The sequence below is a fragment of the Pseudomonas sp. 18.1.10 genome (assembly GCF_024655625.1).
Classification (GTDB): Bacteria; Pseudomonadota; Gammaproteobacteria; order Pseudomonadales; family Pseudomonadaceae; genus Aquipseudomonas.
This window is the reverse complement of record NZ_JANLGL010000015.1, coordinates 1-53674: the sequence shown is the minus strand read 5'-3', so window position 1 is coordinate 53674 and position 53674 is coordinate 1. Positions and strand designations below refer to the sequence as shown.

The 53674-nt window shown below is 62.3% G+C and carries 49 protein-coding genes; 35 read left to right on the top strand and 14 right to left on the bottom strand.

What is annotated here, in order from left to right; genetic code table 11:
• Window positions 1-169 precede the first annotated feature (169 nt).
• The 9 genes from NUV89_RS04665 (at window position 170) to flhB (ending at window position 7072) form a co-directional block, all read left to right on the top strand.
• The gene (locus tag NUV89_RS04665; protein WP_257780467.1) at window positions 170-1486 is read left to right on the top strand and encodes a flagellar hook-length control protein FliK; all 1317 of its coding nucleotides are present in this window, start codon (window positions 170-172) and stop codon (window positions 1484-1486) included.
• Window positions 1487-1705: 219 nt separating this feature from the next.
• On the top strand, window positions 1706-2206 hold the full coding sequence (gene fliL, locus NUV89_RS04660; protein ID WP_017735216.1) for a flagellar basal body-associated protein FliL: 501 nt from the start codon (window positions 1706-1708) through the stop codon (window positions 2204-2206).
• A 9-nt stretch (window positions 2207-2215) separates the two neighbouring features.
• Complete coding sequence (gene fliM, locus NUV89_RS04655) at window positions 2216-3184, top strand: flagellar motor switch protein FliM (RefSeq protein WP_017735217.1); 969 nt, start codon at window positions 2216-2218, stop codon at window positions 3182-3184.
• Window positions 3185-3218: 34 nt separating this feature from the next.
• Window positions 3219-3686, top strand: coding sequence for a flagellar motor switch protein FliN (gene fliN / locus NUV89_RS04650; protein ID WP_010208756.1), 468 nt, complete (start codon window positions 3219-3221; stop codon window positions 3684-3686).
• A gap of 1 nt (window position 3687) precedes the next feature.
• Complete coding sequence (gene fliO / locus NUV89_RS04645) at window positions 3688-4125, top strand: flagellar biosynthetic protein FliO (RefSeq protein WP_257780466.1); 438 nt, start codon at window positions 3688-3690, stop codon at window positions 4123-4125.
• A complete protein-coding gene (fliP, locus tag NUV89_RS04640) occupies window positions 4125-4868 on the top strand; it encodes a flagellar type III secretion system pore protein FliP (RefSeq protein WP_017735219.1) in 744 nt (247 codons plus the stop codon). Before fliO ends, fliP begins: the two co-directional genes overlap by 1 nt.
• Before the next feature lie 4 nt (window positions 4869-4872).
• Window positions 4873-5142, top strand: coding sequence for a flagellar biosynthesis protein FliQ (gene fliQ, locus NUV89_RS04635; protein ID WP_003214552.1), 270 nt, complete (start codon window positions 4873-4875; stop codon window positions 5140-5142).
• A 4-nt stretch (window positions 5143-5146) separates the two neighbouring features.
• On the top strand, window positions 5147-5932 hold the full coding sequence (fliR, locus tag NUV89_RS04630; protein WP_017735220.1) for a flagellar biosynthetic protein FliR: 786 nt from the start codon (window positions 5147-5149) through the stop codon (window positions 5930-5932).
• A gap of 3 nt (window positions 5933-5935) precedes the next feature.
• Window positions 5936-7072 (top strand): flagellar biosynthesis protein FlhB, encoded by a 1137-nt coding sequence (gene flhB, locus NUV89_RS04625; RefSeq protein ID WP_017735221.1) that lies wholly within the window; start codon window positions 5936-5938, stop codon window positions 7070-7072.
• A 3-nt stretch (window positions 7073-7075) separates the two neighbouring features.
• On the opposite strand, the gene NUV89_RS04620 is transcribed toward flhB, so the two are convergent.
• Entirely contained in the window at window positions 7076-8092 is a 1017-nt protein-coding gene (locus tag NUV89_RS04620; protein ID WP_257780465.1) for a hypothetical protein, read from the bottom strand.
• A gap of 404 nt (window positions 8093-8496) precedes the next feature.
• On the opposite strand from NUV89_RS04620, the gene NUV89_RS04610 reads away from it, so the two are divergent.
• From NUV89_RS04610 to yegS, 22 genes are all read left to right on the top strand, one after another.
• Window positions 8497-8700, top strand: a complete 204-nt coding sequence (locus NUV89_RS04610) for a cold-shock protein (protein WP_257780463.1) — start codon at window positions 8497-8499, stop codon at window positions 8698-8700.
• Window positions 8701-8965: 265 nt separating this feature from the next.
• Window positions 8966-11080 (top strand): flagellar biosynthesis protein FlhA, encoded by a 2115-nt coding sequence (flhA, locus tag NUV89_RS04605; RefSeq protein ID WP_017735224.1) that lies wholly within the window; start codon window positions 8966-8968, stop codon window positions 11078-11080.
• An 11-nt stretch (window positions 11081-11091) separates the two neighbouring features.
• On the top strand, window positions 11092-12408 hold the full coding sequence (gene flhF / locus NUV89_RS04600) for a flagellar biosynthesis protein FlhF (protein ID WP_017735225.1): 1317 nt from the start codon (window positions 11092-11094) through the stop codon (window positions 12406-12408).
• 105 nt (window positions 12409-12513) lie between these two features.
• The gene (gene fleN, locus NUV89_RS04595; protein WP_003192912.1) at window positions 12514-13347 is read left to right on the top strand and encodes a flagellar synthesis regulator FleN; all 834 of its coding nucleotides are present in this window, start codon (window positions 12514-12516) and stop codon (window positions 13345-13347) included.
• Entirely contained in the window at window positions 13344-14084 is a 741-nt protein-coding gene (gene fliA, locus NUV89_RS04590; protein ID WP_017735226.1) for an RNA polymerase sigma factor FliA, read from the top strand. Before fleN ends, fliA begins: the two co-directional genes overlap by 4 nt.
• A 168-nt stretch (window positions 14085-14252) precedes the next feature.
• On the top strand, window positions 14253-14627 hold the full coding sequence (locus NUV89_RS04585; protein ID WP_015885173.1) for a chemotaxis response regulator CheY: 375 nt from the start codon (window positions 14253-14255) through the stop codon (window positions 14625-14627).
• 18 nt (window positions 14628-14645) lie between these two features.
• A complete protein-coding gene (locus tag NUV89_RS04580; protein WP_257780462.1) occupies window positions 14646-15434 on the top strand; it encodes a protein phosphatase CheZ in 789 nt (262 codons plus the stop codon).
• Window positions 15435-15445: 11 nt separating this feature from the next.
• Entirely contained in the window at window positions 15446-17641 is a 2196-nt protein-coding gene (locus tag NUV89_RS04575; protein ID WP_257780461.1) for a chemotaxis protein CheA, read from the top strand.
• A gap of 47 nt (window positions 17642-17688) precedes the next feature.
• Window positions 17689-18819 (top strand): chemotaxis response regulator protein-glutamate methylesterase, encoded by a 1131-nt coding sequence (locus tag NUV89_RS04570; RefSeq protein ID WP_257780460.1) that lies wholly within the window; start codon window positions 17689-17691, stop codon window positions 18817-18819.
• On the top strand, window positions 18819-19559 hold the full coding sequence (locus NUV89_RS04565; protein WP_017735230.1) for a flagellar motor protein: 741 nt from the start codon (window positions 18819-18821) through the stop codon (window positions 19557-19559). The genes NUV89_RS04570 and NUV89_RS04565 overlap by 1 nt, the downstream gene beginning before the upstream one ends.
• 9 nt (window positions 19560-19568) lie before the next feature.
• Window positions 19569-20462 (top strand): flagellar motor protein MotD, encoded by an 894-nt coding sequence (motD, locus tag NUV89_RS04560; protein ID WP_207045181.1) that lies wholly within the window; start codon window positions 19569-19571, stop codon window positions 20460-20462.
• A gap of 50 nt (window positions 20463-20512) precedes the next feature.
• The gene (locus NUV89_RS04555) at window positions 20513-21301 is read left to right on the top strand and encodes a ParA family protein (protein ID WP_257780459.1); all 789 of its coding nucleotides are present in this window, start codon (window positions 20513-20515) and stop codon (window positions 21299-21301) included.
• Window positions 21301-22086 carry a CheW domain-containing protein gene (locus tag NUV89_RS04550; protein ID WP_257780458.1) on the top strand — a complete coding sequence of 262 codons (786 nt, stop codon included), beginning with the start codon at window positions 21301-21303 and terminating at the stop codon, window positions 22084-22086. The genes NUV89_RS04555 and NUV89_RS04550 overlap by 1 nt, the downstream gene beginning before the upstream one ends.
• Window positions 22087-22166: 80 nt before the next feature.
• Window positions 22167-22652 (top strand): chemotaxis protein CheW, encoded by a 486-nt coding sequence (locus NUV89_RS04545; protein WP_017735234.1) that lies wholly within the window; start codon window positions 22167-22169, stop codon window positions 22650-22652.
• The gene (locus NUV89_RS04540; protein ID WP_017735235.1) at window positions 22653-23045 is read left to right on the top strand and encodes a DUF2802 domain-containing protein; all 393 of its coding nucleotides are present in this window, start codon (window positions 22653-22655) and stop codon (window positions 23043-23045) included.
• An 810-nt stretch (window positions 23046-23855) separates the two neighbouring features.
• On the top strand, window positions 23856-25562 hold the full coding sequence (locus NUV89_RS04535; RefSeq protein ID WP_257780457.1) for a ShlB/FhaC/HecB family hemolysin secretion/activation protein: 1707 nt from the start codon (window positions 23856-23858) through the stop codon (window positions 25560-25562).
• Window positions 25563-25573: 11 nt separating this feature from the next.
• Complete coding sequence (locus tag NUV89_RS04530; RefSeq protein ID WP_257780456.1) at window positions 25574-26095, top strand: toxin-activating lysine-acyltransferase; 522 nt, start codon at window positions 25574-25576, stop codon at window positions 26093-26095.
• A 24-nt stretch (window positions 26096-26119) separates the two neighbouring features.
• Window positions 26120-33886 (top strand): hemagglutinin repeat-containing protein, encoded by a 7767-nt coding sequence (locus NUV89_RS04525; protein WP_257780455.1) that lies wholly within the window; start codon window positions 26120-26122, stop codon window positions 33884-33886.
• 11 nt (window positions 33887-33897) lie between these two features.
• Window positions 33898-34209 (top strand): hypothetical protein, encoded by a 312-nt coding sequence (locus NUV89_RS04520; protein ID WP_092243070.1) that lies wholly within the window; start codon window positions 33898-33900, stop codon window positions 34207-34209.
• 24 nt (window positions 34210-34233) lie between these two features.
• Window positions 34234-34560, top strand: coding sequence for a hypothetical protein (locus NUV89_RS04515; protein WP_257780454.1), 327 nt, complete (start codon window positions 34234-34236; stop codon window positions 34558-34560).
• A 25-nt stretch (window positions 34561-34585) separates the two neighbouring features.
• A complete protein-coding gene (locus NUV89_RS04510; protein ID WP_257780453.1) occupies window positions 34586-35131 on the top strand; it encodes a hypothetical protein in 546 nt (181 codons plus the stop codon).
• 92 nt (window positions 35132-35223) lie between these two features.
• Window positions 35224-36141 carry a lipid kinase YegS gene (gene yegS, locus NUV89_RS04505; protein WP_257780452.1) on the top strand — a complete coding sequence of 306 codons (918 nt, stop codon included), beginning with the start codon at window positions 35224-35226 and terminating at the stop codon, window positions 36139-36141.
• On the opposite strand, the gene NUV89_RS04500 is transcribed toward yegS, so the two are convergent.
• From NUV89_RS04500 to NUV89_RS04490, 3 genes are all read right to left on the bottom strand, one after another.
• The gene (locus NUV89_RS04500) at window positions 36100-36759 is read right to left on the bottom strand and encodes a response regulator transcription factor (RefSeq protein ID WP_207046070.1); all 660 of its coding nucleotides are present in this window, start codon (window positions 36757-36759) and stop codon (window positions 36100-36102) included. The genes yegS and NUV89_RS04500 overlap by 42 nt on opposite strands.
• Window positions 36756-37649: a sensor histidine kinase gene (locus NUV89_RS04495; RefSeq protein WP_257780451.1), complete on the bottom strand. Its 894-nt coding sequence runs from the start codon at window positions 37647-37649 to the stop codon at window positions 36756-36758. The genes NUV89_RS04500 and NUV89_RS04495 overlap by 4 nt, the downstream gene beginning before the upstream one ends.
• Before the next feature lie 229 nt (window positions 37650-37878).
• Window positions 37879-38328: a hypothetical protein gene (locus NUV89_RS04490; protein ID WP_257780450.1), complete on the bottom strand. Its 450-nt coding sequence runs from the start codon at window positions 38326-38328 to the stop codon at window positions 37879-37881.
• A gap of 518 nt (window positions 38329-38846) precedes the next feature.
• On the opposite strand from NUV89_RS04490, the gene NUV89_RS04485 reads away from it, so the two are divergent.
• Both NUV89_RS04485 and NUV89_RS04480 read left to right on the top strand, forming a co-directional pair.
• Window positions 38847-39782 (top strand): chemotaxis protein CheV, encoded by a 936-nt coding sequence (locus NUV89_RS04485; protein WP_017735246.1) that lies wholly within the window; start codon window positions 38847-38849, stop codon window positions 39780-39782.
• Between the two features lie 38 nt (window positions 39783-39820).
• Window positions 39821-40627 carry an MOSC domain-containing protein gene (locus tag NUV89_RS04480; RefSeq protein WP_257780449.1) on the top strand — a complete coding sequence of 269 codons (807 nt, stop codon included), beginning with the start codon at window positions 39821-39823 and terminating at the stop codon, window positions 40625-40627.
• A gap of 65 nt (window positions 40628-40692) precedes the next feature.
• Here NUV89_RS04480 and NUV89_RS04475 read toward each other — a convergent pair whose 3' ends face one another.
• From NUV89_RS04475 to NUV89_RS04430, 10 genes are all read right to left on the bottom strand, one after another.
• Window positions 40693-40911, bottom strand: coding sequence for a hypothetical protein (locus NUV89_RS04475; RefSeq protein ID WP_257780448.1), 219 nt, complete (start codon window positions 40909-40911; stop codon window positions 40693-40695).
• A 187-nt stretch (window positions 40912-41098) separates the two neighbouring features.
• Window positions 41099-42136, bottom strand: a complete 1038-nt coding sequence (locus NUV89_RS29795) for a polymorphic toxin type 44 domain-containing protein (RefSeq protein WP_308220185.1) — start codon at window positions 42134-42136, stop codon at window positions 41099-41101.
• A gap of 603 nt (window positions 42137-42739) precedes the next feature.
• Window positions 42740-43024: a pyrimidine/purine nucleoside phosphorylase gene (locus NUV89_RS04465; protein WP_207046062.1), complete on the bottom strand. Its 285-nt coding sequence runs from the start codon at window positions 43022-43024 to the stop codon at window positions 42740-42742.
• A 63-nt stretch (window positions 43025-43087) separates the two neighbouring features.
• Window positions 43088-43630, bottom strand: a complete 543-nt coding sequence (locus tag NUV89_RS04460) for an exonuclease domain-containing protein (protein WP_257780447.1) — start codon at window positions 43628-43630, stop codon at window positions 43088-43090.
• Between the two features lie 72 nt (window positions 43631-43702).
• Window positions 43703-45586 (bottom strand): acetyl/propionyl/methylcrotonyl-CoA carboxylase subunit alpha, encoded by a 1884-nt coding sequence (locus NUV89_RS04455; protein WP_257780446.1) that lies wholly within the window; start codon window positions 45584-45586, stop codon window positions 43703-43705.
• Window positions 45587-45697: 111 nt separating this feature from the next.
• Window positions 45698-46459, bottom strand: coding sequence for an enoyl-CoA hydratase/isomerase family protein (locus NUV89_RS04450; RefSeq protein ID WP_257780445.1), 762 nt, complete (start codon window positions 46457-46459; stop codon window positions 45698-45700).
• Window positions 46456-47613 (bottom strand): citronellyl-CoA dehydrogenase, encoded by a 1158-nt coding sequence (atuD, locus tag NUV89_RS04445; RefSeq protein ID WP_257780444.1) that lies wholly within the window; start codon window positions 47611-47613, stop codon window positions 46456-46458. The genes NUV89_RS04450 and atuD overlap by 4 nt, the downstream gene beginning before the upstream one ends.
• Window positions 47614-47629: 16 nt before the next feature.
• Window positions 47630-49246: a geranyl-CoA carboxylase subunit beta gene (gene atuC, locus NUV89_RS04440; RefSeq protein WP_257780443.1), complete on the bottom strand. Its 1617-nt coding sequence runs from the start codon at window positions 49244-49246 to the stop codon at window positions 47630-47632.
• 3 nt (window positions 49247-49249) lie between these two features.
• Complete coding sequence (locus NUV89_RS04435) at window positions 49250-50122, bottom strand: SDR family oxidoreductase (RefSeq protein WP_257780442.1); 873 nt, start codon at window positions 50120-50122, stop codon at window positions 49250-49252.
• A gap of 13 nt (window positions 50123-50135) precedes the next feature.
• Complete coding sequence (locus tag NUV89_RS04430) at window positions 50136-51914, bottom strand: acyclic terpene utilization AtuA family protein (protein ID WP_257780441.1); 1779 nt, start codon at window positions 51912-51914, stop codon at window positions 50136-50138.
• Between the two features lie 153 nt (window positions 51915-52067).
• On the opposite strand from NUV89_RS04430, the gene NUV89_RS04425 reads away from it, so the two are divergent.
• Together NUV89_RS04425 and NUV89_RS04420 are read left to right on the top strand one after the other, a co-directional pair.
• Window positions 52068-52691: a TetR/AcrR family transcriptional regulator gene (locus tag NUV89_RS04425; protein WP_257780440.1), complete on the top strand. Its 624-nt coding sequence runs from the start codon at window positions 52068-52070 to the stop codon at window positions 52689-52691.
• Window positions 52692-52784: 93 nt separating this feature from the next.
• Window positions 52785-53573 (top strand): ABC transporter substrate-binding protein, encoded by a 789-nt coding sequence (locus NUV89_RS04420; protein WP_257780439.1) that lies wholly within the window; start codon window positions 52785-52787, stop codon window positions 53571-53573.
• The last annotated feature ends 101 nt before the right edge of the window (window positions 53574-53674 follow it).

Sequence of the window (53674 nt, the reverse complement as noted above, 5' to 3'; positions counted from 1 at the left end):
GGCGGTGTGTCAGTCAATACATCTGTCACTGATAAACCGCATTCGCGAGCAAGCCCGCTCCCACACAAGTCCATTCCCACATTTCTAGCTGCGCTCGGCAACCTGGCCCGACTCTTGCTCTATCTCCCGATACTGCATCCCCGACCCCATGCAGTGGAGACCTTTACCTATGCCAGTCGCCCCGAATTCGCTCCTCCAGGCTGCCCCTGCGGCCAAGCCGCAAGCGCCCGCTGCCAACCCCCCGGCAGCGGCCGTGGAGCCGCGTGACAAGGGCGCCGGCTTCGCCCAGGTGTTTGCCAGCCAGGGGTCAAAACCAGTGGCAAAGGCCGACGACGCGCCGTTAAAAGCCACGCGCGACAAGCCTGCCGACGCCAATGCCAAGCAGGTGGGCAGCAACGACAAACCTGCCGCCAGCAAGCCGGCGGTTGCCGATAGCGGCAATCCTTTGCCTGCCAAGCCGGTCGCCAAGTCCGACGACAGCGCCAGCAGCGATGATGACAAACCTGTCGACCCGGCCCTGGCGCAGCAGCCTCCGGCTGATCCGGTGGTAGACCCGGCCTTGGTGGCTGCGGTCACGCCAGCGGTTGCCGTGCCCGTGCAAGCGCCGACGGTGACCGACGACAGCAAGCCCGTGGGCGCCACGCCGCTGGCGGTGACCGATGAGGTCAAGCAGCCAGCCTTCGATCCCGAGGCGGACCCCCTCGATTCCATGCCGGCCGTACGCCTGGCAATGGAGCAGGGCGGCCACGTCTCCGCCAGCAGCCAGTCGCCGCAGAAACCTGCGCCGAACCTGGACCAACCCACCGCTGCGCAAAACTTCACGGCTGGCCTGGCCAATATGGTCGACCAGCAAGCCGCCAAGGACAGCACTGACCAAGGCGGCGACAAGGCCTTCGGCAGCCTGATCGAAGACGGTCTCAAGGACTTGAAGGGCACCAGCAGCGACACCCGTGTCGATGACTTCGCCAACCGTCTGGCCGCGTTGACCCAGGCCGCCACGCCGAAAACCGCAAATGCCTTGCCACCGGCCACCAACACGCCGCTGGCCATGCATCAGAGTGGCTGGACCGAAGAAGTGGTCAACCGCGTGATGTACCTGTCCAGCGCCAACCTCAAGTCCGCCGAGATCCAGTTGCAGCCAGCGGAATTGGGGCGCCTGGACATCAAAGTCAATATGACGGCGGACCAGCAGGCCCAGGTCAGCTTCATGAGCGGCCATGCCGTGGTGCGTGAGGCACTGGAGAGCCAGTCCGGGCGCCTGCGTGAGATGTTCGCCCAACAGGGCATGGGGCAGGTGGATGTGAACGTGTCGGACCAGTCCCGTGGCCAGGAGCAGCAACAGCAGCAGAGCCAGGCGCGTGGGGTGGGTGGTGTCGGTGGGCGTGGGGGTGATAGTGACAGCGGTGCTCATGTCGAAGTGGCTGAGGCGGTTGCGCCGGTGACGTCAACGGTGATCGGCTCCAGCGCCGTCGATTACTACGCCTGATCCCCGCAGGAACGCGGTCCATGTGGGAGCTGGCTTGCCTGCGATAGCGGTGTATCAGTCAAAGATGTATCAACTGATAGATAGCTATCGCAGGCAAGCCAGCTCCCACATTAGATTTGTGGTGTGGGCTCTTCCCCAATTACCAGACAACTCTGGCATAACACTTGCTCTTGCCTTTCCGTAGATCTATGAATCCCCGAATAGTGACGGATTATTGGCATGGCGAAGAGCGACGACGCAGCAAAAGCACCCGCAGGCAAAGGCAAGCTCAAGCTTATCCTGATGATTGTCGTGGGCCTGATCCTGGCTATCGGCGCCTCCGTGGGTGGCACCTGGTACATCATGCACAGCAGTGCAAGCAAACCGGCACCGGCTGCCGAAACCGCCAGTAACGTCAAGCAACCGGCAATCTTCGAGCCGATGCTGCCGGCCTTTGTCGCCAACTTCAACCAGAACGGCCGTCAACGCTACCTGCAAGTCAGCATGACCTTGCTGGCGCGCAACCAGGCCGACCTGGATGCCCTCAAAGTGCATATGCCGGTGATCCGCAACAACCTGGTGATGCTGTTCTCCGCCCAAAGCTTCGATGCCCTGGCCACCCCGGTCGGCCAGGAAATGCTGCGCCAGAAAGTTACGGCCAGCGTGCAGGAAGTGTCCCAGAAAGAGCTCGGCAAAGTCGCAATCGAGCAGGTGCTCTTTACCAATTACGTATTGCAGTAGGATCACGACATGGCCGTGCAAGACCTGCTGTCCCAGGATGAAATCGACGCGCTGCTCCACGGTGTCGACGATGGTCTGGTGCAGACCGAAATGGCTGCCGAACCCGGCAGCGTCAAAAGTTATGACCTGACCAGCCAGGACCGCATCGTCCGTGGGCGCATGCCGACCCTGGAGATGATTAACGAGCGTTTCGCCCGCTACACGCGGATCAGCATGTTCAACATGCTGCGCCGCTCCGCGGACGTGGCGGTGGGCGGCGTGCAGGTGATGAAGTTCGGGGAATACGTGCACTCGCTGTACGTGCCCACCAGCCTCAACCTGGTCAAGATCAAGCCGCTGCGCGGCACGGCGCTGTTCATCCTCGACGCCAAGCTGGTGTTCAAGCTGGTGGACAACTTCTTCGGCGGCGACGGCCGTCACGCCAAGATCGAAGGCCGTGAATTCACCCCCACCGAACTGCGCGTAGTGCGCATGGTGCTGGAGCAAGCCTTCATCGACTTGAAGGAAGCCTGGCAGGCGATCATGGAAGTCAATTTCGAGTACATCAACTCGGAAGTGAACCCGGCCATGGCCAACATCGTCGGCCCCAGCGAAGCCATTGTGGTGTCCACCTTCCACATCGAACTCGATGGCGGTGGCGGCGACCTGCACGTGACCATGCCGTACTCGATGATCGAGCCGGTGCGCGAAATGCTCGACGCCGGCTTCCAGTCCGACCTCGACGACCAGGACGAGCGCTGGGTCAAGGCCCTGCGCGAAGACTTGCTGGATGTGGACGTGCCCCTGAGCGCCACCGTGGCCCGCCGCCAGCTGCGCCTGCGCGACATCTTGCACATGCAGCCGGGCGATGTGATCCCCGTGGAATTGCCGGAAGAAATGATCATGCGCGCCAACGGCGTGCCGTCGTTCAAGGTCAAGCTCGGTTCCCACAAGGGCAACCTGGCGTTGCAAGTGATCGAACCGATCAACCGCCGCTGAACAACTTTAATTTTTGCTGCGCCGAGGACATGTAATGGCTACCGAACACGAAAACACTTCCGCCGAAGACCAGGCCCTGGCTGACGAATGGGCAGCGGCCCTGGAAGAAACCGGCGATGTTGGCCAGGACGACATCGACGCGCTGCTGGCCGCCGACGCCGCCACCGCACCGGCCGGCAACCGCCTGCCGATGGAAGAATTCGGCAGCGTGCCGAAGAACAACGAGCCGGTGACCCTCGATGGCCCGAACCTGGATGTGATCCTCGACATCCCGGTATCGATCTCCATGGAAGTGGGCAGCACCGAAATCAACATCCGCAACCTGCTGCAACTCAACCAGGGGTCGGTGATCGAACTGGATCGCCTGGCCGGTGAGCCGCTGGACGTGCTGGTCAACGGCACCCTGATTGCCCACGGCGAAGTGGTGGTGGTCAACGAAAAGTTCGGCATCCGCCTGACCGACGTGATTAGCCCGAGCGAACGCATCAAGAAGTTGCGCTGATATGAAACGCCTGATGGTGGGACTGTTACTCGCGCTGCCATTGGGCGCCATGGCTGCCGAGCCGATTGCCCAGGCCGCCACGGCGGCGCCGGTCGGCAGCGGCCTCGGCGGCCAGTTGACGCAACTGGTGCTGGGCCTGCTCTTGGTGGTTGGCCTGATTTTCGTGCTGGCCTGGCTGATGCGCCGGGTGCAGAACGTCGGCCCGGGCAATGGCCAGGTGATCGAGCTGATCGGCTCGCGCGCCCTCGGCCCGCGTGATCGGCTGGTGCTGGTGCAAGTCGGCGAGGAGCAGATCCTGCTGGGCCTCACCCCCGGCCGCATCACCCCGCTGCATGTGCTCAAGACCCCCGTGAACGTGGATCAGGCCGAGTCCGCCACGCCAGAATTCGCCCAGCGCCTGATGGAGTTGCTGGGCAAGGATCAGAAGGATAAGAAGTAATGCGCGTTTTATTGACGCTCATGCTGTTGCTGGCGGCGCCATTGGCGTTCGCCGCCGACCCGTTGTCGATCCCGGCGATTACTCTGGGCACCAACGCGGCGGGCGCGCAGGAGTATTCGGTCAGCCTGCAGATCCTGCTGATTATGACGGCGCTGAGTTTTATCCCGGCGTTTGTCATGCTGATGACCAGCTTTACGCGGATCATCATCGTGTTCTCGATCCTGCGCCAGGCCCTGGGCTTGCAGCAGACGCCGTCGAACCAGATCCTCACCGGCATGGCCTTGTTCCTGACCCTGTTCATCATGGCGCCGGTGTTCGACAAGGTGAACCAGCAAGCCCTGCAGCCTTACCTGGCGGAAACCATCACGGCCCAGGTCGCCATCGACAAGGCCCAAGGTCCGATCAAGGACTTCATGCTGTCGCAGACCCGTTCCAGCGACCTGGAGCTGTTCATGCGCCTGTCCAAGCGCACCGACATCGCCACCCCGGACCAGGCGCCGCTGACCATCCTCGTGCCGGCGTTTGTCACCTCGGAATTGAAGACCGCATTCCAGATCGGCTTCATGATCTTTATCCCGTTCCTTATCATCGACCTGGTGGTGGCGAGCGTACTGATGGCCATGGGCATGATGATGCTGTCGCCGCTCATCATCTCGTTGCCGTTCAAGATCATGCTGTTTGTGCTGGTGGACGGTTGGGCGCTGATTATCGGCACCCTGGCCGGCAGTTTCGGCGGGGTATAGCGCGATGACTCCAGAAGTAGCCGTCGACCTATTCCGTGAAGCACTGTGGCTGACCACCATGATGGTTGCCGTGCTGGTGGTGCCGAGCCTGTTGGTGGGCCTGCTGGTGGCGATGTTCCAGGCCGCGACGCAGATCAACGAACAGACCTTGAGCTTCCTGCCGCGCCTGCTGGTGATGCTGATTACCCTGATCGTCGCCGGCCCGTGGCTCGTGCAGACGTTCATGGAATACATCCTGCAGTTGTACGGCAGTATTCCGCAGTTGATCGGCTGACCTGATGCAGTCCGTACTGGCCTTGACCGACACCCAGATCAGCACCTGGGTGGCGTCCTTCATCCTGCCGATGTTTCGGGTCATGGCGGTGCTGATGACCATGCCGGTGTTTGGCACGACCCTGGTGCCCAAGCGCATCCGCCTGTATTTCGCCTTTGCCATCACCGTGGTGATCGTGCCCGGCCTGCCGCCGATGCCACCGGTGAATGCGCTGGACCTCAGTGCGCTGTTGCTGATTGCCGAGCAGATCCTGATCGGCGCGATCCTGGGTTTTTCGCTGACCCTGTTCTTCCAGGCCTTTGTGATCGCCGGGCAAATCATCTCGATCCAGATGGGCATGGGCTTTGCGTCCATGGTCGACCCTACCAACGGCGTGTCGGTGGCGGTGATCGGGCAGTTCCTGACCATGCTGGTGACCTTGCTGTTCCTGGCCATGAACGGCCATCTGGTGGCGTTCGAGGTGATGACCGAGAGTTTCACCACGCTGCCGGTGGGCTCGGGGCTGGTGGTCAATCATTTCTGGGAACTGGTCGGGCGCCTCAGTTGGGTGCTGGGCGCATCGCTGTTGCTGGTGTTGCCGGCGATCACCGCGTTGCTGGTGGTCAACATCGCGTTTGGCGTGATGACCCGGGCGGCGCCGCAATTGAACATCTTCTCCATCGGTTTCCCGTTGACCCTGGTGTTGGGCATGGGGATTTTCTGGGTCGGCATGGCCGACATTCTCAATCAGTATCAACCGCTGGCGTCCGACGCCTTGCAGTTCTTACGTGATCTGGCACGGGCGCGCTGAACCATGGCCGAGAGCGAGAGTGGTCAGGACAAGACCGAAGATCCCACGGAGAAACGCAAAAAAGACTCCCGGGAAAAGGGCGAGATTGCTCGCTCCAAAGAGCTGAATACCGTAGCGACCATGATGGCCGGCGCGGGTGCCTTGCTCATCTACGGCGGTGGCCTGGCGCTGGACCTGATGGAGTTGATGAAGCACAACTTCACCTTGCCCCGTGAGGTATTGCTCAGCCCCGGCGCCATGGGCCAATACCTGCTGCACTCCGGCAAGATCGCGATTCTGGCGGTGCAGCCGGTGTTGATTACCTTGCTACTGGCCGCATTGATCGGCCCTGTGGCCCTCGGCGGCTGGCTATTTGCCGCCGGTAGCATGGCGCCCAAGTTCAGCCGTATGAACCCAGGCGCCGGGCTCAAGCGCATGTTCTCCGCCAAGGCTTTGGTGGAACTGCTCAAGGCCTTGGCCAAGTTCATCGTGATTCTGTTTGTGGCGCTGATGGTGCTGTCATCCGACATCGACGACCTGCTGCGCATCGCCCATGAACCGCTGGAGTCGGCGATCATCCACAGCGTGCAGGTGGTGGGCTGGAGCGCGCTGTGGATGGCGGCCGGGCTTATCATCATTGCCGCCGTGGATGCGCCGATCCAGCTGTGGGAAAGCCACAAGAAACTGCTGATGACCAAGCAGGAAGTGCGCGACGAACACAAGGATCAAGAGGGGCGCCCCGAGGTCAAGCAGCGCATTCGCCAGCTGCAGCGGGAAATGTCCCAGCGCAAGATGATGGCCTCGGTGCCCGATGCCGACGTGGTCATCACCAACCCGACTCACTACGCCGTGGCGCTCAAGTACGACCCGGAGAAGGGCGGCGCGCCGATGTTGCTGGCCAAGGGCAGCGACTTTACGGCGTTGAAGATCCGCGAAATCGCAGTGGCCAACGACATCCTGCTGCTGGAGTCGCCGGCGTTGGCGCGGTCGATTTTCTACTCCACCGACCTCGACCAGGAAATCCCCGCCGGGCTGTACCTGGCGGTGGCCCAGGTGCTGGCGTATGTCTATCAGATCCGCCAATACCGCGCGGGCAAGGGCAAGCGGCCGGATCCGCTCAAAGACTTGCCGATTCCGCCGGAATTGCGTCGGGATTCCTGATTGCTAGGGTTGGCCTGGTGTCGTTCGTACCGTCAGTCTCGGTTCTTCGCTACGGTGCGCAACCCAGACAACTGCGTTATTCAATTGCGTTTTGATTCCTCGCAACAGTGTTGCTCCTGTGTCCAAGGTGCGCACGTGTTTTAGCGTGGCTGTGCTGAACACGCCGACCCGGCTGTCCGAGCTCAGGACGTACAGCCACTTTCCGTCGTGGCTCACGGCGAGGTGGGTTGGGGGCCACTCGACGATCAGTTCGCAAAGCCATTGGTGCGACAGTGTATCGATCACATTGATTCGTCGCGTGTGGTGCTGGGCAACAAACAACAGGCTGCCGTCATGGCTTATGGCGATATACCCGCGTTCGCCGTTGATCGGGATATGTATCACTTCGCGGGTGAGGGTGTTGACGGCGTAGACACCATTGTCTTTTCCCTGCAAGCCAGCGCAGAGGATGTAGTCATAAGGGTGGGTTGGATGGCTGGCGATACCTTCCGGGTTTTTCCCTATGTGGATTTTATCCACCAGGGTTTGTGTCGCGCTGTTGATGATCAGCAGTGCGCCGTCGGCGTTGTCACGGCTCTCTCGTGCCGCCACGTGCAGGCGCAGACCATCCTGGCTGACGTGCATCCCGCCAGAAAGCACGCCGATTTCGTAGCCGCGCTCGACGGTGTGCTGTTGAGTGTCGACCACTTGGATTGCTGAGCCAAGCAATCCCCGGGCATAGAGGAACCTTCCGTCATGGCTGGTACCGGCGACCTCGGGCGCGCGTACAAAATCGTACTGGTGGACAACCGCGCCTCGCGTGGTATCCACGACCAGTACGTCCTCTTCGCGTGTCACATACAGGAGTCGGTTATCCCGACTCAGGGCCAAGCCGCCTTCGCCGTTCAACAGGCGAAGTTGCTCGTAAGGCGTGCTGATGGTTTGCCAGCCAGGGGGGCGAGGTGTCATTGGGTGGGCCTTGGAAGTGTTTGAGCCAACAATGAGCGTGTCGTCCCTGTTCTTTCTACTGTCAACTTTCACAGGGTGCGTTCCGCGTATCGAAGCGATACCCGTATCTGTGGGCGTGGGCTGCTCCAGGACTATGCCACTCGTCTGAAAGGTCGCGAGACCTGTCAACTCTGACAGTAGCCAGCTTGCCCTTCTCGCGGTTCCATGGCCCTAGAGACACCACGCAGGAAGCAGAGAGATAACAATGAAGTGGGCCACGGGAACGGTCAGATCTTACAGCCGCGAGACGGGGGAGGGTGTGATAGCAATGGATGGCGGGGGCGAGCAGGTGCAGGTGGACTTCATCAGCTCGGACGGGATTCTGCTCTACGAAGGGCTGCGGGTGAGGTTTACAAGGATCCACCGGCCCCAGGGCGTATTCGCGGCCTACATCACACTTATCTCGAGTTGTTAAATGAGAAGTCGGGAGAACGGCAATGGCAACAGGCACGGTGAAGTGGTTTAACGCGGAGAAGGGGTATGGGTTTATCAAGCCGGACGACGGGTCGCCGGATGTGTTTGTCCACTTCTCCGCGATAGCAAGTGATGGTTTCAAAACCCTCGAAGAGGGCAAGAAAGTCGAGTACGGCACCGAGCAGGGCCAAAAAGGCCCACAGGCTGTGAACGTCCGCGCCCTCTAGGCCTTTTCCTCTATCTCAAGCCGAACACGGTCAATTGTGGGAGCGGGCTTGCTCGCGAAAGCGGAATGTCAGGCACTGCATGTGCTGGCTGATCCGCCGCCTTCGCGAGCAAGCCCGCTCCCACAGGTAGGTGGGGGTTTCAGCGCGATCTGTCCTTTGAAGCAAAAGTTGGAAGGCTTCTTGCAATACCGCCTCCGAGACGCCTTCTGGCGTCAAAACTTTGCTTCAAGGGACACGAGGAATACCGGTGGTAGATCGCTCTCAAATGTTCAGCACGGCCCGTGGCACCCTGACTGACCTGTCGCGGGGCAATCTGGGTGTGCCGTTGTTGTTGCTGGTGATGCTGGCAATGATGATGTTGCCGATGCCGCCGTTCCTTTTGGACGTGTTCTTCACTTTCAACATTGCCCTGTCCGTCGTGGTGCTGCTGGTCTGCGTGTACGCCTTGCGGCCGCTGGACTTCGCGGTGTTCCCGACCATTCTGCTGGTGGCGACCCTGCTGCGGCTGGCGCTCAACGTAGCCTCGACCCGGGTGGTGATGCTGCACGGCCAGGACGGCCACGCCGCCGCCGGTAAGGTGATCCAGGCCTTCGGCGAGGTGGTGATCGGCGGTAACTACGTGGTCGGTATCGTGGTGTTCGCGATCCTGATGATTATCAACTTCGTCGTGGTGACCAAGGGCGCCGGGCGGATTTCCGAGGTGAGCGCGCGGTTCACCCTCGACGCCATGCCCGGCAAGCAGATGGCCATCGACGCCGACCTCAATGCCGGCCTGATCGACCAGAACCAAGCCAAGTCCCGCCGTGCCGAAGTGGCCCAGGAAGCCGAGTTTTACGGCTCCATGGACGGTGCCAGCAAATTCGTACGCGGTGACGCCATCGCCGGCCTGCTGATCCTGTTCATCAACCTGATTGGCGGCATGGCCGTCGGTATCTTCCAGCACGGCATGACCTTCGGCGATGCCGGTCGGGTGTATGCCTTGCTGACCATCGGTGACGGTTTAGTGGCGCAATTGCCATCACTGTTGTTATCTACAGCTGCGGCGATCATGGTGACCCGTGCTTCGGGCTCCGAAGACATGGGCAAGCAGATCAGCCGGCAGATGTTTGCCTCGCCCAAGGCCCTGGCCGTGGCGGCGGGCATCATGGCGATCATGGGTATCGTGCCGGGCATGCCCCATGTGTCGTTCCTGAGTATGGCGGCCCTGGCGGGCGGTGCGGCGTACCTGTTCTGGAAAAAGCAGAACGCCGTCAAAGTGCAAGCCCTGCAAGAAGTCGCCCGTCAGCAGGAACTGCTGCCATCCCCGGCCCGCGCCTCGGAAACCAAGGAGCTGGGCTGGGACGACGTGACCCCGATCGACATGATCGGCCTGGAAGTCGGCTACCGCCTGATTCCGCTGGTGGACCGCAACCAGGGCGGCCAACTGCTCGCGCGGATCAAGGGCGTGCGCAAGAAGCTGTCCCAGGACCTCGGCTTCCTGATGCCCACCGTGCACATCCGCGACAACCTCGACCTGGCTCCAAGTGCCTACCGCCTGACCCTGATGGGCGTGATCCTGGCCGAAGCCGAGATCTACCCGGACCGCGAACTGGCGATCAACCCCGGCCAGGTCTTCGGCACGCTCAACGGCATAACCGCCAAAGATCCGGCTTTTGGCCTGGAAGCGGTGTGGATCGAAATCAGCCAGCGCAGCCAGGCGCAGTCCCTCGGCTACACCGTGGTCGACGCCAGCACGGTGGTCGCCACGCACCTCAATCAGATCCTCTACAAGCACTCCCACGAGCTGATCGGCCACGAGGAAGTCCAGCAATTGATGGGCTTGCTGGCCAAAGCCTCGCCCAAACTCGCCGAAGAGCTGGTGCCGGGCGTGTTGTCGCTGTCGCAATTGCTCAAGGTGTTGCAGGCGCTGTTGTCCGAACAAGTGCCGGTGCGCGACATCCGCAGCATTGCCGAGGCCATCGCCAACAATGCCGCCAAGAGTCAAGATACTGCCGCGCTGGTGGCGGCGGTGCGGGTCGGATTGTCCCGCGCAATCGTGCAAAGCATTGTAGGCACTGAGTCTGAGCTGCCTGTAATCACCTTGGAACCAAGGTTGGAACAAATATTGCTCAATAGTATCCAGAAGGCAGGACAAGGCCAGGAAGAGGGCGTTCTGCTGGAGCCAAGCATGGCTGAAAAACTGCAGCGTTCGTTGATCGACGCCGCACAGCGCCAGGAAATGCAGGGCCATCCAGTGATTCTGCTGGTGGCAGGCCCCGTCCGGGCGATGCTGTCGCGGTTTGGACGCCTGGCAGTGCCGAATTTGCACGTTTTGGCTTATCAGGAAATTCCTGACAACAAGCAAGTGACTATCGTCGCGACAGTAGGGCCCAACGGCTGAGGTAGTGGGTTATGCAAGTGAAGCGTTTTTTCGCCGCCGATATGCGTCAGGCCATGAAACTGGTACGTGATGAGCTGGGCGCCGATGCCGCGATTATCGGTAACCGTCGGATTGCCGGCGGTGTCGAGCTGACGGCTGCCCTGGATTACACCCCCCAGGCCCTGGCTCCACGTGTGCCGAACATGGAACTCGAAGACGAGCTGCGCAAGACCGCCTCGCGCATCGTCTCGGCCCAGGCTGAGCTGAGCATGCGTGGCGACAGCGATGCCACCACCAATCGCCAGCTGTTCGCCGGCCTGCCGCTGACCGCTGCCGAGCCGCTGGTCGAGCCGACGTTGACCGAACCGCCGCGTCCCGCAGCGCCAGCCCCGGCCGCCGCGGTTGACCAGCGTGTGTTCGACTCGATGCGCTTTGAACTCAACGGCCTGCGTGAGCTGCTGGAAGTGCAGCTGGGCTCCCTGGCGTGGACGCAGCTGCAAGGCAGCAAGCCGGCCCAGGCCAACCTCTGGCGTCGCCTGCAACGCATCGGCCTGTCCGGCCCGTTGTCCCGCGACCTGCTGGCACTGACCACCGAAATCGAAGAGCCGCGCCAGGCCTGGCGCATGTTGCTGGCGCACCTGGCGCGGATGATCGTCACCCCGGAAATAGAACCCCTGGAAGAGGGCGGCGTGATCGCCATGGTCGGCCCTGCCGGCATGGGCAAGACCACCACCCTGGCCAAGCTGGCGGCGCGTTATGTGCTCAAGTACGGCGCGCAGAATATCGCGCTGGTGAGCATGGACAGCTACCGCATCGGTGCCCAGGAACAGCTCAAGACCCTGGGGCGCATCCTCAATGTGTCGGTGACCCACGTCGACCCGGGCCAGTCCCTGGCCAACGCCCTCGATCCGCTGCTGCGCAAGCGCGTGGTGCTGATCGACACGGCCGGCCTGCAAGCCAGCGACCCGGCATTGCGCATGCAACTGGAAAGCCTGGCCGGGCGTGGCATCAAATCGAAAAATTACCTGGTGCTTGCAACCACCAGCCAGAAACAGGTTCTTACCGCTGCGTATCACAGCTACAAGCGTTGCGGGCTGGCCGGTTGCATCCTGACTAAACTGGATGAGACGGCAAGCCTGGGCGAAGTGTTGAGCCTGGCTATCAGCCATGAACTGCCGGTCGCCTACCTGACCGACGGGCCGCGGATTCCAGATGATCTGCATCTGCCGCGCCGTCATCAGTTGGTCAGCCGGGCAGTCAGCGTACAAATGCAAGAAGAGCCTAGCGAGGAAGCGATGGCCGATATGTTCGCTGACCTCTATCACAACCCGGCAAAGCGGGTGGGTTGAGGCAGTACGAACACCGTGAAATGTACCTACATCGATGGTCTGCAAGCGATTCACGCGGCCAAGCCATGTAGCCTGCGTCTAAGCAAGACAAGGTAAAGAAATAAAATGGGCAGCATGCATCCCGTACAGGTGATCGCGGTGACCGGCGGCAAAGGTGGCGTCGGGAAAACTAACGTGTCAGTGAATTTGTCCCTGGCCCTGGCAGAGCTTGGCCGTCGCGTCATGCTGCTGGATGCTGACCTGGGGCTGGCGAACGTCGACGTTCTGCTGGGGCTGACGCCCAAACACACCCTTGCCGATGTGATCGAGGGCCGCTGTGAGCTGCGCGACGTGCTGCTGCAGGGGCCTGGCGGGATTCGCATCGTGCCGGCCGCCTCGGGCACCCAGAGCATGGTGCACCTGAGCCCGGCGCAGCATGCCGGCCTGATCCAGGCATTCAGTGATATCGGCGACAACCTCGACGTGCTGGTGATCGACACCGCCGCCGGGATCGGCGAGTCCGTGGTCAGCTTTGTGCGCGCCGCGCAGGAAGTCTTGCTGGTGGTCTGCGATGAACCCACCTCGATCACCGACGCCTACGCCCTGATAAAGCTGCTCAACCGCGACTACGGCATGAACCGCTTCCGCGTCCTGGCCAACATGGCCCAGAGCCCGCAAGAGGGCCGCAACCTGTTCGCCAAGTTGACCAAGGTCACGGATCGCTTCCTCGATGTCGCCTTACAATACGTCGGCGCAGTTCCCTATGACGAGTGTGTGCGCAAGGCCGTGCAAAAGCAGCGTGCGGTCTATGAAGCGTTCCCTCGTTCGAAGTGCGCACTGGCGTTCAAGGCTATTGCCCAGAAGGTCGATACTTGGCCGTTGCCCGCCAACCCGCGGGGGCATCTGGAGTTTTTCGTCGAGCGATTGGTGCATCAGACGAGCGCAGGACCGGTGCTATGACAGCCAGCGGCTACAACCTTTACAAGAAGTCGGCACGTGACAGCCAAGGCGAATTGATCGAGCGCTATGCGCCACTGGTCAAGCGCATCGCCTATCACCTGCTGGCGCGTTTGCCCGCGAGTGTGCAGGTTGAAGACTTGATCCAGGCCGGCATGATCGGCCTGCTCGAAGTCTCGACCAAATACGATGCGAGCAAGGGTGCGAGTTTCGAGACGTATGCGGGTATCCGCATCCGGGGGGCGATGCTCGATGAAGTGCGTAAAGGGGATTGGGCGCCGCGTTCGGTACACCGCAATACACGCATGGTCAGTGACGCAATTCGTGCAATTGAAGCAAAAACCGGCCGCGACGCTAAAGATCACGAAGTTGCGGCCGAACTCCAATTGAGTCTCGACGATTACTACGGGATTTTGAACGATACCTTGGGCAGCCGCCTGTTCAGTTTCGACGACCTGCTACAGGACGGCGAACACGAGGGGCTGCATGAGGACGGCGCAAGTGCACATCTTGAGCCGTCGCGTGACCTGGAAGACGAACGTTTCCAGGGCGCGTTGGCGGACGCGATTGCCAATTTGCCGGAGCGTGAGCGACTGGTGTTGGCGCTGTACTACGACGAAGAGCTGAACCTCAAGGAAATCGGTGAGGTCCTGGGGGTCAGCGAGTCGCGTGTCAGCCAGCTGCATAGCCAGTGCGCAGCCCGCTTGCGGGGGCGATTGGGAGAGTGGCGCGCGCGCTGACAGGCGGTGTGGGGACACTGCAGACGAACCCGTGAAGGCCTCAGGCCTTTGCGGGTTTGTACCGTGGTGCCCTGGGCAGTCCTTTTTGTGTAACGCCTGTTGATTGAAATGGCGCGTCCAGGTGCTGGGCGCGTTTAAGACTGCTTGGAGGTCGAATTGGACAAGAACATGAAAATCCTCATCGTTGATGACTTCTCAACGATGCGGCGGATCATTAAAAACCTGTTGCGTGACCTTGGGTTCACAAACACGGTCGAGGCGGATGACGGCATTACGGCGATTCCGATCCTCAACAGCGGGAGCATCGACTTTCTGGTAACCGACTGGAACATGCCGGGCATGACCGGTATCGACCTGCTGCGCCATGTGCGTGCGGACGAAAAATTGCGCAGCTTGCCGGTGTTGATGGTGACCGCCGAAGCCAAGCGTGAACAGATCATCGAAGCCGCCCAAGCCGGGGTCAACGGTTACGTGGTCAAGCCTTTCACGGCATTGGCGCTGAAAGAGAAGATCGAGAAAATCTTCGAACGCATCCACGGCTAATGCCATCGCGGGGGAGCTATGGAGCATAAAGAAACAACCCAGGGAGACTTCGAGTCGACCCTGAAGAAGCATGCTCACCAGTTGGTCGACAGCCTTGAAAAAGGCCAGTTCGGCGACGCGGTGCAGTTGATCCATGAGCTCAACCAGACCCGTGACCGCGGCCTGTACCAGGAAGTGGGCAAGCTCACACGCGAGCTGCACAGTGCGATCGTCAATTTCCAGATTGACCCGCACATGCCCCAGGCCGAAGAAATCTCGCAGATCACCGATGCCACCGAACGCCTGTCCTATGTGGTCAGGCTGACTGAGGCGGCGGCCAACCGCACCATGGACCTGGTGGAAAACGCCACGCCCCTGGTCAATGGCATGGCCACCGAAGCCCAGGCCTTGGGCCACGACTGGGGCCGCTTCATGCGCCGCGAAGTCGGGGCGGAAGAGTTTCGTGAACTGGCGCGTCGGGTCGAAGGTTTCCTGTCACGCAGCGAGCAGGAAAACCGCACGGTTTCCAGCAACCTCAATGACATTCTGCTGGCCCAGGATTACCAGGACCTCACCGGTCAGGTCATCAAGCGCGTGACCCAATTGGTCACCGAAGTGGAAAGCAATTTGCTCAAATTGGTGCTCATGGCAGGCCAGGTTGACCGTTTTGCCGGCATCGAACATGACCGCGAAGCGATCCTCTCGGAAAAAGATCCACAAAAACATCTCGCCAAGGGTGAAGGTCCGCAGATTCATGCCGATAAACGTGAAGACGTTGTATCGGGTCAAGATGATGTTGATGACCTGTTATCCAGTTTAGGCTTCTAAGGAGCACCCACATGAGCTTCGGCGCCGATGAAGAAATCCTTCAGGATTTCCTTGTAGAGGCCGGCGAAATTTTAGAGCAGTTGTCCGAGCAACTGGTCGAGCTGGAAAGCCGACCGGATGATGCGAACCTGCTCAATGCAATTTTTCGCGGTTTTCACACTGTAAAAGGGGGCGCCGGCTTCCTCCAGCTCCATGAGCTGGTGGAGTGCTGCCACATCGCCGAGAACGTGTTCGACATCCTGCGCAAGGGTGAGCGTCACGTTGATTCGGAATTGATGGACGTGATTCTCGAAGCACTGGATGCGGTCAACGGCATGTTCAGCGAGGTGCGCGAACGTGCGCCGATCACTGCCGCCACCCCGGAACTGCTGGCCGCCCTGGCGCGCCTGGCAGAACCGGCCGACACTTCGGCTGCGCCTGTCGCAGAAGCGGCGCCGGAGCCGGTGGTTGAGGCCGAGGCGGATGTCACGGACAGCGAGTTCGAACAACTGCTCAACTCCCTCAACGCGGTCAAGGCTGAAGCCGAAGCACCGGTGGCAGCGGTTGCCGCGCCGACGGGCGAAGACATCACCGACGCCGAATTCGAATCGTTGCTCGATCAACTGCACGGCAAAGGCCAGTTCGCTGCCGACGCCGTTGCGCCTGCCGCTGCTGTCGAGGCGCCTGCCGCGGCTGCCAGCACCGACATCACCGACGATGAATTCGAAGCGTTGCTCGACCAACTGCACGGCAAGGGCACGTTCGTGGCCGACGCCTTGCCGGAAGTCGCCGCAGCGGCGCCAACGGCAGCCGCTGCACCGGCTGCTGACGGGCTGATTTCCGATCACGAATTCGAGTCCCTGCTGGACGAGTTGCACGGCAAAGGCAAGTTCACCGAAGTCGGGGCCTCGGCCTCGGCTGCGGTCGCAACCCCCGCGCCAGTGGCCGCCAAGGCACCGGCACCGGTGGCGGCCAAACCCGCTCCGGCGCCTGCCGCAGCAGCCCCTGCCCGTGCTGCGGCCCCGGCAGCGGCCGCCGCAGAAAAGCCTGCCAGTGAAGCCGAAACCACCGTTCGGGTTGATACCGCACGCCTGGACGACATCATGAACATGGTCGGCGAACTGGTCCTGGTGCGTAACCGCCTGGTGCGCCTGGGCCTGAGCAGCGGCGACGAAGCCATGCAAAAGGCCGTGTCGAACCTCGACGTGGTGACTGCCGACCTGCAAACCGCCGTGATGAAAACGCGGATGCAGCCGATCAAGAAAGTCTTCGGCCGCTTCCCGCGCCTGGTTCGCGACCTCGCGCGCCAGTTGAAGAAAGAGATCAACCTGGAACTGGTGGGTGAAGAAACCGACCTCGACAAAAACCTTGTCGAGGCCCTGGCCGACCCGCTGGTCCACTTGGTGCGCAACGCCGTCGACCACGGCGTCGAAACCCCGGAAGAACGCGAAGCCTCGGGCAAGTCCCGCAACGGCAAGGTGATCCTGGCGGCCGAGCAAGAGGGCGACCATATCCTGCTGTCGATCACCGATGACGGCAAAGGCATGGACCCGGCGATCCTGCGCAATATTGCGGTCAAGCGTGGCGTGATGGACAAGGACGCCGCCGACCGCCTGACCGACACCGAGTGCTACAACCTGATCTTCGCCCCGGGTTTCTCGACCAAGACCGAGATCTCCGACGTGTCCGGCCGTGGCGTCGGCATGGACGTGGTGAAGACCAAGATCAGCCAGCTCAACGGCTCGATCAATATCTACTCGACCAAGGGCCAGGGCTCGAAGATCGTCATCAAGGTGCCGTTGACCTTGGCGATCATGCCAACCCTGATGGTGATGCTGGGCAACCAGGCGTTCGCCTTCCCGCTGGTCAACGTCAACGAAATCTTCCACCTCGACCTGTCGCGCACCAACGTGGTGGACGGCCAGGAAGTGGTGATCGTGCGCGACAAGGCGTTGCCACTGTTCTACCTCAAGCGCTGGCTGGTGGCATCGGCCAAGCATGAAGAGCAGCGCGAAGGCCATGTGGTGATCCTCTCCGTGGGCACCCAGCGGATCGGCTTTGTCGTCGATCAACTGGTTGGCCAGGAAGAAGTGGTCATCAAGCCTTTGGGCAAAATGCTGCAGGGAACCCCGGGCATGTCGGGCGCGACCATCACCGGTGACGGTCGGATCGCGCTGATTCTCGATGTTCCGAGCATGCTCAAGCGTTACGCCGCTCGGCGTATTTGATTCTGGTGGGGCAGGGCGGTTTGCCCGCCCCGCCTAACGGAGTGTTTATGGCAGTCAAGGTCCTGGTGGTGGACGATTCGGGTTTCTTCCGCCGCCGCGTCTCGGAAATTCTTTCCGCCGATCCAAGCATCCAGGTGGTCGGCACGGCCACCAACGGCAAAGAGGCGATCGATCAAGCCATTGCGTTGAAGCCTGACGTCATCACCATGGACTACGAGATGCCGATGATGGATGGCATCACCGCAGTCCGCCACATCATGCAACGCTGCCCCACCCCGGTCTTGATGTTCTCCTCGCTGACCCACGAAGGCGCCCGGGTAACCCTGGATGCGCTGGACGCTGGCGCGGTGGATTTCCTGCCGAAGAATTTCGAAGACATCTCGCGCAACCCCGAGAAGGTCAAGCAACTGTTGTGCGAGAAAGTCCACAGCATTTCCCGCAGTAACCGTCGCAGCCTGTTCAGCGCCCCCGCGCCGGCACCGGTTGCAGCGGCGCCTGCGCCGACATCGTCGTCGTTCGGTCGCCCGGCCCCTGCGCCGGTGGCTCGGCCTGCGCCAGCCGCCGCCCCGGTTCGCGCCGCTGCGCCAAGCGCGCACTCGCCGGCGCCCAAGCGCAAAGCCTACAAGCTGGTCGCCATTGGTACGTCCACCGGCGGCCCGGTGGCCCTGCAACGGGTGTTGACGCAATTGCCGGCGAACTTCCCGGCGCCGATCGTGCTGATCCAGCACATGCCCGCCGCGTTCACCAAGGCCTTCGCCGAACGCCTCGACAAGCTGTGCCGCATCAGCGTCAAGGAAGCCGAGGATGGCGACATCCTGCGCCCTGGCCTGGCGCTGCTGGCCCCGGGTGGCAAGCAGATGATGGTGGATGGCCGTGGCGCGATCAAAATCCTGCCGGGCGATGAGCGCCTGAACTACAAGCCGTGCGTGGATATCACCTTCGGTTCGGCAGCCAAGTCCTACGGCGACAAAGTTCTGGCGGTGGTGCTCACCGGCATGGGCGCCGACGGCCGCGAAGGCGCGCGCCTGCTCAAGCAGGGCGGCAGCGCGATCTGGGCCCAGGACGAAGCCAGCTGCGTGATCTATGGCATGCCCATGGCCATCGTCAAGGCTGAACTGGCCGACGCCATCTACAGCCTGGACGACATCGGCAAGCATCTGGTGGAGGCCTGCCTCTAATGGATGTGTTGAGCCTGATCGGCATCATCATGGCGTTTGTCGCGATTATCGGCGGCAACTACCTCGAAGGCGGCCACCTCGGTGCGCTCGCCAACGGCCCGGCCGCGTTGATCGTGATCGGCGGCACCGTCGGCGCGGCGTTGTTGCAGTCGCCGTTGAGCTCGTTCAAGCGCGCCATGCAGATTCTGGTATGGATCATCTTCCCGCCGCGCGTCGACCTGGCCGGCGGCATTGATCGCGTGGTCAACTGGAGCCTCACCGCCCGCAAGGAAGGCCTGCTGGGCCTCGAAGGCGTGGCCGATGCCGAGCCCGACAGCTACGCGCGCAAAGGCCTGCAATTGCTGGTGGACGGCGCCGAGCCGGAAGCGATCCGCAGCATCCTCGAAGTGGATTTCTACACCCAGGAAAGCCGCGATATCAACGCCGCCAAAGTCTTTGAAAGCATGGGCGGCTACGCGCCGACCATCGGCATCATCGGTGCGGTGATGGGCCTGATCCACGTGATGGGCAACCTCGCCGACCCTTCGCAACTGGGCAGCGGCATTGCCGTGGCATTCGTCGCCACCATCTACGGCGTGGCCAGTGCCAACCTGGTGCTGTTGCCGGTGGCCAGCAAGCTCAAGTCGATTGCCCAGCGCCAGTCGCGTTACCGCGAAATGTTGCTGGAAGGCATCCTGTCGATTGCCGAGGGCGAGAACCCGCGCTCCATCGAATTGAAGCTCCAGGGCTTCATGGACTGATGGGAGGTCATGATTGTGAGCCGTCGCCGTCGCGAGCCTGAAGAGCACGTCAACCATGAACGCTGGCTGGTGTCCTACGCGGACTTCATCACCTTGCTGTTCGCGTTTTTCGTGGTGATGTACTCCATCTCGTCGATCAACGAAGGCAAGTACAAAGTCATTTCCCAGGCGCTGATCGGCGTGTTCAACGACGCCGATCGCTCGCTCAAGCCGATTCCCATCGGTGAAGAGCGGCCCAAGACCGTGACCCCGGCCAAGCCGCTGGTCAACGACAGCGACGAAACCGCGGCCGGCGTCGGCGGCACCAGCGACCCGCTGAAAAGCATCGCCGACGACATCAGCGCTGCCTTTGGCGACTTGATTAGCTCCAACCAGATGACCGTGCGCGGCAATGAGTTGTGGGTCGAGATCGAGCTCAATTCCAGCCTGCTGTTCGCCAGTGCCGATGCGCTGCCCAGCGACCAGGCGTTCACCATCATCGACAAGGTCGCGGGCATCCTCAAGCCGTTCGAGAACCCGATCCACGTCGAAGGCTTCACTGACAACTTCCCCATCAGCACCGCGCAGTACCCGACCAACTGGGAGCTGTCGTCGGCGCGCGCATCGAGCATCGTGCGCATGCTCGCAATGCAGGGCGTGAACCCCGGGCGCCTGGCGTCGGTGGGTTATGGCGAATTCCAGCCGGTGGCGAACAACGCCACGGTAGAAGGGCGCGCGAAGAACCGCAGGGTGGTCCTGGTGGTGTCGCGCAACCTCGATGTGCGCCGCAGCCTGACCGGCACCGGCACGGCCAATGCAACACCGGACGCGGCCTTGAAGCGCGCTGGCACACAAACTGCACCGGCAGTGGTAACGCCGCCGGTTCGGCAGAGCTCCGTCAATTCTCCGTCACCGGCTCAATAACCTATGCAATGTCTCGGTCGCGCCTGTGCCCACCGGGAGGAACCAACTGAATGAGAGTCTGGGCAGTTGCCAATCAAAAAGGTGGGGTCGGCAAGACCACCACCTCCATCGCCCTCGCTGGCTTGCTGGCCGAGGCGGGCAAGCGTGTGGTCGTGGTCGACCTCGACCCCCACGGCTCGATGACCAGCTATTTCGGCTACGACCCGGATGCGCTGGAACACAGCTGCTACGACCTGTTCCTGCACAAGGGCAGCGTGCCGACCGACCTGCCGGGGCAACTGCTGTTGCCCACCAGCAACGAGAACATTTCCCTGCTGCCGTCCAGCACCGCGCTGGCCACCCTTGAGCGCCAGTCGCCAGGGCAGAGCGGCCTGGGCCTGGTGATCGCCAAGACCCTGGCGCAGCTGTGGCAGGACTTCGACTACGCCATCATCGACAGCCCGCCGTTGCTCGGCGTGCTGATGGTCAACGCGTTGGCGGCCAGCCAGCAATTGGTGATCCCGGTGCAGACCGAGCACCTCGCGGTCAAAGGCCTGGAACGCATGGTCAGTACCCTGGCGATGATTAACCGCTCGCGCAAACAGGCGCTGCCGTTCAGCATCGTGCCGACCCTGTTCGACCGCCGCACCCAAGCGTCCCTCGGCACCCTGCGCGTACTGCGCGATGCCTACCCGGAGACGATCTGGAACGGCTACATCCCGGTGGACACGCGCCTGCGTGACGCCAGCCGCGCCGGCCTCACGCCGTCGCAGTTCGACGGCAAGAGCCGTGGCGTCATGGCCTACCGCGCGCTGCTCAAGCACCTGCTGTCCCAGCAGCTTGTGGCGCAGGTGGCTTGATGAACCGTCCCGTCGAATTCAAGACCCGGCCGCAACTGGCATTGGAATCCTACCTGGATGCCTTGCTGCAGGACGCGACCGCCGAAGAGTTGCCCGAGCCGATACTGGTACTTGAGCCCGCCATTGAGCCGCCAGCCGCACTGGATGAGTTCCAGCTGGCGGTGCTCGAAGAACAAGCCCGCGATGCCCAGGTGGTGGTGCCGATCACGCCGGTCGTGGTGGTCCCCGTTGCCCCTGTCGTGGTCGCGCCGGTGGTGGAAGTCCATCTGCCGCCAAGCATCACACCGCCGCCGGTCACCCCTGATGGTCGCCCGAGCTGGGCCGCCGAGCCGTTCGAATGCCTGCTGTTCGACGTCGCCGGCTTGACCCTGGCAGTGCCGCTGGTGTGCCTGGGCTCGATCTATTCCCTGGAAGGCCAGGAGCTGACGCCGCTGTTCGGGCAACCGGAGTGGTTCCTCGGCATCCTGCCCAGCCAGGCCGGCAACCTGAAAGTCCTCGACACCGCGCGCTGGGTGATGCCCGACCGCTACCGCGACGACTTCCGCCAGGGCCTGCAATACGTGATCTCGGTGCAGGGCTACGAGTGGGGGCTGGCGGTGCATCAAGTCAGCCGCTCGTTGCGCCTGGACCCGAACGAAATCAAATGGCGCAGCCACCGGGGCCAGCGGCCTTGGCTGGCGGGCACCGTGATCGAACACATGTGCGCGTTGCTCGACGTCGCCGAACTGGCCGAGTTGATCGCCAGCGGCGCCGTCAAGTCGATGCCGGTGACTACACGCAGTTGATTGAACAATAAGGGCCGCGCGGTTGCGGGGCCAATGAAGCACACACGCCGTACATAACGGCATTTGAAGGGGTCAGGGGTATGAACAACAAGTCAGCGTCCGCACAAGGTTTGGATGATCCGATCCTGCAATGGGTAACCTTCAAGCTGGACAACGAGTCCTACGGCATCAACGTGATGCGCGTGCAGGAAGTGCTGCGCTACACCGAGATCGCGCCCGTGCCGGGTGCGCCGAGCTACGTGCTGGGCATCATCAACCTGCGCGGCAACGTGGTGACTGTGATCGACACCCGCCAGCGTTTTGGCCTGGTGCCGACCGAAGTCAACGACAACACCCGCATCGTCATCATCGAAGCCGACAAGCAAGTGGTCGGGATCATGGTCGATAGCGTGGCCGAAGTGGTCTACCTGCGCCAATCGGAAGTGGAAACCGCGCCGAACGTGGGCAACGAAGAATCCGCCAAGTTTATCCAGGGCGTGTGCAACAAGAACGGCGAACTGCTGATTCTGGTTGAGCTGGACAAGATGATGAGCGAAGAAGAATGGTCGGATCTGGAGAACATCTGATTGTTTCTTGAAGCGGCGGTGATCGTCCTGGCCCTGTTGTGGGCCGGGACGTTGGCCTTCCTGCTGCGCTATCTGCGCCAGCAACGGGAAGTGGCCTTGCAACAGGCCGAGCGCGACGCCGTGCGTGATCGGCGTGTGCTGGAGTTGGTCAAGCGGGTCGATCATTACCAGCAGACGGCGGTGCGGGTGGGGGATGAGGTGCATGAACTGCGCGCGATCCTCGCGCCGTTGCCGGACAAGTTGGCGCAGATCGAGCAGCGTGATCCGTCGAGCCTGTCATTTGCCCAGGCGGCGAAGCTGGTGGGGATGGGGGCGACGGTGGATGAGTTGACCCAGTCCTGCGGGCTGACCCAGGCTGAGGCGCAACTGATGAGCAAGCTGCACAAGAGCTGACCCCTGAATGTGGGAGCTGGCTTGCCTGCGATAGCTATGTGTCAGGCGACTTTAGTTTGTCGGATGTACCCCGATCCAAATGTGGGAGCGGGCTTGCTCGCGAAGGCTATGTCTCAGGCGCTGGGGGGCTTTGGGTCTGGGTACATATCCATTGCTGCGGTAACGGCCACTTAGGGTTCCGCTCTTACAGCGGGTCACTTTTGGAGGGACCCAAAAGTAACCAAAAGGTCCTCGCCCCAACACTCGGTGCCTCGCCTAGGCTCGGCATACCCTCACTCCGGCTTTGGAGCGTGGGCCGCCGCAATGGGCCATCCCTGGCCCAGTGCGGCTAACCCGGCGTCCTGCCGGGTTACCCACGCTCCAAAGCCTGCGTTCGGCCAGCGTGTTTGACGGGGCGACCCCAGATCAAAAGCCAGAGCGCGGCGGCCTTAGAGCCGACCGGCACTTCTCATGCTGTTCACCGCTCAACTGTGGGAGCTGGCTTGCCTGCGATGCAGACACCTCGGTCTGTCTGGCTGCCGCCAATTTGATGGGTTTGTGCAGAGGCTCATGGCATCAGGACACAAAGCTGTACAAAAGTTGAATTATTGTCGAATTCACCTCAATCAGCTCCAGGCCTTGAAATAGAGCCTTCCACCCAAAAAACAAAGCCTTTCCCAACCCCCCGTTTTTGCGAAATGTGTCACAGGGCCATACATCCCCATGGCACTTTTATGTCTTTGTGGTGACCAAGCCTGCGAATGTAGGAAGTTTCACTCACAAGGATGCGAAATGTCTTTCGACGCTCTACCTAGAACAAAACCGTCTGTTTTGCTGCAGTCTTGCGTCGCCACCTGTTCCCTTGTCGGTTTCCTGACCAGCGCAGCGGCTTTGGCGGCTGAACCGCAAGCCCCTGCCCAACAATTACTCCTGCAGCAACAACGTGAACGCGCCCAGCGCGAGCAGTTGGAGCAATCCCCCGACGTCCGTCTGGAAGCGCCGCTCGACAGCGCCGGCAACCTGCGTCTGCCGCGCAATGAAACGCCGTGCTTCAAGATCGACCGCGTGGTCCTCCGTGGCGACCAGGCCGAAGACTTCCAGTGGGCCCTGCGCGCCGCCAACCCGACAGATGATCCGGTGCAAGGCCGTTGCGTCGGTTCCGCCGGTATCAACCTGACGATGAAGCGCATTCAAAACGCGATCATCGCCAAGGGTTTCATCACCACCCGCGTCCTCGCCGAGGCCCAGGATTTGAACCAGGGCACGCTGTCGCTGGTGCTGGTGCCGGGGCGGATCAAGCACATCCGCTTTGCCGAAGGCACTTCCGCCCGCGCCAATTATTGGAACGCCATGCCCGCATCGCCGGGCGACGTGTTGAACCTGCGCGACATTGAGCAGGCGCTGGAAAACTTCAAGCGCGTACCCACCGCCGAAGCCGACGTGCAGATCACCCCGGCCGAAGGCGCGGATGCCCAGCCCGGTGAGAGTGATGTGGTCATCGCCTGGAAGCAGGCAATTCCAGTGCGCGTCAGCCTGTCGGTGGACGACTCCGGCAGCAAGCAGACCGGCAAGTACCAGGGCAACGTCGCGCTGTCGCTGGACAACCTGGCGAGCCTCAACGATCTGTTCTACATCAGCTTCAACCATGATTTGGGCGGCGGCCAGAGTGGCGACCGCGGTTCCAAGGGCCACACCGTGCATTACTCGGTGCCCTACGACTATTGGCAGCTGAGCCTGACGTCCAGCGAGTACGACTACCACCAGACGATTGCCGGGGTGAACCAGGCGTATTCCTACAGTGGCCGCAGCCGGACCAATGAGGTGCAGCTGTCGCGGGTGATCTACCGCGATGCGGTGCGCAAGACCACCGTGTCGGTCGGCGGTTGGAGCCGCACGTCCAGCAACTACATCGAAGACACCGAGATCGAACTGCAACGCCGACGCATGGCCGGCTGGCAGGCGGGGATCAACCACCGTGAATTCATCGGCGCCAGCACCCTCGACCTCGGGGTCGGCTATCGCCGTGGCACCGGTGCCCGTGATGCATTGCGCGCGCCCGAAGAGGAAAACGGCGAAGGCACCTCGCGCTCGCAGATCATCACCGCCAACGCCCAATTGCAGCTGCCGTTCACCCTTGCCGACCAACGCCTGCGCTATATCGCCGGCTGGCGCGGGCAGTGGAACCGTACGCCGCTGATTCCCCAGGACCGCTTTTCGATTGGCGGGCGCTACACCGTGCGCGGTTTCGACGGCGAGCAGATCCTCTCGGCCGAGCGCGGCTGGACCTTCAGCAACGACCTCGGCCTGAGCCTGGCCAACACCGGCCAGGAACTCTACCTGGGCGTGGACTATGGCGAAGTCGGCGGGCATTCCACCCAGTACCTCTCGGGCCGACGCCTGGCCGGTGCGGTGGTGGGCCTGCGTGGCGGCTACAAGCAGTTTTCCTATGACATCTACACCGGCAAGCCCCTGGAAAAACCCAAGGGCTTCCAGACCGCCGACGTGACCAGTGGCTTCAGCGCCAACTGGTCATTTTGAAGGAGGCCACGATGCACCACGACACCCTGGAGGTGCTCGCCCCCGAGCGGGCCGACAGCCCCATCGACGAAGCCCAGGTGCTGGGTTCGGCGGTGTGGCTGTGGATGCACTCGGCGGCCCATCGCGATGCGCCGTTGCACAGCCTGTCGACGCTGTTGCTGCCGGCGATCAAGCGGCGCCAGTTCATCTTGGTCAGCGAAGGCGGGCGGCCGGTGTTTTTCCTCTCGTGGCTCAACCTCAGTGCCGACGCCGAGGCGCGTTACCTGCGTGCACCGGCGGTGTGCCTGCCAGCCGAGGATTGGGACAGCGGCGACCGGTTGTGGATCAACGACTGGGTCGCGCCGTTTGGCCACACCTCGCGCATCAGCAGCTTGCTGCGCCGCCGTTTGTGGCCCGGCAAGGTGTTCCGCGCACTGCACCACAAAGGCGAAGCGCGCGGCTTGCGCGTCTTGAATTTCCAGGGCATCGCCGTCCTGGACCTGGAGGCGCAAGCCTGGTTTGCCACTCACCCGTTACCCAGCGACGCGCTCTGATCAGCCACCGCGCAAAGGATCTGCATGAATAAGCATCTGTTTCGAGTTGTATTCAACAAGGCCCGCGGCCTGCTGATGGTGGTGGCCGAGAACGTCAAGAGCGCCTGCAAGGCCCCCGGCACCACGCGCGGTGTGTCCTCGGTCAGCCCGGTGACGGCAACCCTCACGCCGCTGCGTTTTGCGCTGATGGTGGGCATGGGCTGGGTCACCCTGGTGGCGCCGGTGCAGGCGCAGGTCGTGGCCGATGGCTCGGCGCCGGCGGGCCAGCGCCCGACCATCGGTGCCGCTGGCAATGGCGCGCCGGTGGTGGACATCACCCGCCCGAGCGACGCGGGCGTGTCGCGCAATACCTATTCGCAGTTCGACGTGGACAAGCGCGGGGTGATCCTCAACAACGCCGCGACCAACAGCCAGACCCAACTGGCCGGCTGGATCGAAGGCAACCGCGCGCTGGCCAATGGCAGTGCGCGGGTGATTCTCAACGAAGTCAATTCGAGCAACCCGAGCCAGTTGCGCGGGTTTGTCGAAGTGGCCGGTTCCAAGGCCCAGGTGGTGATTGCCAACCCATCGGGCATCGCCTGTGAAGGCTGCGGCTTTATCAACGCCGACCGCGCCACGCTGACCACTGGGCGCGCGCAGTTCGAGAACGGCCTTATCAGTGGCTACCAGGTCTCGGGCGGCAAGATCAGCATCGGTGGCGAAGGCATGGACACCAGCCGCGCCGACTACACCGAGATCATTGCGCGCACGGTCGAAGTGAACGCAGGCATCTGGTCCAAGGACCTGACCATCAAGGCCGGCACCACCGGTGCCGCGCCGGCAGACACGCCGGCCGTGGCCATCGACGTGGCGCAACTGGGCGGCATGTATGCCGGCAAGATCACCCTGGTCGGCAACGGTGCTGGCGTGGGCGTGCGCAACGCCGGGCAGATCGGCTCCAGTGCCGGTGAAGTGGTGATTGGCAGTGACGGGCGTATCGAAAACCGTGGCCAGATCAGCAGCGCCACCCAACTGACGGCCACGGCTGACAAGGGCATCGACAACAGCGGCACGCTGTACGCCCAGGGCAATCTGGACCTGAAGACCGCCGCGGATATCGACAACAAGGGCATTGCGTCCGCCCAGGGCGATGCGCGCCTGACCGCCAAGGGCGCGATTCGCAGCCACGCCGGTTCCGCACTCGCGGCGGGCGTCGACAGTGCCGGCAAGCTCGGCGACAGCGGTTCGCTGACCCTGACCTCGGCCGGCACGATCACCGCCAAGGGGCAGAACCTTGCGGCGCAAAAGCTCACCGCCAGCGCCGCGCAGGTTGACCTGAGTGACAGCCAGACCTCGGCCCAGACCGTCGACCTGACCAGCACCGCTGGCAACCTGGATCTGCGCCGCAGCCGTGTCACCGCCAGCCAGGCCCTGACCGCCAACGCCAATCAGGCCTTGCTCAGCGATGCCGCACAGGTTGGCGCGGCGCAGATCGGCGTCACGGCGCTGGACCTGTCCAACGTCGGCGGCAAATGGGTGCAGACCGGCACTGCCGGCATGCGCGTGAGCGTCACCCGCAACCTCGACAACAGCAGCGGCATCCTCGCCAGCGGCGGCGGCCTCGACGTCAGTGCCGACAACCTGAACAACGGCGGTGGCCTGGTGCAGTCCGGTGCGCTTGGCGACTTGTCCGTCACCGCCCGCCAGCACTTGGCCAACGGCAACGGCAAGCTGGTGAGCGCCGCGCAGCTGACCCTCAACGGCGGCACCCTGGATAACAGCAACGGGCAGATCACCGCGGGCGGCGCGCTGGGCGTCACCGCCGCGCAATTGACCAACGCCAAGGGCACCGTCGCGGCCACGCAGACGCTGACGGTCAAGGCGGGCAGCGTATTGAACCAAGGTGGCACCCTCGGTTCGGTGGCGGGCGACCTGCTGCTCAACAGCGACGCAACGGCGCTCGACAACACCGGCGGCCGCTTGGAGGCCGCCAAGGCCTTGACCGTCAACGCCCAAGGCCTGAACAACAGCAGCGGGGTCATCACCGGCGCGCAGTTGTTGCTCAATACCCAGGGCCAGCAACTGAACAACAGCCAGGGCACCCTGAATGCCAGCGACACCCTGACCGTCGACAGCGGCGTGCTGAACAACGACGGCGGCATCGTGCAGGCCAAGTCGAGCCTGAAGATCGACACCCACGGCCAGCAACTGAGCAACCGCAACTCCGGCAGCACCGGTGGCATCCTCGGCCAACGCGACGTGACCGTGCGCGCCGGCCAGTTGCTCAACGACCAGGGGTTTATCGGCAGCGCCGCCACCCTTGACGTCAACGCCCAGCACCTGAGCAACCAGGCCGGCCTGTTGCGCGCCGACGGGCACCTGCTGTTGACAGCCGCCAGTGTGGATAACAGCAGCACCCAAGGCGCCAATCAGGGCCTCAAGGGCCAGTCCGTCGCGATGGACGTGGACAGCGTCAGCAACCGTGGTGGTTCGATCGTCGCCGACACGACGCTGAGCGTCACCGGCAGCGGCACCCTGGACAACGAACAGGGGATCATCTCGGCCGGCAGCACGCTGACCGTGGCGGATCGTGACCTTGCGCAAAAACGCCAGGCCATCAATAACGGCGCCGGCACGCTGATCGCCGGGCAATCGCTGCTGCTCGACAGCGCCAGCTACGGCGGCAACGGCAAGGTCCTCAGCCTGGGGGACCTGACCTTCCGCCTGACCCAGGACTTCGTCAACAACGGCCTGTTCCAGGCCAACGGCAACGTGTCGCTGGCCACCAGCGGGCGCCTGACCAACCTGGGCGCGCTACAGGCCGGCAACCTGCTGCGCCTGGATGCCAACGTTGTCGACAACACGGCCAGCGGCGCGATCAGCGCGCCCAAAGTGCAGGTCAACGCGACCACGCAACTGGACAACCGTGGCCTGATCGACGGCGAGGCCACGCGCCTGACCACCGCGACCCTGAACAACCTCGGCACCGGGCGCATCTATGGCGATCTGCTCGGCATCTCCGCCGGCACCCTGAACAACACCCTCGAAGGCGCATCCGCCGCGACGATTGCCGCCCGCAACCGCCTGGATATCGGCGCGCAGGTCATCAACAACCGTGAGCACGGCTTGATCTTCAGCACCGGCAACCTGCTGATCGGTGGCGCCCTGGACGCCAATGACCAGGCCACGGGCCAGGCGCAGGTGCTGAACAACGCCAGTGCCACCGTCGAAGCACTGGGCAGCCTCAGCATCAACGCCAAGCAGATCAACAACACCAACGAACACTTCGCCACCCAGCAGGTGCAGGTGTCCACCCAGGCCTTGCAGGAGTACCTGTTGTCGGGCTCGACCAACCGCTACCTGCCGGGGCAGATCTCGCTGTACAACGATGAGGTGCTGCACCTGGTCACCCCGGAAGGCTACGGCACGCGCTGGCTCCGCTACGACTACAACCGCACCGTGACCGAGACGCAGATCGTCGCCTCGGACCCGGCGCAGATCCTCGCCGGTGGCAACATCAACCTGATTGCCGACCAGGTGTTCAACGACAAGAGCCGGATCATCGCCGGCCAGGCGCTGAACGCCAGCGTCGGTTCGGTGATCAACACCGAACTGACCGGGCAGAAGGTCACCACCGACAGCGGCACGTTGGCCAGCTACTACCGCATCCAGCGCAAAGGCCGCGACCGCCAGGGCCTTAACGTCACGGCGTATACCCCGGCGCCCTTGATCGAGCAGATCTCGCTGAAACCGACGGTGTTTACCGAGTACGCGGCTATCAACGGCACCGGCACCCAGGTCGGCGCGCTGGTGCTGGCCAAGGTCACCGACAGCGCGGCCGGCACGGGTGACCTGGCCGGGGCCGGGCGTACCTATGCGGTGACCCCGATCAGCGAAGTGCAAGCGCTGACCCAGCAGAACGCGGGCGGCGCGGTGGAGCAGATCCGCACCGGTGGCTTCAACCCGGACCTGCCCAACAGCAGCCTGTACCAGATCAACCCCAACAGCACCGCCGGTTACCTGGTGGAGACCGATCCGCGCTTCGCCAACTACGGCAAGTGGCTGTCGTCGGACTACATGCTCGAACGCCTGAACCTTGATCCGGCCGGCACCCAGCAGCGCCTCGGCGATGGCTTCTACGAGCAGAAGCTGATCCGCGAACAAGTCGCCCAACTCACCGGGCGCCGTTTTGTCGACGGCTATGCCAGTGACGAAGCGCAGTATCGCGGCATGATCGACAGCGCCGTGACCCTGGCCGACCAGTGGAAGCTGATCCCGGGCGTGGCGCTGACCGCCGCGCAAATGGCGCAGTTGACCAGCGATATCGTGTGGCTGGTGTCCAAGGACGTGACCCTGGCCAGCGGCGAAGTGCGCAAGGTGCTGGTGCCGCAGGTGTATGTGCGGGTGCGCGAAGGTGACATCGACGGCTCCGGCGCGCTGATGGCCGGGCGCACCTTGAACCTCGACGTGCGCGGTGACCTGGTCAACAGCGGCAGCCTCTCCGGGCGCGATGGCGTGAACGTCAGCGTGCAGAACCTCAACAACCTCGGCGGGCGCATCCAGGGCAACGACGTGTCGTTGAGTGCCAGCCAGGACCTGAACAACATCGGCGGCCTGATCAGCGCCAACAGTCGCCTGGCCCTGAGTGCCGGCAACGACATCAATGTGCGCTCGATCACCACCGACAGCGAAAGCGCGCAGGGCACCCGCACCGCCTTGTCGCGCGTCGCAGGGCTGTATGTGTCGGCACCGGCGGCCAACCTGATTGCCACCGCCGGCAACAATATCAACCTGCAAGCGGCCCAGGTCAGCAACACCGGCGTCGGCGGCAAGACGACGCTGGTGGCGGGCAACGACATCACCTTGAGCACGGTGAACGAGTCCTTCACCCAGGCCAACCAATGGGATGGCGACAACTGGCGCAAGGAAGCCGGGCGCAGCGAAGTCGGCAGCTCGGTACAAGCCACGGGCGATATCCGCCTGGGCGCCGGGCGTGATGTGCAGGCACGCGGCGCGCGGGTCAACAGTGACGCCGGTGCCGTGGCCGTCAGTGCCAACCGCGACATCAACGTCGAGGCCAGCGAGCGCTTCAGCACGGCGGACGAGGCGCACAAGGTCAAGGGCAGCAACGGCATGTTCTCCAGCAAGACCACCACCACCCGCGACACGGTGGCGCAGACCACCGCGCAAGGCTCGACCTTCAGCGGCGAGCAGGCGGTGATGCAAGCCGGCAACAACATCACCATTACCGGCAGCAACGTGGTCTCGACGTCGGGCACGGCGCTGGTGGCGGGCAATGACATCAAGGTCTTGGCGGCCACCGAGACCCTCGACGAAAAACACACCAAGGACGTGAAGACCAGCGGCATGTTCAGCGGCGGCGCGATTGCCGTCACCATCGGCTCGCAGCAACAGACCAACAAGGACAGCAGCCAGCAGACCACGGCGGCCGCCAGCAGTGTGGGTTCCACCGACGGCAATGTGCTGATCAGCTCCGGCGGCGAATACCGCCAGGTCGGCAGCAATGTCAGCGCGCCGAAGGGCGATGTGTCGATTGAGGCGTCCGAGGTGAATATCCTCGAAGCGCGCAACCTCGCCGCGCAGCAGCAGGAGCAACGCTTCAAGCAGACCGGCGTGAGCCTGACCCTGACCAACCCCATCGTCAACGCGGTGCAAACCGGCCAGCGCATGAACAAGGCCGCCGAGCGCACCGACGACAAACGCATGAAAACCCTGGCCGCGCTGAACACCGTGTGGGCCGCCAGCGAAGCCCACACCCAAGTGATGGCCGACCCGGCAGCGGCGGGCGGGATCAACTTGAGCATCGCCCTGGGCATGAACAAGAGCGAGAACAAAAGCGAGCAGACCTCCAACACGGCGGCCGGCTCGACCGTGGCGGCGGGGCACGATGTGTCGATTGTGGCCACCGGTGGCAAGCGCAATAACGACCTGACGGTGCAGGGCAGCCAGATCACTGCCGGCAACGATGCGTTGCTTAAGGCCGACGGCAATATCCTGCTGGCGGGTGCTGAGAACACCATCGAGCAACACAGCACCAACAAAAGCGTGAACGGCAGCCTGGGGATCGGCATCTCCTTTGGCAGCGAGAAGAACGGCCTGAGCTTCAACGCTTCGGCGTCCCAAAGCCGCGGCAATGCCGATGGCAATGACCTGGTCTGGAGCAATACCCATGTGACGGCGGGCAATCAGGCAACCTTGGTGTCCGGCAAGGACACCACCCTGCGCGGCGCGGTGGTCTCGGCCGACAAGGTCAAGGCCGACGTCGGCGGCGACTTGAACATCGAGAGCCTGCAAGACACCAGCAAATTTGCCTCCGAGCAGAAGAGCATGAGCGCCGGCATCAGCATCTGCATCCCGCCGGTCTGCGCCGGCGCTGCGACGGCCAGTTTCAGCTCCAGCAACACCCAGCAGAAGTCCAACTTCGCCAGCGTCATCGAGCAATCGGGCATTCGCGCCGGCGACGGTGGTTTCGACCTCAACGTGCGCGGCAACACCGACCTCAAGGGCGGCGTGATTTCCAGCACCGACAAGGCCATCGCCGACGGCAAGAACAGCCTGACCACCGGCACGCTGACCGTGGCCGACATCCACAACACCTCCGAAGCCAGCGTCAAGACGTCAGGGGTGGAGCTCAGTTCGGACATGCTCGACGGCAAGCTCGGCACGGCCAAGGCGCTGCTCGCCAACAGCCTCGCCAACGGTTCGGACTCCGACTCCGCTGCCAGCGACACCCGCAGCGCCATCAGCGCCGGCACCCTGGTCATCACCAATGCCGAGCGCCAGCGTGTGGTCGCGGGCATGAGCGTCGACCAGACGATTGCCACCCTCAACCGCAATACCGAGGCCGCCCACGCTGCCGTGGAGCGCCTGGACGTGGCGGAGATGGGGCGCAAGGTCGAGGCGGAGCAAGAGATCAAGCGTGAGTTCTACAACCAGGTGTCGATGCTGGCGGATGAGGCGTATCGCAAGATCTTCCTTGAGAAGGCGCGGGTGTATGAGGTGTTGAAGGACAAAGATGGCAAGGCGCTGCTCGATGAAAAGGGTAACGTTCAGCGCCGCGAATTGAGCGACGAAGAAAAGCGCAACCTCAAGCCCGGGCCGGACGGCAAGGTGCACATTGCCAACAACGGTATTTTCAACGACATCGACGGTGCGGCCAAATACGCCGAACAACACAGCAGTGCCGATACCGGGCCGCAGTATTTGATCCACTTCGAGAAAGCCAACAACTTCACGTCCGAGTTGATGATCGCGGCGTATCAGAAGAATCTCGAAAATGATTTCTGGGGCTTGTCCAACGCTGCTGTGCAGACCAAGGAATATATGGTCCAGTTCGGCCAAAGCGGATTGCACATCGACGGCCACAGCCGCGGCACGTTGACCACGGGCAGTGCCATGGAATCGTTGGCTCGTGATCCGGCAAACGCTGGCCTCCTGGGCCAAACCTCGATGAACTTCTTCGGTGCGGCCTACTCGGTGCAAAAGGCCGATTCGCTGTTGGGGGTATTGCAGGACCGTTCCGTATTCAGTTCCGTGGAGCAGCGTGATGCGATGGCGCTGCAGTACCAGAATCATAATTTCGACCCCGTCGCCCGAGCGCCGCTGGTAGGGTTTAACGCTGGTACCGGCGGTACGATCCCGGAAGGCAGCAATCGGTTGTGGGAGTGGTTGAAAGTGTTCGGTGGCGATAAGACCGCGCACAACTGCTATGGCAAGGGCGGGGAACTCTGCAAGCCGTTCTGGAGCGATACAAAAGACGGCGCGGCCGTGTTTAAGAGAGTCAAACAATGAGGACGACCGCCATGTTCACGAGAAGCCTGTTGTTGAGTGTTTGCGCGGTTTCACTGATCGGCTGTACGGGCAGGGGCTTTCAACCACCGCCACCGGCTTTTACCCAATGGCAGAAAAGCGGGGTATCCGTCGAAGGCGTCAAGAGCGCCATGCGCGCCTGCGGTTATACCAACCTGGTAGGAACGGGCGACGACTCGCCGATTGATGAGGTGTTGACGCGCTTCTACTGCATGAAGGACTCGGGATTTACCCACAAGGGCAACCTGGACCTGTGCAAGGAAGGCCGCATCGGCGAATCACCTGTGTGCGAAGGCCGCCGCTAATCCATCACTAAAAGGAACCAAGGAATGATCGATCTACGCAATGGACTGTACGGCGCCGCGCTGGTGCTGGCGGCAACCACCCTGGGCGGATGCGCCTCGTCGGCCGCCGTTACTGGCGAGCCCGGGGTGAACATGGGCGACAGCTACCAGAAGGTGCTGGCCGTGGTCAGCCGCAACAACACCGTGACCAAACAGGTCGATGGCCAGGGCTTCCGGGCCGAAGGGTATTCGCCGCTGTTCAAGGACTGCCGCGCCAAGTACTTCCTGTTCCAGGGCGCCGATGGCTTGCAGCGTGTGAGCTATGAGCCGGCGCCGAACTTGTCGGTCAACCAGAACTGCCGCCAGCCTTGATGTCCCCCCTGCGAGTCGATGCCCGATGAGACTGTTGCCTGTTATCCCCGCCGTGCTGCTGTTGGCGCTTGGCGGTTGCGGCCAGGTGGCGAACATCCGTTCGCTGTCCACCGGCTACGTGCCGCCGCAAGGTGGTGAGACGGCCCGCTTGCGCCTGGTCACCGACGGTTTGGTGCGCGCGGTGCCGGGGCGTGATTGCCTGGACTGGAGCGTGCCCGGCGCGGGGGTGATGGCGTCGGCCAAAGCCGGCTTCCCCGATCACAACGGCGCCAGCCTCGGCATGCCCGGGCCGGTTTATTCGTGGGCGGGTGCAGTTACGTCGGAGCTGGTGGTGCCGGCCAACAAGCCCATCGCGTTCCATTACCTGGGGCGGCTGCAATACTCCCGCCAGTGCGCCAAGACCATGACCTTTGTACCCAAGCCCGGGCGCGACTACATGGTGCAGGCATCGATGTCGGCGGATTGTTCGTTCCTGCTCGACGAGTTGCCGGTGGACGGCAAGCAATGGCAGCGGATCGAACCGACGCCGGTGAGCAAAGTGCCGATGTGCAACGCGATGGATAATTTCTGACCGGCGCAATTATTTTGCGTCACCATGGCTTTTTTCCCGCCAGCAAAGGTCCACATCCTTCATGCACCTTTGCAACCAGGAGTAAGCCCGCTATGACCAGCCCCAAGGCACTGTTGATCCTCCACGGCAAGCAAGCCCTCAACGAGGACGTGCGCGCGGCCGTGCAGGCCCGGCGTGAGCAGGGCTGGGAGCTGGCGGTACGGGTCACGTGGGAGGGCGGCGACGCCGAGCGCCTGGTGCATGAAGCGCTGGACGCGGGCTACACCCACCTGATCGCGGGCGGTGGCGACGGCACCTTGCGTGACGTTGCCGAAGCCATGGCCCATGCCAAGTCCGACGCCAGCCTGGTGCTGATGCCCCTGGGCACCGCCAATGACTTCGCCCGCGCCGCTGGCGTGCCGCTGGAGCCGGCCCAGGCGCTGGCGCTGCTGGACGTGCCAGCAAGGGCCATCGACCTCGGCCAGGCCGGTGGGCAGATCTTTCTCAACATGGCCACCGGCGGCTTCGGCAGCCAGGTCACGGCCAACACCTCCGAAGACTTGAAGAAAGTGTTGGGCGGCGCCGCCTACCTGTTCACCGGCCTGACCCGTTTCAGTGAATTGAAGGCGGCTTACGGTGAGCTGGAAGGGCCGGGCTTCCACTGGAAGGGCGACCTGCTCGCGCTGGGCATAGGCAACGGCCGCCAGGCGGGCGGCGGGCACGTGCTGTGCCCGGGCGCGGTGGTCGATGATGGTTTGCTCGACATCAGCATCCTGCCGGCGCCGCAGGAAGTGGTCGGCACCTTGCTGACGCTGATGAGCGACGGCGGGCTGGACAATATGTTTGTGCGCGCGCGCCTGCCGTGGGTCGAGATCAAGGTCGCCGACGGGTTGTACATCAATCTGGATGGCGAGCCGCTAAAGGGCGATGACTTGCGCTTTGTCGCCTTGCCCAAGGCCTTGCGCGTGCACCTGCCGGTGGGTTCGCCGCTAGTCGTCGAGGCTGATGATCTGCTCGCGCACCGCGAATAACACCAGGCCCGCCACGTCGAAAATCTGCAGCCGCTTCATGATCTGCGAGCGGTGGGCTTCCACGGTCTTGATGCTCAAGCCGAGGCCGTGGGCGATTTCCCGGGTGGACTTGCCGCGCACGATCAAGCGCAGGATCTCCAGCTGGCGCGCCGTGAGGTTGTGGCTGTGGACCACCGGCGAAGCCGGGCCCTGGTTGCGCACCAGCGCCTGGTTTATCACCGTGTGGGCAATCGCCGGGCTCAGGTAGCGCTCGTTGTTGCGCAGCGCCAACAGGGCGTGTTCCAGCTCGCTGGCGCTGGTGTCCTTGAGCAGGTAGCCGTGGGCGCCGCACTCCAGGGCGCGCATAATCAGTTCCGGGTCGGTGTGCATCGACAGGATCAGCACCTTGCTCTTGGGATGGGCGCTCTTGAGTTGCTGCAAGGCGTCCAGGCCACCGGTGTGTTTCATCGACAGGTCCAGCAGCACGATATCCGGTTGCAGGGCGTTGAACTGCGCGAGCAACTGCGCGCCGTCGCTGGCTTCGCCAACCACCGCGTAGCCGGGAATATCGAGGATCAGCGCGCGCACGCCGGCCCGGATCAACGCGTGATCGTCCACCAGCAATAAATTACAGGTCACTCTAGAGCCTTAGGCGCGCTGGCCCGTTCGAGGGCGCGCGGCGCCCAGGGGAAAAGCGCATCGATCCGCGTGCCTTTGCCAGGATGGCTGACCACGGACAAGGAGCCGCCCAGTTGATCGATGCGCTCGGACATGCCGGCCATGCCCCGTTGGCCTTCGCGGCCCGGGTCAAGGACGGGCGAAAAGCCTTGGCCGTCGTCGTAGATCGTCAGCGACAGCCCTTCGGGCAGGCGTTGCAGGCGCACCACCAGGTTGTGTGCCTGGGCGTGGCGTTGCATGTTGGTCACCGCTTCCTGGGTGATGCGAAACGCCGCCACGGCCATTTCCTCCGGGATGCCGGTCAGCCGTTGCTGGCATTCCAGGCTCCAGTGCGTGGGGCTGTTTTCCAGGGTCTTGAGCAGGTGCGCGCGCAGGCTCGCCTCCAGGCCCAGGCTGGTCAGCTGGCGCGGGTTGAGGATGGCGGAGACATCGCGCACCTTGGCCAGGGTTTCACTCAGGGTGTTGCAGAGCACTGTGCATTGGCCTTGCAACTCCTGGGGCAGGCGGCGCTGCAGCCATTCGCTTTGCAGCTTCGCGGCGGTGAGCAATTGGCCGATATCGTCGTGCAGTTCCCGGCTCAGGCGGTGGCGTTCGTTTTCCTGGACTTGCAACAGGCGGTCAGCCAGTTCCTGGGGTTGGAACTTGATGGATTTGCGTGACACCCATTGTTGCAGCGCAACCACGGCCAGCGTGCCCAGGTTGAGGATCAGCAGCACCAGTGGCACCGGCGCCGCCTGGATGTAGGCCCACAGGCTGACCAGCAGTGAACACAGGCACAGCGCGAGAATGATTCGGCGTGCATGGCTGCGGGAGATGGATGTGACGAGGAGTGACCTGAGGCTGGCGTACATAGCGGATGCTTTTCACGTTGTATGCATCATGAAGTTGAGTCACTTCGAGGGCGGCATGGTAACACTTTGATTACCGCTGGTCGCCAGACGTCAATCGCGCAGTTTCCCTGTTCAGGGAAGTTATAACGGGTCGTACTTTTTCTGCATATAACGGACGCGCGCGCGCAAGTTGTTCCTGTCGTTTCTGGACAAGTAGCCGATTAAAGGCGACCCCCCCGCCAAGCGGCATTCATGACGCTCGATGCAGGCGTTGCTCGGGTTTATAGCTGAAGTTCTTTTGGGGGATCTGCAAGGTCACCGTGGCGATCAAGGTGGTTTGCTCACTTTCATCCAAGCCCAGTTCGCCGGTGCGCGTGTCGATCAGTTCCAGCTGCCAGGCCAGCAACGTCAGGCACGCGTGCAGGGCATCCAGGGCCTGGTCATGCAATTGCAGCGGGTTGAGCGCATTGGCAATCAAGTACTGGATGTGCCGGGAAAATTCGCTGATCGCCTGCAGGGCCAGGTTGTCGGCCTTTTCAGCGAGCCGGGTGAGGCTTGCGGTCATGCACTCGATGGCATCGCTGTCGTTGCGGATCAGGTGCAGGTGGCTCAGGCATTCTTCCGACTTCGCCAACAGGGTTTCAGCTTCCAGCAGGAATTCGGGAAGTGCGGTTTGCCATTCGTTTGCGCTATTCATCATGCAAGTCTCCACAACATACGGTCGGGTGATGAGATGCCGCGTCGGGTGAATGGCGTAAAACTACCGCTGAAATATGACGGAGATCTGTAGTTCGCGTCTGAACTTTTAGTAGGAAGTTTATTGTACTGATCGCGATAGCCGTGCATGACCCGCATCGTGTGGGCGCACTTATGAAGCGCTGGAAGACCGGTGGGTCGTGGGCTGGACATCGCAAACAAAAGCCTGACTCCATTCATGCAATGAGAATGGCGTCACATTAATGGCTATTAGATATTGCGAATATCAGGTTGGGCCCGATTGTTACTAGGGGAATCCCTTAGGCAGCGGAACCTTGCGTCGCTTTGAATGTCGCGCAACGTCGCTGTAGTGCCATATGGAGAGGCCTGGGCAGTAAAGCATGATGTCAGTGTGACATCAATGAATTTACGTGGCATTTTACCGGGGTCAAGATCTGGCGCTTGCCGCCGATAACAGACCTTAATGAGCTGCACATTCCTTTCGCGCATCAGGAGCTTTTAATGGCCGGCATTCTCGACACGGTAGATCAACGTACGCAACTGGTCGGTGAGAATCGCCTGGAGATCCTCATGTTTCGCCTGGCCGGGCGGCAGCTGTTCGCGATCAACGTGTTCAAGGTGCAGGAAGTTTTGCAGTTGCCCAAGCTGACCCTGATGCCCCAGCGCCACCCATTTGTCTGCGGCGTGGTCAACCTGCGCGGCCAGACGCTGCCGGTGATCGACCTGTCCCAGGCCATCGGCATGCGCCCGCTGGTGCCGGGGCCGAACAGCACCATTATTGTCACCGAGTACAACCGTTCGGTGCAGGCGTTCCTGGTGGGCGGTGTGGACCGCATCGTCAACATGAACTGGGAAGCGATCCTGCCACCGCCGACCAGCGCCGGGCGCCAGCATTACCTCACGGCCATCAGCAAGGTCGATGACCAGTTGGTGGAAATCATCGACGTGGAAAAAGTCCTCGCCGAAATCGTGCCGTACAACGCCAAGGTCTCCCGGGAAAAGCTCGAAGACCCGGTGCTGGAGCGCGCCCGTGGCCGCGAAGTGCTGCTGGTGGACGACTCCAACGTGGCCCTCTCGCAGCTGCGCGGCACCCTCGGCCAGTTGGGGCTGAAGATGCACATTGCCAGCGACGGCCTCAAGGCGCTGAACATGCTCAAGGCCTGGGCCGACAGCGGCGTGGTGATGACCGACAAGCTGCTGATGGTCTTCACCGACGCCGAAATGCCCGAGATGGACGGCTACCGCCTGACCACCGAGATCCGCAACGACCCGCGCCTGCGTGGCTTGTATGTGGTGCTGCACACCTCGCTGTCGGGCAGCTTCAACGACTCGATGGTGAAGAAGGTCGGCTGCGACAACTTCCTCTCCAAGTTCCAGCCGGACAAGCTGGTGGACGTGGTGCGCGAACGCCTGATGCTGGACGAAGTGCCCGCTTGACCTTAGGGTAGCGTCTTTACCCCAAGGATTGCAGGCCCATGCTCCGTCTCAGCGCGTTGTACCGTTACCCCTTGAAGTCCGGCAAGGCCGAGGTCTTGCAGCAGATCGGCCTGGATAAACTGGGGTTGGACGGCGATCGACGCTGGATGCTGGTGGACGAGGCCAGCGGGCGTTTCCTCACCCAGCGCGCCGTCGCAAAGATGAGCCAGCTGTCGGCCCTGTGGAACAGCGCCGGTGGCCTGACCCTCAGTTCGGCCGGTTACCCCACCCTGGACGTGGCGCTACCCGGCAGCGAAGCCGAGTTGCGCGGCGTGACCATCTGGCGCGACACCTTGCGCGTGCCGGATGCGGGCGCCGCCGCGGCCGCCTGGGTCAGCGACTTTATCGGCAAGCCCACACGCCTGGTGCACATCCCCCTGGAGCGTGCGCGTACCACCGAAGCGGGTTACGGCAAGGACGATGACCAGGTCGCGTTCGCCGACGGTTACCCGTTGCTGCTGATCGGCCAGGCCTCCCTCGACGACCTGTCACAACGCGTCGGCCGGCCCATGGAAATGCTGCGCTTTCGCCCGAATCTGGTGATCGAAGGCAGTGAGGCGTTTGCCGAAGATGGCTGGAAGCGCCTGCGCATCGGCGATGTGGAGTTCCGCGCGGTCAAGCCGTGCTCGCGGTGCATCCTCACCACCATCGATCCACAGACCGGCGAGCGCAGCGCCGACCGCGAACCGTTCGTGACGCTGGAGGCGTATCGCAAGACCGAGAACGGCGCGATGTTTGGCCAGAACCTGGTCAACGATGGTATCGGCCAGTTGGCGGTGGGGATGGCGGTAACGATCCTGGAATGAAAAAAGCCCGTCTCCTGGGAGACGGGCTGGCGGACATTAAGTACTCAGCGTGATTTATAACTCTGCTATTTAACGGTAGAAACCAAATCAAATGTTACGATGTTGATTTTACCGTTATTTTTATATATGGATACGTTGTGAAAATCATAGATGGTCTCGCTGGTTTTTAACTTGACGCTATCACCAATGACTTCACGAACCGCGTTAGGGCTTTTAGTAACAAGAAATGGCTCTCGTTCCGTGGACTTTTTAAGCGCCTCCTGATCATTTGCCTGAATATCCATGAGGAAATATCTATAGATCAAGGGAACAGTAGCCCCTCCTGAGTCGTATAATATTTCATAAATAGCACCCCCTTCACCCACAATCGTGACTGAAACAACCTTTGTGGGGGGCGGCCTACTTGGCTCAGAAAAATAGATGTATATTCCTTGGCTAATGCAAATAATCAGAAGTATCCATATACTAAGCTTAGTACCCTTTCGACTTTGCATAATCAATGCCTGCTTTGATCCATACTTGATCTACCGGATCATCCCCGTAGGGCTCTTCCGACCACCATTTCCCAAAGTCTGCCGATGAACTACCAGCCACACGCTGTGCTGCACCGGCAGCCCTCAAAAGTACAATGTCTGGAATGCCTGCTGCTGTCCCGGTAGCGCCATAGTTAAAGTTCCCGAAGTTTTCGTGTAGACGCGCAATCTGCTTGTAATCCCAAGGGCCGCTATTTCGAACTTTGAGATAAAACCAAGTGTAAACAAGCGGAGATCCTGGGTTTTGTTTATATTGGTTTAACGCTTCTTGTAGGTTTTGGTCAAGTGATACTCCTGGCGGGGTAGCAGGATATTGACCCAGACGAGCCTGCTCTTCAGCATCCCTCAGAAGCTTTGCCTGTGCTTCGGATTTGGCCGCAATCGCGGCAGCTTCCGCGGCTTGAGCAGTTGCAAGCATCCCGTTTGCGGTGACGAGGTGAGTGTACAAAATATCATTTTCTTCTACCAACAACTTAGCATCATAGGCGGCCCGAAGAGAATCCTTCCAGACGAAGACCGATTGATAAAACTCAGGACCATAGTCACCATAAGAATATCGCCAGCCGAGAATTGGGTCTGCGCCGTCAAAAGCCTTGGCAACATTGACTTTTTCTACATAGGTGTTTGAGTTTTCCACCATAATCTTGGTGATGTTGTAGATTCTCAGCTGTGCCTTGTCAACAGGCTTTCCAGTACTGCTGGAAACTTTGGATTCAATGTCAGCTATTTTTTTACTCGCGCGCTCTGGTATTTTATTTTGTTCATCTGCGTAGTATTTCCGAGAGGCCATGCTGGAGTCAAACAATAGTTCCTCAGCCTGGTCTGTCAAGGATTGATACATAAACTCAACCCCAGCCGTAGGCCGCGTGGAACTTGGTTCCGATGGTAAGCCTGCGTAATTGCCACTACCACCACCACCGCTGCTTGGAGGAGTAAAAGGCCTGCCACTAGTAACGAAGATATTTTTTTCTGTCATTATCGATTCCTTTCAATAAGTATAAAAATTTGATCATTTTGGGTTTGAACACCTTCCTGCTTGAATGTTCTTGATGGTCTTTAGTTAAACCAAACGGCAGTTCATTCACTTAAAAGTCCAGCTAAGCGCGATCCTTTTAAGTGGGCAATAACTAACCGTTCAAGTCACCAGGACCCACCAGACGAAGGACACCAGACAGGAAGTAAAACTACTGTATAAATAAACACTGCTCAAGGCAATAGAAATCTATGCATTTATGCATATATCGGACAAGCGGTAATCATTCTCACTATGGTGCCCGTTGGCGTGAAGCTGCAAAAAGCGAAAATGTAGGGAGCGCTGCCGGAAAAATCGGCGGTTGCGGATTATACCCGCTGTTAGGGTTGCTCCTGAAAACGCCAGGTTATTCCAGCTCAGTACTTCACCTTGTAGGCAGGAGAATCCTGCGGCCGCTAGCCACGTGGGTCATACAAGAGGGGGGCTGATATTGGCGTGGCCCAGCCGCAACGTCAGGACTGGTAAGCGCGTTACCAATAACGCTTCATAGGTTAGACGCCCCCGTCGTTAATCGCTGACTGGGGGCCTTTTTTTACCGCGTGAAACTCAGCCGCGGTATTCGCACAGGTAAGCGGTGTCGACGGCGACTTTCAGCTGGAACTTGCTGTTGGCCGGTACGTGGAACTGGCTGCCGGCGGCGAAGGTTTCCCACTCGCTGGCTTCTGGCAGCTTGACGGTCAGCGCGCCCGACACCACGTGCATGATTTCACGTTGGGCGGTGCCGAATTCGTATTCACCCGGGGCCATTACGCCGATGGTCGCCGGACCTTCTGCGGTGCCGAAAGCGATCGACTTGACGGTGCCGTCGAAGTACTCGTTGACTTTGAACATGGGTGAATCCTCGGAAAAGGGTCTGGAAAGGTCGGCCAGTATGCCCAAGGGCAGGGGAGCTGCCTAGACCGGCAAAATCAGCGGCAACAGGCGTGCGGTGTTGCGCGCATCCTCCAGTGCTCGATGTTGCTGGCCATTGAACTGCATCCCCGCCAACTGCAGCGCGCCATTGAGCCCCAGCGGCTTGTCCAGGCGGCGCGCCTTGGCGAAGCGTTGCTTGAGGTTCACATGGGGGGTGTGTGCCAGCGCGCTGGCCAGGCCATGGCGCTGCCATTCCAGTTCCAGTTGCTTGCGGTCGTAGTCACCCCAACTGGCCCAGCCTTCCAAGCGCGCGTGGTGCTGGCCCAGCCAGCGTTCGAACAGCGGCCACACTTCGGTGATCGGCGCGGCCGCGTCGATATTCGCCTGGGTGATGTGGGTCAGTTGCCGGCAAAAGGGCGTCAGCAAGGGCCGGCGCAACGGCCGGACAAAGCGCTGGAAGTGATCCAGCTCGCGGCCCTGGCGGTTCACCAGGCTCGCGCCGATCTCGATGACTTCCATCTCCGTCACGGGCCAGCCGCCGTCATCCGTCGTGGCTTCAAGGTCAATAATCAGCCAATGAGGCATCGTGCAGGTTCCCGTCTCTTCCCTTCTTGATGGGGATAGAGCGTAGCCCGGCCGCGTAGTTCCGCCTAGGCGTTATTCGATCTCCAGCAAAACCTGGCGATTGCGTACCTGATCGCCGGCAATCACCTGCACGCCTTTAATCACCCCATCGATCCCGGCGCTCAGCGAGTGCTCCATTTTCATCGCTTCAAGCACCAGCAGCAGTTGGCCTTTGCTCACGCGTTCACCGTTGCTCACGCGCACAGCAACGATGGCCCCGTCCATCGGCGCCTTGACCGTGCCGCTCTGGACGTCGGCCTGACGGCTCGCCGCCTGGTGGGTGCGGTTGGTCACGTGCAAGCCCGGCAGCCACAGCTGGTCACCGTCGAGGTGGTAGGCGACGCGGCGGCGAATGCCGTTGAGCACCACGGTGGCACAGTGGCCGTCGGTGGTGAGGGCCAGCGGGGCCAGGGGCACGTTGTGGAGTTCGTCGTTGACCTCCAGGCGGTAAGTGCCCGCGACGCTGGCGTTGTTGCGCCAGCCCGCGAGGCTTTGGGGATGTTGCTCGGCGCCGTGTTGATAGAACAGCGCGGCGGCCAGGCTGAGGTGCTCGGCGGACACCGGCTGGTGCGGGATGTGGTTGAAGTGTTCGGCGATAAACCCGGTGCTGAAATCGCCACGGATAAAATCCCCCTGCTTGAGCAAATCCGCCAGGAACCGTTGATTGGTGGTTACGCCCAGCAACAGCGTGTCTTCCACCGCGCGCAGCAATTTGCGTCGCGCTTCCTCGCGGGTGGCGCCGTGGGCGATGAGCTTGCCCAGCATCGGGTCGTAGAACGGGCTGATGCGCTGGCCCTCGCACACGCCATGATCGATGCGCACGCCAGCGGCCGGTTGCCAGCGCAGCACCTCGCCGGTTTGCGGCAGGAAGCCCTGGGCCGGGTCTTCGGCGTACAGGCGCACTTCCATGGCGTGGCCGCTCAGGGTCACGTCCGCTTGCGTCAGCGGCAGGGGCTGGCCGGCGGCGATCTGCAGTTGCCAGTCCACCAGGTCAAGGCCGGTAATCAGCTCGGTGACCGGGTGTTCCACTTGCAGGCGGGTGTTCATCTCCAGGAAGTAGAACTGGCCGTTGCGGTCGAGCAAAAACTCCACGGTGCCCGCGCCCACGTAGTGCACCGCGCGCCCGGCTTGCAGGGCGGCCTCGCCCATGGCCTGGCGCAGTTCGGCAGTCATGACCGGGCAGGGCGCTTCTTCGATGATTTTTTGATGGCGGCGCTGGATCGAACAGTCGCGCTCGCCCAGGTAGATCAGTTGGCCGTGGCTGTCGCCGAACAGCTGGATTTCGACATGGCGCGGATCGATCAGCGCTTGCTCCAGGATCAGTTCGTCGCTGCCAAACGCGTTCTTGGCTTCGGAGCGGGCCGTGTGCAGGTTTTCCAGCAGGGCGCCGGCCGTGTGCACCAGGCGCATGCCGCGCCCACCGCCGCCAGCGCTGGCCTTAATCATCAGCGGGTAGCCGATACGTTCGGCTTCGTGTTGCAGGGTGGCGTCGTCTTGGGCGCCGCCCTGATAGCCGGCGATGCACGGCACACCGGCGTCGAGCATGGCGAGCTTGGACAGGCGCTTGCTGCCCATCAGTTCGATGGCCGCGACGCTGGGGCCGATGAAGGTCAGGCCGGCCGCGAGGCAGGCGCGGGCGAAGTCGGGGTTTTCCGAGAGGAAGCCGTAGCCGGGGTGGATGGCGTCGGCGCCGGTTTTGCGGGCCGCATCGAGAATCGCCGCGATATTGAGATAGGACTGTTGCACGGGCGCGGGGCCGATGTGCACGGCTTCGTCGGCCATCTGCACATGCAGGGCGTCCGCGTCAGCGTCGCTGTAGACGGCCACGGTGCGGTAGCCCAGGGCCTGGGCGGTGCGCTGGATGCGGCAGGCGATTTCGCCGCGGTTGGCGATGAGGATTTTGTTGAATGCGGGCATGGGGTTATCCCTTGGCTGACTGGGTGTTTGTGCTGGCCTCTTCGCGAGCAAGCCCGCTTCCACAGGTGGAACGCATTTCAAAATGTGGGAGCGGGCTTGCTCGCGAAAGCGTCATTTGCACCACCCTGGCTTGCGCTTCTGCACAAACGCCTGCGTCCCCTCAATCCCTTCTTCACCGGTTACCGCCTCGGCAAACCACTGCGCCCCGCGATCCAATACCACCGCCAGCGGCTCATCCACACTGGCCAGCAACAAGGCCTTGGTCCGCCCATTCGCCCCCGGCGCACAGCGCAAAACCTGCCCCAACACCTCATCCAACCGCTCGGCCAACGCCTGCGGATCACGCTCGGTAAAGTGCACCACCCCCAGCCGCTCGGCTTCCACCCCGTCAAACCGTGCCGCCGTCAGCGCCAGTCGGCGGGCCTGGGTCAGCCCGATGCGCTTGACCACAAACGGCGCAATCTGCGCCGGCAACAAGCCCAGACTGGTCTCCGGCAAACCGAACTGCGCCTGGTGATCGGCAATCGCAATATCACTCACGCAGGCCAAGCCAAACCCGCCGCCGAGCACTGCGCCTTGCAGCACCACGATCACCACCTGAGGCACCGCCTCGACGGCTTGCAGCAAGGTGCCAAATGCGCGGTTGAGCGCCTGCAATTGCTCGCCAGCGTTGACCAGGTCCTTCACATCCGCCCCGGCGCAGAAGTGCCCGCCGGCGCCGCTGATGACCACGGCGCGCGTACGGGCATCCAGTTGCGCCAGCACCGCGTGTAGCTCGTTGACCATCTCCAGGCTCATCGCATTGCGGCAACCGGGCCGGTTGAGGGTGATGTGCAGCACGCCGTTATGCGGCTCCAGCAGCAAGGTGTTCATGGTTTTTTCCCCGGCAAGGTGCCCATCAGTTTGCAGATGATGCCCAGCATGATTTCGTCGGCGCCGCCGCCAATCGACACCAGCCGCACATCGCGGTACGCACGCGCCACCGGGTTGTCCCACATAAAGCCCATGCCGCCCCAGTATTGCAGGCAACTGTCGCTGACTTCACGGCCCAGGCGTCCGGCCTTGAGCTTGGCCATGGAGGCCAGGCGGGTCACGTCCTGGCCCTTGATGTATTGCTCGGTGGCTTGGTACACCAGTGCGCGCAGGCATTCGATCTCGGTGGACAGTTCAGCCAGGCGGAAGTGGATGACCTGGTTGTCGATCAGCGCCTTGCCGAAGGTCTGGCGTTCCTTGCAGTACGCGATGGTGCTGTCGATGCAGTACTCCAGGCCCTTAATCATATTGGCCGCGCCAAACAGGCGTTCTTCCTGGAATTGCAGCATCTGCATCATGAAGCCCGCGCCTTCGTGGCCGATGCGGTTGCGTTGCGGCACACGCACGTTGTCGAAGAACACCTGGGCGGTCTCGGAGCTGTGCATGCCGAGCTTTTCCAGGGCCGGGCTGACGCTGATGCCTGGCGTGTTCATCGGCACCATGATGAGCGATTTGTTGATATGGGGCTTGTCGTCGGAGGTGTTGGCCAGCAGGCAGATAAAGTCGGCGCTGGGGGAGTTGGTGATCCACATCTTGCTGCCGTTGATCACGTAGTCGCTGCCGTCCTTGCGCGCATGGGTCTTGAGCCCGGCCACATCGGACCCGGCGCCGACTTCCGAAACGCCAATGCAACCGACCTGTTCGCCGCTGATGGCCGGGCGCAGGAATTCGTCGCGCAGTTCATCGCTGCCGAAGCGGGCGAGGGCGGGGGTGCACATGTCGGTCTGCACGCCGATGGCCATGGGGATGCCGCCGCAGCGGATGCTGCCGAACTCTTCGGCGGCGACGATGGAGTAGCTGTAGTCCAGGCCCATGCCGCCGAACTGTTCCGGCTTGGAGATGCCCAGCAGGCCGAGGTCGCCGGCCTTGCGGAAGATCTCGTGGATGGGGAAGCGACCGGCTTTTTCCCATTCATCCACGTGGGGGTTGATCTCGCGGTCGACGAAGGCGCGCACGGTGCGGCGCAGTTCCTGGTGTTCTTGGGTAAAGAGCATTTTTATTGTTCTCCGGTTAGAAACGCGCCACACCAAAACTGTTGGGTTGCAACTCGCGCACGTCGGCCTCGTGGCAGATATCCAGCAACAAGCCGAGCAGGGTCCGCGTATCCCGTGGGTCAATCAGCCCGTCGTCCCACAGGTTGGCACTGCCGTACAACGCGGTGGACTGGCTGTCGAGCTTCTGCGCGGTGACCTGCTCCAGCATGTCCAGCACCTTGGGGTCGGGCACCACACCGTTTTTCAACTGCTTGGCCTCGGTGACAATCCGCAGCACCTTGCCCGCCTGCGCACCGCCCATCACGGCCGTGCGGCTGTTGGGCCAGGCGAAGATAAAGCGCGGGTCCAGGCCACGGCCGCACATCGCATAGTTGCCGGCGCCGTAGGAGCCGCCGACCACAATCGTCAGTTTAGGCACCCGCGCATTCGCCACCGCCTGGATCATCTTCGCGCCGTGCTTTATCACCCCTTGCTGCTCTGACTCGGTGCCCACCATAAAGCCGGTGGTGTTGTGCAGGAACAGCAGCGGCGTGCGGCTCTGGTCGCACAGCTGGATAAATTGCGCGGCCTTGCTTGCGCCCTTGGGCGTGATCGGGCCGTTGTTGCCGATCACACCGACGGCGCGGCCGTGGATGTGCAGGTGGCCGCAGACGGTGTGGGCGTCGAACTCGCTTTTGAATTCGAGGAAGTTCGACCCGTCCGCCAGGCGCGCGAGGATTTCGCGCACGTCATAGGGTTTTTTCGGGTCGTCGGGGATCAGGCCCAGCAGTTCTTCGATGGGGTACAGCGGTTCGCGGTAAGTGCGCTGCATAGCCGCTGGCAGACGATCATTCCACGGCAAGGCGCTGACGATTTCACGCACGATGCGCACGCCGTCCGTGTCGTTTTCCGCCAGGTATTCAGCGGTGCCGGCGACTTGGGCGTGCATCTCGGCGCCGCCCAGTTCTTCATCCGTCGCCACTTCGCCGGTCGCGGCTTTCAGCAGCGGCGGCCCGGCGAGGAACAGCTTGGCCTTGCCCCGTACCACCACCACGTAATCCGACAGCCCCGGCTGATACGCCCCGCCCGCCGTGGCCGAGCCGTGTACCACGGTGATCTGCGGCAAGCCCATGGCCGACAGGCGTGCCTGGTTGGCAAAACTGCGTGCGCCTTCGACGAAAATCTCGGCGGCGTAGTTGAGGTTGGCGCCGCCGCTCTCGGCCAGGGTCACCACCGGCAGTTTGTTTTCCAGGGCGATCTGTTGCAGGCGCAGGGATTTTTTCAGGCCGCTGGGGGAAATCGTGCCGCCCTTGATCGCGCTGTTGTTGGCCACCACCAGCATGCGCACGCCGCTGACGTAACCGATGCCGGCGATCAGGCCACCGCCGGCGGCGCTGCCGTCCTTGTCGTCGTGCAGCTTGTAGCCGGCCAGGCTGGCCAGTTCGAGAAACGGCGCGCCGGGGTCCAGCAGCAGGTTGAGGCGTTCACGGGGCAGCAATTGGCCGCGCTGGTCGAACTTGGCGCGGGCCTCTTCGGCCTTGTCCAGCAGGTTCTGCTCCAGCTGGCGCAGGTGCTGGATGCCGATCAGCATGGCCTCGCGGTTCTGCGCGAACTGGGCGCTGTGGGGGTCGATCAGGGAGTCAATCAGCGGCATGGTTTATTGCTCCGCCTTGAGCACGTCGGGCAAGTAAGCGCGGTGGAAGCCGTTGAACGGCTCACTCGATGGATGCGCCTTGTGCAAGGGCCAGGCGCGGCTGCCCAGGCTGGCGGCGCCGTCGATGCGCAGGGTGCTGCCACTGATAAAGGCGGCGGCGGGGCTGAGCAGGAAGACGATGGCGGCGCTGACTTCCGATTCGGTGCCGATGCGCTTGAGCGGCACATGCTCGCGCAGGGTAGGGATCACCGCTTTGAACGCGCCTTCGTAGGTGTCCATGCCGCTGGAGGCGATCCAGCCCGGCGCCACGGCGTTGACCCGCACCCCGGCGCAGCCCCACTCAAACGCGGCGGTCTTGGTGAAGTTGTCCATGCCCGAACGCGCCGCGCCCGAGTGGCCCATGCCGGGCATGCCGCCCCACATGTCGGCGAGCATGTTGACGATGGCGCCGCCGTGCTTGCTCATCGACTGGTTGAACACTTCCCGCGCCATCAGGAAGCCGCCGACGAGGTTGGTGCGCAACACGGTTTCAAAACCTTTTTGATTGATCGACGCCAGCGGTGACGGGTACTGGCCACCGGCGTTGTTCACCAGGCCGTGGATCGGCCCGTGGTCGCTGAGGATCTGCGCGACCAGCGCCTTCACCGCCTCTTCATCACGAATGTCGCAGGCCAGCCAATGGGCGCGGCCGCCATCTTCGGCAATTTCTGCGGCGACGGTTTGCAGCTTCTCGGGTTTGCGTCCCACCAGAATCACATTGGCACCGAGGGCCGCCAGTTCATGGGCGGTGCAACGGCCAATGCCGCTGCCGCCACCGGTGACAATCACGGTGTGCCCCTGGAACAGGTCGGCTTTGAAGATCGAGTCGAAGGCCACGGCAACGCTCCTGTTAATTGAGTTGATCGGCGAGGTGTTGCGGCACGGCGATGGGGATTTCCAGCAACTGCTGGGCGAAGGCCTTGCCTTGCGGGTCGATGCGCAGGCTGGCGATACCGCCGCCGCCCAGGGCGTTTTCCAGGAGGAAATTGAGGCTATGGCTGCCGGGCAGGTACCAGCGTTCGACGCGCCCGTGCAGCGGGTCGAGCACGTGGCTCATCCAGTCGACGATTACTGCGGGCGTCAGCGCTTCGGCGATCCACGGCAGGTACTCCGGTGCGCGGGCGATCACGCCGATATTGCTGTGGTTGCCCTTGTCGCCGGAGCGCGCCACGGCGAGTTTGACCAGGGGCACGCTGGCGTCGGCGGCGCCTTGGGGTTGGGGCGGATAGATTGCCGCCGCCGGTGTTTGCAGCGGGTGGGCGCTGGGCAGTTCGACGCTGTGGCGCTGGCCCTGGAAGTCGATCACGGGCGCACAGAAGGATTTATCCACCAGGAATGAAAACAGGCGAATCAATGGATACACGGTGGGCCGCCCACCGACGATCCCGGTGAGCCCCGGCGCCATGCCCGTGGCGGCCTGAGCGATCTCGCGGGCAAACAGCACCAGCGCCTGTTTGTTGGGGTGGCGCACCGCGAGTTTCACCACCACTTCGCGGCAATCGTGGCGCCGTGCGTGGGCACCATAGGTGGCTTCGCTGCCGAGCAGTTCGATATTCACTTCGGTGTAGGGTGCCCAGCCGCGTTGGCTGAACAGTTCGGCGGTCTTGTCGATGATCGCCTGGCTGACCCGCTCGGCCTTGGCCACGGCGTCGATCCCGGCGATCAGGCAACTGGCGGTGCAACGGAAACCGTCCGGGTAGGTGGCGCTGACCTTGTACTGGTCGGTCGGTGGCAGGCCCTTGGCGCCGTGCAGGTGCACGCGGTTTTCGCCCTGCTGCTGCAGGGTGACCTGGCTGAAGTCGCAGATCACATCCGGCAGCAGGTAGGCGCGCGGGTCGCCAATCTCATACAACAGTTGTTCGGCCACGCTCAGCTCGCTGATTAGCCCGCCCGTGCCTGCGACTTTGCTCACCGTGAACGCGCCGTCGGCGCTGACTTCGACGATGGGGAAGCCGATGTGTGCGTAGTCCGGCACGTCGCGCCAATCGGTGAAGTTGCCGCCGGTGCACTGCGCGCCGCATTCGATGATGTGCCCGGCCAGGGCGGCTTGGGCGAGGCGGTCGTAGTCGTCCCAGGACCAGTCGAAGGCATGCACCAAGGCGGCGCTGACCACGGCACTGTCGACGACGCGGCCGGTGATGACGATGTCGGCGCCCAGTGCCAGCGCAGCGGCAATGCCCGGCGCGCCGAGGTAGGCGTTGGCGGACACGCACACGGGCGGCAGGGGGGCGCCGTTGAACATGTCGGTGATGCCGTGGAGTTTTTTGAGTTCGGGTTGCAGGTCATCGCCTAGCAGTACGGCGATTTTCAGCGCGATGCCGGCCTTGTCACAGGCCGCTTGCAGGGCGGCGGCACAGGCCTGGGGGTGGATGCCGCCCGCGTTGCTAATCACGCGGATACCCTGGCGCTGGATCTCGGCCAGCAACGGCGTGAGTACCTCGACAAAATCCGTGGCGTAGCCGGCCTGGGGGTCTTTCATCCGCGCGCCGGCGAGGATCGACATCGTCACCTCCGCCAGGTAGTCGAATACCAGGTAATCCAGCGCGCCGCCGTGCACCAACTGGGCGGCGGCGGTGCAGGTGTCGCCCCAGAAGGCGCTGGCGCAGCCGATACGAACCGTGTCACGCATGAGAAATCCTTCCTCTGATGGCTGTTGCCGAGACTACCAAGCAAGCGCTTGGTCTGTAAACTCCCGACACAGATTTTGCCCAAGCGCTTGCTTGGGTGGCGGCCACGGCCTAAATTGCCGGCCAAGACGTCAGTAGAAGTAGAGGAGAGTGGCATGGATGAGCACAACGCCCTGCGGGTGATGCGCACCATGGTCGATGGCGGCCAGTTGACCGACCCCGACAGTGCCCGGGGCAAGTTGCTGCAGACGGCGGCGCACCTGTTCCGCAACAAAGGCTTCGAGCGCACCACCGTGCGTGACCTGGCGAGTGCCGTGGGCATTCAGTCCGGGAGCATTTTTCATCACTTCAAGAGCAAGGACGAGATCCTGCGGGCGGTGATGGAAGAAACCATCCACTACAACACCGCGATGATGCGCGCCTCCCTCGAAGAAGCGCGCGACGTGCGCGAGCGCGTGCTGGCGCTGATTCGCTGCGAATTGCAATCGATCATGGGCGGCAGCGGCGAGGCCATGGCCGTGCTGGTGTACGAGTGGCGCTCGCTGTCGGCCGAAGGCCAGGCGCAGGTGCTGGCGCTGCGTGATGTGTACGAAGAGATCTGGCTGCAGGTGCTCGGCGAGGCCAAGGCCGCCGGTTATATCCGGGGCGATGTGTTTATCACCCGGCGCTTTCTTACTGGGGCGTTGTCCTGGACCACGACGTGGTTTCGCGCCGAGGGCAGCCTGACCCTGGAGCAATTGGCCGAAGAAGCGCTGCTGATGGTGCTTAAAGCCGATTGATGAGCAAGCTATTAATTTGACGGTGGAAAGTTGTCTCTCCCGACAAAAACGCCTAGCTTATCGCCATCAGAGTATTCAACGGTGTGTGCCTCAATGTTTTCGCCATGGCGGCTGGCTGCAGGAGTTACCTTTTTGGCACTGGGCACCGCAGGGTGGGCGCCGGCTTCGGCTGCGCAATTGGTGAGGATCGGCGCGGCGCACTTCCCGCCCTACACCGTACGCCCTGAGCAAGGCGCCGACACTGGCTTGCTGCCGCAACTGGTGGAGGCCCTGAACACCGCGCAGAGCGACTACCAGTTTGTGCTGGTGCCCACCTCCATTCCGCGGCGTTTCCGGGATTTCGAGCAGGGCCGGGTCGACATGGCCATCTTCGAAAATCCCGAATGGGGCTGGCAGAAGATTGCCCACGCCAGTGTCGACATGGGCCTGGAGGATGCGGAAGTCTTCGTCGCCCAGCGTGAGCCCGGGCGCGAGCAGGGCTATTTCGCCGACCTTGCGGGCAAACGCCTGGCGGTGTTCAGCGGTTATCACTACGCCTTCGCCAACTTCAACCCCGACCCCAAGTACATGGCCGAACACTTCAACGCCACGTTGACCTATTCCCATGACAGCAACTTGCTGATGGTCGCGCGCGGGCGTGCCGATATCGCGCTGGTGACGCGTTCGTACCTGAGTGATTTCATGGTGCGCAATGCGGATATGGCGGGGCAGTTTTTGGTGTCGGAGCGTATCGACCAGGTGTATCACCACTACGCGTTGCTGCGGCCCAAGGCGCCGATTACGGCCGAGGCGTTTGCCGGGTTGCTCAAGCGGTTGCGGGAAAACGGCGAGATGCTGAAGATTTTCGAGCCGTATCGCATTGACGTCATGCCAACGCCCTGAGCGGGTTATCACAACTCCAAATGTGGGAATGGGCTTGTGTGGGAGCGGGCTTGCTCGCGAATGCGGTGTATCAGTCGAAATACCTGTGACTGACACACCGT

Bases quoted from the DNA above. Each gene is read 5' to 3' on its own strand.
- NUV89_RS04665 (WP_257780467.1), top strand. From the start codon at position 170: ATGCCAGTCGCCCCGAATTCGCTCCTCCAGGCTGCCCCTGCGGCCAAG.
- fliL (WP_017735216.1), top strand. From the start codon at position 1,706: ATGGCGAAGAGCGACGACGCAGCAAAAGCACCCGCAGGCAAAGGCAAG.
- fliM (WP_017735217.1), top strand. From the start codon at position 2,216: ATGGCCGTGCAAGACCTGCTGTCCCAGGATGAAATCGACGCGCTGCTC.
- fliN (WP_010208756.1), top strand. From the start codon at position 3,219: ATGGCTACCGAACACGAAAACACTTCCGCCGAAGACCAGGCCCTGGCT.
- fliO (WP_257780466.1), top strand. From the start codon at position 3,688: ATGAAACGCCTGATGGTGGGACTGTTACTCGCGCTGCCATTGGGCGCC.
- fliP (WP_017735219.1), top strand. From the start codon at position 4,125: ATGCGCGTTTTATTGACGCTCATGCTGTTGCTGGCGGCGCCATTGGCG.
- fliQ (WP_003214552.1), top strand. From the start codon at position 4,873: ATGACTCCAGAAGTAGCCGTCGACCTATTCCGTGAAGCACTGTGGCTG.
- fliR (WP_017735220.1), top strand. From the start codon at position 5,147: ATGCAGTCCGTACTGGCCTTGACCGACACCCAGATCAGCACCTGGGTG.
- flhB (WP_017735221.1), top strand. From the start codon at position 5,936: ATGGCCGAGAGCGAGAGTGGTCAGGACAAGACCGAAGATCCCACGGAG.
- NUV89_RS04610 (WP_257780463.1), top strand. From the start codon at position 8,497: ATGGCAACAGGCACGGTGAAGTGGTTTAACGCGGAGAAGGGGTATGGG.
- flhA (WP_017735224.1), top strand. From the start codon at position 8,966: ATGTTCAGCACGGCCCGTGGCACCCTGACTGACCTGTCGCGGGGCAAT.
- flhF (WP_017735225.1), top strand. From the start codon at position 11,092: ATGCAAGTGAAGCGTTTTTTCGCCGCCGATATGCGTCAGGCCATGAAA.
- fleN (WP_003192912.1), top strand. From the start codon at position 12,514: ATGGGCAGCATGCATCCCGTACAGGTGATCGCGGTGACCGGCGGCAAA.
- fliA (WP_017735226.1), top strand. From the start codon at position 13,344: ATGACAGCCAGCGGCTACAACCTTTACAAGAAGTCGGCACGTGACAGC.
- NUV89_RS04585 (WP_015885173.1), top strand. From the start codon at position 14,253: ATGAAAATCCTCATCGTTGATGACTTCTCAACGATGCGGCGGATCATT.
- NUV89_RS04580 (WP_257780462.1), top strand. From the start codon at position 14,646: ATGGAGCATAAAGAAACAACCCAGGGAGACTTCGAGTCGACCCTGAAG.
- NUV89_RS04575 (WP_257780461.1), top strand. From the start codon at position 15,446: ATGAGCTTCGGCGCCGATGAAGAAATCCTTCAGGATTTCCTTGTAGAG.
- NUV89_RS04570 (WP_257780460.1), top strand. From the start codon at position 17,689: ATGGCAGTCAAGGTCCTGGTGGTGGACGATTCGGGTTTCTTCCGCCGC.
- NUV89_RS04565 (WP_017735230.1), top strand. From the start codon at position 18,819: ATGGATGTGTTGAGCCTGATCGGCATCATCATGGCGTTTGTCGCGATT.
- motD (WP_207045181.1), top strand. From the start codon at position 19,569: ATGATTGTGAGCCGTCGCCGTCGCGAGCCTGAAGAGCACGTCAACCAT.
- NUV89_RS04555 (WP_257780459.1), top strand. From the start codon at position 20,513: ATGAGAGTCTGGGCAGTTGCCAATCAAAAAGGTGGGGTCGGCAAGACC.
- NUV89_RS04550 (WP_257780458.1), top strand. From the start codon at position 21,301: ATGAACCGTCCCGTCGAATTCAAGACCCGGCCGCAACTGGCATTGGAA.
- NUV89_RS04545 (WP_017735234.1), top strand. From the start codon at position 22,167: ATGAACAACAAGTCAGCGTCCGCACAAGGTTTGGATGATCCGATCCTG.
- NUV89_RS04530 (WP_257780456.1), top strand. From the start codon at position 25,574: ATGCACCACGACACCCTGGAGGTGCTCGCCCCCGAGCGGGCCGACAGC.
- NUV89_RS04525 (WP_257780455.1), top strand. From the start codon at position 26,120: ATGAATAAGCATCTGTTTCGAGTTGTATTCAACAAGGCCCGCGGCCTG.
- NUV89_RS04520 (WP_092243070.1), top strand. From the start codon at position 33,898: ATGTTCACGAGAAGCCTGTTGTTGAGTGTTTGCGCGGTTTCACTGATC.
- NUV89_RS04515 (WP_257780454.1), top strand. From the start codon at position 34,234: ATGATCGATCTACGCAATGGACTGTACGGCGCCGCGCTGGTGCTGGCG.
- NUV89_RS04510 (WP_257780453.1), top strand. From the start codon at position 34,586: ATGAGACTGTTGCCTGTTATCCCCGCCGTGCTGCTGTTGGCGCTTGGC.
- yegS (WP_257780452.1), top strand. From the start codon at position 35,224: ATGACCAGCCCCAAGGCACTGTTGATCCTCCACGGCAAGCAAGCCCTC.
- NUV89_RS04495 (WP_257780451.1), bottom strand. From the start codon at position 37,649: ATGTACGCCAGCCTCAGGTCACTCCTCGTCACATCCATCTCCCGCAGC.
- NUV89_RS04490 (WP_257780450.1), bottom strand. From the start codon at position 38,328: ATGATGAATAGCGCAAACGAATGGCAAACCGCACTTCCCGAATTCCTG.
- NUV89_RS04485 (WP_017735246.1), top strand. From the start codon at position 38,847: ATGGCCGGCATTCTCGACACGGTAGATCAACGTACGCAACTGGTCGGT.
- NUV89_RS04480 (WP_257780449.1), top strand. From the start codon at position 39,821: ATGCTCCGTCTCAGCGCGTTGTACCGTTACCCCTTGAAGTCCGGCAAG.
- NUV89_RS04475 (WP_257780448.1), bottom strand. From the start codon at position 40,911: ATGGATATTCAGGCAAATGATCAGGAGGCGCTTAAAAAGTCCACGGAA.
- NUV89_RS29795 (WP_308220185.1), bottom strand. From the start codon at position 42,136: ATGACAGAAAAAAATATCTTCGTTACTAGTGGCAGGCCTTTTACTCCT.
- NUV89_RS04465 (WP_207046062.1), bottom strand. From the start codon at position 43,024: ATGTTCAAAGTCAACGAGTACTTCGACGGCACCGTCAAGTCGATCGCT.
- NUV89_RS04460 (WP_257780447.1), bottom strand. From the start codon at position 43,630: ATGCCTCATTGGCTGATTATTGACCTTGAAGCCACGACGGATGACGGC.
- NUV89_RS04455 (WP_257780446.1), bottom strand. From the start codon at position 45,586: ATGCCCGCATTCAACAAAATCCTCATCGCCAACCGCGGCGAAATCGCC.
- NUV89_RS04450 (WP_257780445.1), bottom strand. From the start codon at position 46,459: ATGAACACCTTGCTGCTGGAGCCGCATAACGGCGTGCTGCACATCACC.
- atuD (WP_257780444.1), bottom strand. From the start codon at position 47,613: ATGCTCTTTACCCAAGAACACCAGGAACTGCGCCGCACCGTGCGCGCC.
- atuC (WP_257780443.1), bottom strand. From the start codon at position 49,246: ATGCCGCTGATTGACTCCCTGATCGACCCCCACAGCGCCCAGTTCGCG.
- NUV89_RS04430 (WP_257780441.1), bottom strand. From the start codon at position 51,914: ATGCGTGACACGGTTCGTATCGGCTGCGCCAGCGCCTTCTGGGGCGAC.
- NUV89_RS04425 (WP_257780440.1), top strand. From the start codon at position 52,068: ATGGATGAGCACAACGCCCTGCGGGTGATGCGCACCATGGTCGATGGC.
- NUV89_RS04420 (WP_257780439.1), top strand. From the start codon at position 52,785: ATGTTTTCGCCATGGCGGCTGGCTGCAGGAGTTACCTTTTTGGCACTG.